This window comes from Streptomyces laurentii (assembly GCF_040635425.1).
Classification (GTDB): domain Bacteria; phylum Actinomycetota; class Actinomycetes; order Streptomycetales; family Streptomycetaceae; genus Streptomyces; species Streptomyces laurentii.
Genome location: NZ_JBEYHT010000019.1, coordinates 1 through 57,671 on the forward strand (window position 1 = coordinate 1; position 57,671 = coordinate 57,671).

Consider the following 57,671-nt stretch of genomic DNA (forward strand, 5'->3'; position numbering starts at 1 on the left):
GTTGTTTCACGTGAAACAACGACCGTGGATGTTTCACGTGAAACAGCGGAAGGGCCGCACCCCGAGGGGTGCGGCCCTTCCGTACTGCTGAGCGCGAACTCTGCCCAAGGGCAGTGTTACGCGGCGACGACCTCGACGCCGAGCTTCGCGATGACGTCGGCGTGCAGGCGCACCGACACCTGGTGCGAGCCCAGGGTCTTGATCGCGGAGCCGAGCTCGACACGACGCTTGTCGACGGCCGGGCCACCGGCGGTCTTGATCGCGTCGGCGATGTCGGCCTGAGTCACGGAGCCGAAGAGACGGCCGGCGTCGCCGGAGCGAACGGCCAGACGGACCTTCGTACCCTCGAGCTGAGCCTTGATCTCGTTGGCCTGCTCGATGGTCGCGATCTCGTGGATCTTGCGGGCGCGGCGGATCTGCGCCACGTCCTTCTCGCCACCCTTGGTCCAGCGGATCGCGAAACCACGCGGGACCAGGTAGTTGCGAGCGTAGCCGTCCTTGACGTCGACGACGTCGCCGGCGGTACCGAGGCCGGACACCTCGTGGGTGAGGATGATCTTCATTTTTCGGTCACCCTTCCCTTAGCGCGCGGTGGACGTGTAGGGCAGCAGCGCCATCTCACGGCTGTTCTTGACGGCCGTGGCGACGTCACGCTGGTGCTGCGTGCAGTTGCCGGTCACGCGACGGGCACGGATCTTGCCGCGGTCGGAAATGTACTTCCGCAGCATGTTCGTGTCCTTGTAGTCAACGTACGTGACCTTGTCCTTGCAGAATGCGCAGACCTTCTTCTTAGGCTTGCGCACAGGCGGCTTCGCCATGGTGTTTCTCCTGTGTGATCAAGAAGTTTGGGTACGAGCTGCTCCCAGGGCGTAAGCCCTAGAAGGGAGGCTCGTCCGAGTAGCCGCCGCCGGAGTTGCCACCCCAGCCGCCACCGCCGCCGCCCTGCTGGCCGCCGGACGGGGCACTGGAGGCCCAGGGGTCGTCGGAGGGAGCGCCGCCGCCCTGCTGCTGCGGAGCGCCACCGCCCCAGCCACCGCCGCCGCCACCCTGCTGCTGACCGCCGCCGTAACCGCCGCCACCCTGGCCACCGCGACCGGTGGTACGGGTGACCTTGGCCGTGGCGTTCTTCAGGCTGGGGCCGACTTCCTCGACGTCCAGCTCGTAGACCGTGCGCTTGACACCCTCGCGGTCCTCGTAGGACCGCTGCTTCAGACGACCCTGCACGACGACGCGCATGCCCTTCTGAAGGGACTCCGCGACGTTCTCCGCCGCCTGACGCCAGACCGAGCAGGTCAGGAACAGGCTTTCGCCGTCCTTCCACTCGTTGGTCTGACGGTCGAAGGTGCGGGGAGTGGACGCGACACGGAACTTCGCGACCGCCGCGCCGGACGGGGTGAAGCGCAGCTCGGGGTCGTCGACAAGATTGCCGACGACCGTGATGACGGTCTCGCCTGCCATGGGTGAACCTCTCGGCGGGATTTGCTTCTGGCTGCTTGTTGCTACTCGGACCCGAAAACCTGTGAGCGGAAAGCTCAGTGGGTCTCGGGGCGGAGGACCTTGGTCCGGAGGACCGACTCGTTCAGGTTCATCTGGCGGTCGAGCTCCTTGACGACCGCAGGCTCGGCCTGCAGGTCGATGACCGAGTAGATGCCCTCGGGCTTCTTCTTGATCTCGTAGGCGAGACGACGACGGCCCCAGGTGTCGACCTTCTCGACCTTTCCGTCGCCCTCACGGACGACGGAGAGGAAGTTCTCGATCAGCGGGGAGACAGCGCGCTCCTCGAGATCGGGGTCGAGGATGACCATCACCTCGTAGTGACGCATGTGGAACCCACCTCCTTTGGACTCAGCGGCCACGGTCGTTCCGTGGCAGGAGGGTCTAATGCGTGTCGCAACGGCGCCGTCGCCACGAGTCCTGGACGGACCTGGGCAGACACCGGTGCAGACGGTACAGACTACCCGCACATCGCCCCGTGGTTGAAATTCCATGGTGAGAGGACGCTCCGGTTGAAATTCGACGGAGGGGGGACGCAATCTGTACACAACGGATGTCGGCGGCGTCACAGGCGCCGCCGTCCGGCAGGTACGCCAGGAGGTGCCCCATGGCCCAGGCAATGCGACCCAACTCCGGCCACTCCCTCTTCGCCACGGACGGCAAGCCCCACCCGGTCCAGGACACCCTGATGGCCGTGACGCTGGTGCTCGGCCTTCTGTCCTTCATCACCGCCCAGTTCCACAACCTGCACCTGCTCAGCTCCTGGTCCGGTCTGATCGGGATCCTGACCGGCGCCTACGGGCAGTACATCTCCGCCACCACGCGCGAACGCTTCGTGCTGGTCGTCGGCCTCGGCCTGGCCGGCGTCGGCTTCTTCCTCGGCATGGCCCACGGCGGCCTCTTCGGCGGCGTGATCCACTAGCCACCGTCCGTCCACGACCCATCCACGAGCCGTCCGCGCATCGGTCCCGGCACGTCACGGGGGCTGCCGGGCCCGACACGGCCCATCGGAGCGCTCCCCGCTCGCAGTAGGCTTCGGCGCGAGAGCCGGAGCCCCTGACCCGATGGGGACACACCTGCCGAGGAGCGCCCCGACATGAGCCTGACCCTGAGGACCATCAGCCGCGAGCAACATCTGGCGTTCATCCAGAGCCAGCCCTCGGCGAGTCACTGCCAGGTTCCGGCATGGGCAGACGTGAAGACCGAGTGGCGTTCGGAGAACCTCGGCTGGTTCGACAAGGACGGCATGCTCGTCGGTGCCGGCCTGGTGCTGTACCGCCAGCTGCCGAAGATCAAGCGCTACCTGGCCTACCTGCCCGAGGGTCCGGTCATCAACTGGTTCGCCCCGAACCTGGACGAGTGGCTGCAGCCGATGCTCGCCCACCTGAAGCAGCAGGGCGCCTTCTCCGTGAAGATGGGCCCGCCGGTCGTCATCCGCCGCTGGAACGCGGCCGCGATCAAGGCCGGCATCCAGGACCCGGACGTCAAGCGCCTGCGGGACATCGAGGCCACCCACATCGAGCCGCGCGCCTTCGAGGTCGCCGACCGGCTGCGGAAGATGGGCTGGCAGCAGGGCGAGGACGGCGGCGCCGGCTTCGGCGACGTGCAGCCCCGCTACGTCTACCAGGTCCCGCTCGCGAACCGCGCGCTCGACGACGTCCTCAAGGGCTTCAACCAGCTGTGGCGCCGCAACATCAAGAAGGCCGAGAAGGCCGGTGTCGAGGTCGTCCAGGGCGGTTACGAGGACCTCGCCGAGTGGCAGCGGCTCTATGAGATCACGGCCGTCCGCGACAAGTTCCGGCCGCGCCCGCTCTCGTACTTCCAGCGCATGTGGACCGTCCTCAACAACGAGGACCCCAACCGCATGCGGCTCTACTTCGCCCGCCACAACGGGGTGAACCTCTCCGCCGCCACCATGCTCGTCGTCGGCGGTCACGTCTGGTACTCCTACGGCGCCTCCGACAACATCGGCCGTGAGGTCCGGCCCTCGAACGCGATGCAGTGGCGGATGCTGCGCGACGCGTACGCGATGGGCGCGACCGTCTACGACCTGCGCGGTATCTCGGACTCGCTGGACGAGAACGACCACCTCTTCGGCCTCATCCAGTTCAAGGTCGGCACGGGTGGCGAGGCCGCCGAGTACGTCGGCGAGTGGGACTTCCCGCTCAACAAGCTCCTGCACAAGGCTCTGGACATCTACATGTCGCGCCGCTGACGGCACGTCATGCCCGAGGCTTGCGTAGTCTCATAAGCAGTTCGTACACCTTCTCTCGACTTGTCGTCGCCACCAGAAAGGTCCCGGGCCGGCCATGGCGCTCTCCCTCTATGTCGACACCGCTCGCTGGCGGGCGCACCAGAAGACCGTGATCGAGCAGTTCCCCGGTCTCATCCCGGTCTGCAAGGGCAACGGCTACGGGTTCGGCCACGAGCGCCTCTCCGAGGAGGCCATGCGGTTCGGCGCCGACATGCTCGCGGTGGGCACCACGTACGAGGCCGCCAAGATCAAGGACTGGTTCAGCGGCGACCTGCTCGTCCTCACCCCGTTCCGGCGGGGCGAGGAGCCGGTGCCACTGCCGGACCGGGTGATCCGCTCCGTGTCGTCCGTGGACGGCGTACATGCCCTGGTGGGCGCCCGCGTCGTCATCGAGTGCATGAGCTCGATGAAGCGCCACGGCGTCCACGAGGAGGACCTGCCCCGGCTGCACGCCGCCATAGAGGACGTACGGCTGGAGGGCTTCGCCCTGCACCTGCCCCTGGACCGCCCCGACGGCACGGACGCCGTCGAGGAGGTCATCGGCTGGATGAACCGGCTGCGGGCCGCCCGGCTGCCGCTGCACACCATGTTCGTCAGCCACCTGCGCGGCGACGAGCAGGCCCGGCTCCAGCAGCAGTTCCCGCAGACCCGGTTCCGCGCCCGGATCGGCACCCGGCTGTGGCTGGGCGACCACGAGGCCACCCAGTACCGGGGCGCGGTCCTCGACGTCACCCGCGTCGCCAAGGGCGACCGCTTCGGCTACCGGCAGCAGAAGGCCGCCTCGGAGGGCTGGCTCGTGGTGGTCGCCGGCGGCACCTCGCACGGTGTCGGCCTGGAGGCTCCCAAGGCCATGCACGGGGTGATGCCGCGGGCCAAGGGCGTCGCCCGCGCCGGCCTCGCGACGGTGAACCGGAACCTCTCCCCGTTCGTCTGGGACGGGAAGCAGCGCTGGTTCGCCGAGCCGCCGCACATGCAGGTGTCGATCCTGTTCGTGCCGGCCGACGCCCAGGAGCCCAAGGTGGGCGACGAACTCGTCGCGCACCTGCGCCACACCACGACCCAGTACGACCGGATCGTCGAGCGCTGAGCCGCAGCGGACGGCCACCCGGCCCCTGAGACGAGGAGAGCGGCCCCCGGGACACCCCGGGGGCCGCTCTCCTCGTCTCCCCGCGGGGGTCACTTCTCCGGCACGCCCCACTCGACCCGCGGCGCCTGTCCGTCCGGCTCCGCGGGCAGCCCCGGCCGCGCCGCCCGCCCGGCGACGAAGGCGTCCGCGGCCCCGTCCAGGACGCCGCCCGAGGGATCGTCCACGCCGCCTCGCCGTACGTCGTCCCGGCCGGGCTCCAGGATGTCGCGGACGACCAGCGCGCACAGCCAGAGCGTGCCGAGCACGTGCAGGACGATCGCGAACTGGTAGCCGTCGGTCGGCAGACCCTGCTTGTTGCCGCTCGCCCCGTAGGCCAGGTAGAGCCAGATCGCGAGGAAGTACAGGACCTCGCAGGCCTGCCAGACCAGGAAGTCACGCCAGCGCGGCCGGGCGAGCGCGGCGAGCGGGACGAGCCACAGCACGTACTGCGGCGAGTAGACCTTGTTGACGAGCACGAACGCGGCGACGACCAGGAACGCCAGCTGGGCGAACCGGGGCCGGCGCGGCGCGGTGAGCGTCAGGTACGCGAGTCCCAGCGCGGCGAGCAGCATCAGGAACAGCGCCCAGCGGTTGGCCGTGTCGGGCGGGATCGGGTTCCCGGTGTTCTGGCTGATCAGCAGCCAGACCGAGCCGTAGTCGACGTTCCGCTCGGTGCTGAAGACGTAGAACTGCCGCCAGCCCTCCGGCGCCGTCAGCATCACCGGCAGGTTCACCAGGAGCCATGCCCCGGCCGCGCCCAGGACCGTCGTGCCGAACGCCCGCAGGCGCCCGGCCCGCCAGCACAGCAGGATCAGGGGCAGGAGCAGCAGCGCCGGATAGAACTTGGCGGCCGTCGCCAGTCCCAGCAGGACGCCGGCCCCGAACGGGCGGCTCCGCGACCACAGCAGCATCGCGGCGGCCGTGAGCGCGACGGCCAGCAGGTCCCAGTTGATGGTGGCGGTCAGCGCGAAGGCGGGCGCGAGGGCCACCAGGAGGCCGTCCCAGGGGCGCGTACGGTGCGTCCGGGCGACGCAGACGGCGAGGACGGCCGCGCACACCATCAGCAGGCCCGCGTTGACCATCCAGTACGTCTGCTGCCGTCCGGTCAGGTCGGCGCCGTCCGGCGTCAGCCAGGCGGCGACCTCCATGAACAGGCCGGTCAGGACCGGGTACTCCAGGAACGGTATGTCGCCGCCGATCCGGTCGAAGTACGGGACCAGGCCCTCCGCGAAGCCGCGCCCGGAGAACAGATGCGGGATGTCGGAGTAGCAGGCGTGGGTGTACTGCGAGGTGGAGCCCTGGAACCAGGCCCAGTTGTAGCAGGGCAGTTTCTGCACCATGCCGAGGGCGTACATCCCGAGGGTCACCAGGACGACGGTCCGCACCGGGGTGAGCCATCCGCGGCCGGGCGCCGCCCGGCGTCCGGCCGGCCCGCCGATCAGCTCGCTGCTCCGGGCCGCCACGTCGTCCGCGTGGGTGGGGCGGACCACCGGATCCCGCGGAGGGCTCGTCTTCTGGAGGCTCGGCATGGGGGCCATCCTGCCGTACCGGCCCGCGAAAACGGCGAGGGCCGCCGCACCCGGTGCCGTACGCGAGGTACGGACCGGGCGCGGCGGCCCTCGAAAGGCGCCGGGCGCGGTGGGTCAGCCGCCGAGGCCGCCCCAGCTGGTGTTGCCACCCGGCCGGCCGTTACCGCCACCGTTGGAATCGGAGGTCGGCGGGCCGGTGGGCTCGGTCGGCGGCGTCGTGGTGGGCAGTCCGCCACCGGGTCCGCCGTTGTCGTTCCCGCCGTTCGCGCCGCCGCCGTTCGCGCCGCCGCCGTTGCCGCCGTTCGGGTCACACGGCCAATCCCAGACGTTGCAGGTCTTGTCGGGCTTCGGCGACTTGGTCGGCTCCTTGGTGGTCGGCTCCGTCGACGGCTCCTCGGTGGGCTCCTTCGACGGCGTCGGGGTCGGCGTCGGGGTCGGGCTGACGGCGCCGCCGCCGTAGACCGTCTCGCCGTCGAGCTCCTCGGGGGCCGGGAAGCTCGTCGCCGGCTTCCCCTTCAGCACCGCGGTCATGTAGTCGTGCCAGATGCGGGAGGGGAACGAATTACCGTGGATCTTCGGCTGGGCGCCCGTACCGTACATGGACTCGAACTTACGGTCCTTGACGTTGTCGTCGTCGTTGAAGCGGTACATGTCGACGGCGGTCGACAGCTCGGGGGTGTAGCCCACGAACCAGGCCGAGTTGTTGCCGTCGGTCGTACCCGTCTTGCCGGCCGCCTCACGGTCGGCGAGGGCGGCCTTCCGGCCGGTGCCCTTCTTGACGACGTCCTTCAGGACATCAGTGACGTTGCTCGCGACCGCGGTCGAGAACGCGCGCTTGGGCGCCGACTTGTGCTTGTAGATGACCTCGCCGCGCTGGCGGACCTCGGTCACCGAGAAGACGTCGTTGCGCTCGCCGTTGTTGCCGAAGGTGGCGTACGCGCCGGCCATCCGGATCGCGCTCGGGGAGGAGATACCGAGGGAGAACGACGGCACGTCGGCCTTCACCAGCGACGACTCCAGCAGACCCGCGTCCATGGCGGCCTGGCGGACCTTGTCGATGCCGACGTCCATGCCGAGCTGCACGTAGGGCGAGTTGGCGGAGTGCTCCATCGCCTCACGCAGGCTGATGTTGCCGTAACTCGCGTCGTCGTCGTTGACCTGGAGCCAGTCGTTGTCCTTCTCGTCGAGCCAGATCGACCCGTCGTAGTTCTTGATCTTCAGCTTGTTCTGGCCGTTGTAGCGGCTCTTGTCCGGGTCGACGATCCTGCGGTCCGCGGGACCCTGCACCCTGCCGAGCTTGGGGTTACGCACACCGTCGCGCATCGCGGCGGCCAGCACGAAGGGCTTGAAGGTCGAACCGACCTGGGCACCGGTCTGGTCGGCGTTGTTGGTGAAGTGCTCGGTGGCGTTCTTGCCGCCGTACAGCGCCACGATCGCGCCCGTCTTCACGTCCACCGACGAGCCACCGAACTGGACGTGGGTGTCGGTCGTCGGGCGCTTCTTCGGGTTGATGTACTCCTTGTTGATGCTGTTGACCGCATCTTCAAGGGCCTTGACGTTCTTCTTCTTGAAGGTCGTGTGGACCTCGAAGCCGCCCTTGGCGAACTGCTGCGCCGTGATGTTCCGGTCGTTGTTGTTGAGGAAGTTCGCCTCGGCCGTCCGCACCAGGTAGCCGATCTGGCCGCCGAGCTGCGCACCCTGGGTGCGCGGCTTCACCTTGGGGAACTCCGTGTACTTCGCGCGCTCCTCGGGAGTCAGCCACTTGTCCGTGGTCATCTCGTCGAGGATCCACTTCCAGCGCTTCTTGGCCCGCTCGGTGTTCGCCTCCGCCGTGGCCGTCGGGTCGATCTCGGGAGCACCGGCCGGGTCGTAGTACGTGGCGCCCTTGAGCAGCGACGCGAGGAAGGCGCACTCGCTCGGGGTGAGGTCCGTGGCGTCCTTGCCGAAGTACGTGCGGGCCGCGGCCTGGATGCCGTAGGCACCACGGCCGTAGTACGAGGTGTTGAGGTACCCCGCCATGATGTCGGCCTTGCCCAGGTCGTTGCCCACCCGCATCGAGATGAAGAGTTCCTTCACCTTGCGGCTCACCGTCTGCGACTGGTCGTCCAGACGGTTGTTCTTCACGTACTGCTGCGTGATGGTGGAGCCGCCCTGCTTGTTCCCGCCCTTGGCCATGTTCCACACGGCGCGGGCGATGCCCATCGGGTCGATGCCGGAGTCGTCCCAGAAGGTCTTGTTCTCGGCGGAGACCACCGCGTTCTGCATGGCCCGCGGGATCTGCGAGTACTCGAGGATCTGCCGGTTGACGTCACCACCGGTCGCGGCCATCTGTGTGCCGTCGTCCCAGTAGAAGACGTTGTTCTGCTGCTTGGCGCTGAGGGCCTCGTTGGGGATGTCCACCCAGGCGTACGCGAGCGCGCCCGCGCCCAGCAGGCTGCCGAAGAACCCCAGGAACAGGCCCGTCGTGAGCTTCCACGACGGCATCCAGCGCTTCCAGCCGTACTTGTCGTGACGCGGGTAGTCGATCATCCGCTTCTTGCCGGGCGGACGGCCGCCGCCCGCGCCGCGTCCGGGACCACCGCCGCGGCCGCCACCGCCACCGCCGCGGCGCCCCCCGCCGGCGCCTCCGCTCTCGGGTACGCGCCTGCGCCCGCCCCGCTGGGCGGCCCGCCGGGCCTCGGCGCGCCCTCCGTAGGGGCGCTCCTCTCCTCCATGTGTGGAGGGCGGATCATACGAGGCCGAAGGGGACCCCGCAGCGGAATCGTGGTCAGGGGCCGGCCTGCGGCCCATGGGCTGCTGGGCGGCGCGCCGGGCCGCAGCGCGGCCGCCGGTCGGCGGCTGTGGCGGCATTTTGCGACGGTGCTCGCTCATCGAACGACTACTCCTCGGGCAGGCGCGTACGCCTGGAAGCGGCAGTTGAGTTCCGGTCCCCCCGACATGCACACGGCCGGGCCTCGGACAAGGACGGACCGTGCCGACCGGGCACTCGCTTCACTGACGCTGCGCGCCCTTGCGCGGTTCCCGGTGCTCTGCATGCCGCACAGACTACGCACGGCCAAAACCTGCCTAGGTTCGGAGTTCACCCCAAATCAGGCAAGTCGATTGCTGTGAATCAGTGATGTGACACCGGTCACTCGGCCCCCTCTTGTCGCGTCCCCGGGTCAGCTCTATCGTCTGGATGTATCGAGTCGATACATCAGTGCGGCACATCGGCTCGGCATACGAGTTTTCGCATGAGGTCACCGAGACCCGTCCGTCGAACGGCCGGGTCCGCGGAGCGAAGGAGGCGGCGAGTGAGCAGGCGTTCAGGAATCCTCGAGTTCGCCGTTCTCGGTCTGCTCCGTGAGGCTCCGATGCACGGGTACGAGCTGCGCAAGCGGCTCAACACCTCGCTGGGGATCTTCCGGGCGTTCAGCTACGGGACCCTCTATCCCTGCCTCAAGACGCTGGTCGCCAACGGCTGGTTGATCGAGGAACCGGGCAGCGCACCCGAGGACGCCGTGGCGGCCTCGCTCGCAGGACGCCGCGCCAAGATCGTCTACCGGCTGACGGCCGACGGTAAGGAACGCTTCGAGGAGCTTCTTTCCCACACCGGTCCGGACTCCTGGGAAGACGAACACTTCGCCGCTCGCTTCGCCTTCTTCGGGCAGACCGAGCGCGAGGTGCGGATGCGGGTGCTGGAAGGCCGGCGCAGCCGGCTGGAGGAGCGCCTGGAGAAGATGCGCGGTTCCTTGAACCGGACGCGCGAGCGCCTCGACGACTACACGCTGGAGCTCCAGCGCCACGGAATGGAGTCCGTGGAGCGCGAAGTGCGCTGGCTGAACGAGCTCATCGAAAGCGAGCGGGCGGGACGGGATCAGCGATCCGGCCCCGAGGACGCCGCTCAGCGACACGAAAACTCTGGAGACACGGGCGGTCTGCCCCGGCACGGGGGCAAGACCCGGCCGGATCCGTCCGACGACACCGCCAAGTGAAACCCTGCTCGCGCAGGGCTTCCACGATCACACAGGGAGCAACCGGAATGGGTTCGGTTCGCGTAGCCATTGTCGGCGTGGGCAACTGCGCCACCTCGCTGGTCCAGGGCGTCGAGTACTACAAGGACGCCGACCCGGCGTCCAAGGTCCCCGGTCTGATGCACGTCCAGTTCGGCGACTACCACGTCGGTGACGTGGAGTTCGTCGCCGCGTTCGACGTGGACGCGAAGAAGGTCGGTCTCGACCTGGCGGACGCCATGGGCGCCAGCGAGAACAACACCATCAAGATCTGCGACGTCCCGGCCACGGGCGTCACGGTCCAGCGCGGTCACACCCTCGACGGTCTCGGCAAGTACTACCGCCAGACCATCGAGGAGTCGACCGAGGCCCCGGTCGACGTCGTCCAGATCCTCAAGGACCGCCAGGTCGACGTGCTCGTCTGCTACCTGCCCGTCGGCTCCGAGGACGCGGCGAAGTTCTACGCCCAGTGCGCCATCGACGCCAAGGTCGCCTTCGTCAACGCCCTCCCGGTCTTCATCGCCGGCACCAAGGAGTGGGCGGACAAGTTCACCGAGGCCGGTGTCCCGATCGTCGGTGACGACATCAAGTCGCAGGTCGGCGCCACCATCACGCACCGCGTCATGGCGAAGCTGTTCGAGGACCGCGGTGTCCGTCTCGAGCGCACCATGCAGCTGAACGTCGGCGGCAACATGGACTTCAAGAACATGCTCGAGCGCGAGCGCCTGGAGTCCAAGAAGATCTCCAAGACGCAGGCCGTCACCTCCCAGATCCCCGACCGGGACCTCGGTGAGAAGAACGTCCACATCGGCCCGTCGGACTACGTGGCCTGGCTGGACGACCGCAAGTGGGCCTACGTCCGCCTCGAGGGCCGCGCCTTCGGCGACGTCCCGCTGAACCTGGAGTACAAGCTCGAGGTCTGGGACTCCCCGAACTCCGCGGGTGTCATCATCGACGCCCTGCGCGCCGCGAAGATCGCCAAGGACCGCGGCATCGGCGGCCCGATCCTCTCCGCGTCGAGCTACTTCATGAAGTCCCCGCCGGTCCAGTACTTCGACGACGAGGCCCTGGCCAACGTCGAGAAGTTCATCAAGGGCGAGGTCGAGCGCTGACCGACGCACCGGCCCGTCGGCCCCGCTGAGGACCGCCGATCGACGACGAGGGTCCCCGTGGCACTGCCCGGGGACCCTCGTCGTATGTGAATCTTGCTGCCATGTCCGTCGTGCGTGATCTGCGCGTCCTCCTCCGCCTGCGCGACTTCCGCCGTCTGCTGACCGTGCGGCTGCTCTCTCAGTGCGCCGACGGCGTCTACCAGGTCGCCCTGGCCACGTACGTCGTCTTCTCCCCCGAGAAGGAGACCAGCCCCGCCGCCATCGCCTCCGCCATGGCGGTCCTGCTGCTGCCGTACTCCTTCGTCGGGCCGTTCGCCGGGGTCCTGCTCGACCGCTGGCGGCGCCGCCAGGTCTTCCTCTACGGCAACCTGCTCCGCGCCCTCCTGGCCTGTGGGACCGCGCTCCTCATGCTGTCCTCCGCGCCCGACGCGCTCTTCTACGCCTCCGCCCTCGCCGTCACGGCCGTCAACCGCTTCGTCCTGGCGGGGCTCTCCGCCGCGCTCCCGCGCGTGGTGGACGACGAACGCCTCGTCGTCGCGAACTCGCTGTCGCCGACCGCCGGCACCCTCGCGGCGACGCTCGGCGGAGGGCTCGCCTTCGTCGTCCGGCTGATCGCCCACGACTCCGACGCCGCCGTCGTCCTGCTGGGCGCCGCGCTCTACCTCGCCTCCGCCCTCGCCTCGCTCCGGATGTCCCGCGAACTCCTCGGCCCCGATCCGGAGCAGATCCAGCCCCGGATCGGGGCGGCGCTCACCTCCACCGCGCGGGGGCTGGTGAGCGGGCTGCGGCATCTGTCCCGGCGGCGCCCCGCCGCCCGCGCGCTCGCCGCGGTCACCCTGATGCGGTTCTGCTACGGCGCGCTGTTCGTGACGGTGCTCATGCTCAGCCGGTACGCGTGGGGCACCACCGAGGCGCAGGGGCTCGCGGTGCTCGGGCTCGCCGTCGCCACGTCCGGGGCCGGGTTCTTCGCCGCGGCGGTGCTCTCGCCCTGGGCGGTCGGGCGGCTCGGCCCGTTCGGCTGGATCATGTTCTGCGCGGGGACCGCTGCTGTGCTCACTCCCGCCCTGGGCCTGACCTTCGCCAAGGGACCGTTCCTGGTGGCCGCCTTCGTCCTCGGCCTGACCACCCAGGGCGTGAAGATCGCGACGGACACCGTCGTCCAGACCTCTGTGGACGACGCCTATCGCGGACGGGTCTTCTCCCTCTACGACGTGCTCTTCAACGTCGCCTTCGTCGGCGCGGCCGGAGTCGCGGCCCTGATGCTGCCGCCGAACGGACGCTCCCCTGCCCTCGTCGTGATGGTGTCCGCGCTCTACGCGGTCATCCCGCCGGCCCTGTGGTGGCGACGCTCGGTCACATGACCGCGGGGCGGTGTTTCACGTGAAACACCGCCCCGCCACCACTCCGGACCGCCGTTGTTTCACGTGAAACACCCTTGAGAAACGGCGACGAACCGAAGGCCCGTCTCTTGGGTCAGGCTGGGTGAGCAAGACACGAAAGAAAGGCCTTAGCCCTCCTGGGTCGCCCACCACTCCTTGAGCGCGGCGACGGCGTCGGCCTGCTCCATGGGTCCGTTCTCCAGACGCAGCTCAAGGAGGACCTTGTACGCGTGGCCGATGGCCGGGCCGGGACCGATGCCCAGGATCTCCTGGATCTGGTTGCCGTCGAGGTCCGGGCGGATCGCGTCCAGCTCCTCCTGCTCCTGGAGCTGCGCGATGCGGTCCTCCAGGCCGTCGTAGGCGCGGGAGAGCGCGGCGGCCTTGCGCTTGTTGCGCGTGGTGCAGTCGGAGCGGGTCAGCTTGTGGAGCCGGGAGAGCAGCGGTCCCGCGTCCCGGACGTAGCGGCGGACGGCCGAGTCGGTCCACTCGCCGGTGCCGTAGCCGTGGAAGCGCAGGTGCAGCTCCACCAGCCGCGAGACGTCCTTGATCATCTCGTTGGAGTACTTGAGCGCGGTCATGCGCTTCTTGGTCATCTTCGCGCCCACCACCTCGTGGTGGTGGAAGGAGACCCGGCCGTCCTTCTCGAAACGGCGGGTGCGCGGCTTGCCGATGTCGTGCAGCAGGGCCGCCAGACGCAGCACCAGGTCCGGGCCGTCCTCCTCCAGGTCGATGGCCTGGTCGAGCACGGTGAGGGAGTGCTCGTAGACGTCCTTGTGCCGGTGGTGCTCGTCGCTCTCCAGGCGCAGCGCCGGAAGCTCGGGCAGGACGTGCGCGGCGAGACCGGTGCCGACGAGGAGCCCGAGACCCTTGCGGGGGTGGGCGGAGAGCAGGAGCTTGTTGAACTCCTCGCGGACCCGCTCGGCGGAGACGATCTCCAGCCGGCCGGCCATCTCCGTCATGGCGGTGACGACCTCGGGGGCCACGGCGAAGTCCAGCTGCGCGGCGAAGCGCGCGGCACGCATCATCCGCAGCGGGTCGTCGGAGAAGGACTCCTCGGGGGTTCCGGGCGTGCGCAGCACCCGCTCGGACAGGTCCTCCAGACCGCCGTGCGGGTCGATGAACTCCTTCTCCGGGAGTGCCACGGCCATCGCGTTGACGGTGAAGTCCCGGCGGACCAGGTCCTCCTCGATGGAGTCGCCGTAGGAGACCTCGGGCTTGCGGGAAGTGCGGTCGTACGCCTCGGAACGGTAGGTGGTGACCTCCACCTGGTAACCGTTCTTCTGGCAGCCGACGGTGCCGAACGCGATCCCGACCTCCCAGACCGCGTCGGCCCAGGGCCGGACGATCTTCAGGACGTCCTCGGGGCGGGCGTCGGTGGTGAAGTCCAGGTCGTTGCCGAGACGGCCAAGAAGGGCGTCCCGTACCGAGCCGCCGACCAGCGCGAGGCTGAATCCCGCCTCCTTGAAGCGGAGGGCGAGGTCATCGGCGACGGGGGAGACGCGCAGCAGTTCGCTGACGGCGCGGCGCTGCACCTGGCTCAGTGCGGTGGGGGTGTCTTCGTTGGCGTTCGGCACAACAGAAAAGGGTACGTGCCCCGGCTCACCCCGGCGTCCCTGTTTCCGCCCACGGAGCGCGGGCGCGCCCGGGAAGGACCCCCGCGTGGCATCCGCTGGAGCAGACCCCGGCACTCGGGCCCCGCGCGTCTCGTTACCATGCCTGGACACAGCATCCGGAACCACCGACACCACTGGCACCACAGACAACGACGAGGACGGGCGACGCGTGGCCGAGGCGGCAGCTATCCAGGGGACCCATCCCTCACCTGCCCGTCGCTGGCTACGGCGCGTGGCCTCACTCGCTGTGGCGGCGCCGTTGCTGACCGGGCTCCTCCAAGGCGTGCCCGCCCCGGCGGCGCAGGCCGCCGAGAGCGCGAGCGGCGCCGGCGCCGTGGACGTGTCGCTGGGGAGCCTGGCGCCGAAGGCCCCGGTGGAAGGCGACACCCTCACCATCACCGGAACGGTCACCAACCGGACCAAGCAGGCCGTGACCAACGCCACGGTCGACCTCCGTGTGGGTCCCCGGATGACCAGCCGCAGCGAGATCGACGACGTGTCCGGCCGGGGCGCCTTCCGCTTCGGCGGCGAAGGGGAGACCGTCGGCGGGCGGGCCGCGGTCGAGATCCCCAAGCTGGGTGCCGGACTCAGCCGCGATTTCTCGCTCTCCGTGCCCGTGTCCAAGCTGGGCCTCGACGACTCCGGTGTCTACCAGCTCGGGGTCTCCGTCACAGGGCGGACCACGAGCCAGTCGTACGAACGAGTGCTCGGCATCGAGCGGACCTTCCTGCCGTACCAGCCCGACGAGACCGAGAAACGCACCAAGCTCACCTACCTCTGGCCGCTGATCTCCACGGCGCATGTCTCCGCCGAGACGGGCGCCGACCAGCAGCAGACCCCGGTCTTCGAGAACGACGACCTCGCCGCCGAGCTCGTTCCCGGCGGCCGGCTCGACGAGATGGTCGCGCTCGGCAAGGACCTCCCGGTGACCTGGGTCATCGACCCGGACCTGATCGCCAGCGTGGACGCGATGGCCGCGCCCTACATGGTCAAGGACGGCACCACCGAGGTGCCGGGCCAAAACCAGGAGGTCGCCAAGCGCTGGCTGGACGAGCTGGAGAAGGCCGTCCAGGGCCACAAGGTCGTCGCCCTGCCCTTCGCCGACCCCGATCTGGCCGCCCTCGCCCACCACGGCAAGGAGGTCCCGGGTTCCCTGGCGCACCTCCAGCAGGCGACCGCGCTGGCGGCCGGCACGGTCGAGACGGTGCTCCACGTGAAGCCGTCGACCGACTTCGCCTGGCCCGTCGACGGTGCCGTCGACCCGTCGGTCATGGCCGTCGCCACCTCGGCGGGCGCGAGCAACGTGATCGCCCGCAGCGACAGCTTCCGCGACGATCTGCCGTACACCCCGACCGCGGCCCGCGCGGTCGGCGGCGGCACGACCGCGGTCGTCAGCGACGCCGCGCTGTCGAAGGCGTTCCAGGGCGACCTCGTCCGGGCCGACGACTCCACGCTGGCGATCCAGTCCTTCCTCGCCCAGTCGCTGGCCACGACCCTGGAGCTGCCCGAGCAGCAGCGCAGCGTCGTGGTCGCCCCGCAGCGCATGCCCACCACGTCGCAGGCGCAGAGCATGGCGACGGCGCTGCAGGCGCTGTCCGCCAAGCGGTGGACGGAGCCGCAGGACCTGCCGGGCGCCGTCCTGGACCCGGCCGACCCGGACGCCTCGACCCGGATCCCGAGCAGCCGCTCGTATCCGAAGAAGCTGCGCGCCCAGGAGCTCGACACCAAGGCCTTCCAGAAGATGAAGGAGACCCGGGACGAGCTGGACGACTTCCGGGTGATCCTGACCGCCGCGGACCGGGTGGTGCCGCCCTTCACCAACGCGATCAGCCGGGAGATGTCCACGTCCTGGCGGGGCGAGGACCCCTCGGCCGCGCTCTACCGCGAGGAGGTCCTGCGGTATCTGCGGAGCCTCACCGAAGAGGTGCAGCTGGTCAAGAAGTCGGACCTCACCCTGTCCGGCCGCAGCGCCACCATCCCGGTGACCGTGCAGAACCGGCTGCTGCAGGGTGTGCAGCACCTGGAGCTGCGGATCTCCTCCGACAACCGGACCCGTCTGAAGCTGGTCGAGGGCGACCCGGTCGCCTCGCGCCCGGTGACGATCGACGGCGGGCACAGCCAGTCGGTGAAGTTCACCGCCTCGGCGAACGCCAATGGTCCGGTCCTGATGAAGGCCCAGCTCTACACCGAGGACGGCACGCCCTACGGCGCCCCGATGACGTTCACGGTGAAGGTCTCCGAGATCACTCCCACCGTGATGCTCGTCATCGCGGGCGGTGTCCTGCTGCTGGTCCTCGCCGGCATCCGGATGTACAGCCAGCGCAAGCGGGCCGCCGCCCGGCGCGCCGCGGCCGAAGCCGAAGCCGAGGCCGAGGCGGAGGCGGAGGCGGAGACCGAGGACGGAGCCGAGGACGGCGACGCCCGGAACGAGGACGAGGGCACGGCCGGAACCGAGACGGCGGACCCCGGTCCCGAGCCCGCCGCCGGTCCCGGGACCGGGAACGGCGCCGAGACGGAGCAGCCGAGTGACCCGACGCCCAACACCGGGTCCGAAAGCGGCGACCCGTCGGGCGCGGGTGAGAAAGTGGACCGTTGAGCGATGTCGTGGCCGGTCGGCCGGGGACGATGAGGTGGGGTAAACCATGAACGCGCCGTACGACGGTGACCGCGGTCAGGGCGCGGGCGACACCGCGCCGTCCGGCGGTACGCCCCCGGCACCGGCCCCCGGCCACCCGCCGGTGCCGTCGCCGCAGCAAGGCCCGTACCCCCCGGATCCGAACGCACCGCGGCAGGGTCCGTACGGGCAGGCCCCGTACGCGCCCGACCCGAACGCGCAGGGCCAGTACGGGCAGGCACCCCACCCGCAGGCTCCCTACGGCCAGGGCCCCCAGGCCCCGGCGCAGGGCCCGTACGCCGCCCCGAATCCTTACGGTCAGGCCCCCTACGGTCAGGACCCGTACGTCCAGGACGCCTACGCCCAGGACCCCTACCAGGCGCGGGACCTGTCCGCCCAGGACCCGGTGTCCGAGGCGCTCTACGACCGTGCCGCGCACCCGCCGCCCCCGCCGGGCACCTACGCCCCGCCGCAGTCGCTCTACCAGCAGCCGGCCGTGCAGCCGCACGCCCCGGACCCCCGGGTGTGGGCCCAGACGCCCGCGCCGGAGCCCGACGGCCCCTCGCGCCACCTGCCGTACGGCGACGACGCCCACACGGTGCAGTTCACCGGTGTCGACGACCTGGTGACCGCCGCGGGGGAGGAGGCGACCGAGCCGGACGCCTTCGCCCACCTCTACCGCGACCAGCAGGCGCCCGGCCAGGTGCCGCCGCCCGCTGCCGAGCAGAACCCGCTGCCCGCCCCCGCGCCGAAGAAGGCAGGCCGGGCGTCCGGGCTGCTCAAGTCGAGCGCCGTGATGGCGGCCGGCACCCTGGTCTCCCGCCTCACCGGCTTCGTCCGCAGCCTGGTGATCACCGGCGCCCTCGGCGCCGCGCTTCTCGGCGACACCTACACCGTCGCGTACACCCTGCCGACGATGATCTACATCCTCACCGTCGGCGGCGGCCTCAACTCGGTCTTCGTGCCACAGCTGGTCCGCTCCATGAAGAGCGACGAGGACGGCGGTGAGGCCTATGCCAACCGGCTGCTCACCCTCGTCATGGTCGCGCTCGGCGCGATCGTCGCGATCGCCGTGTTCGCGGCACCGCTGCTGATCAAGGCGATGTCGAGCACCATCTCCGACGACGCCGCGGCCAACAGCGTCGCCGTCACCTTCGCCCGCTACTGCCTGCCCACCATCTTCTTCATGGGTGTGCACGTGGTGATGGGACAGATCCTCAACGCCCGCGGCAAGTTCGGCGCGATGATGTGGACCCCGGTCCTCAACAACATCGTCATGATCGCCACGTTCGGCCTGTTCATCTGGGTGTACGGCACCTCCGGCGAATCCCACATGGGCGTCACGACGATCCCGGACGAGGGCATCCGCCTGCTCGGCATCGGCACCCTGCTCGGTCTCGTCGTCCAGGCCCTGGCGATGATCCCGTACCTGCGCGAGACCGGTTTCCGCTTCCGGCCCCGCTTCGACTGGAAGGGCCACGGCCTCGGCAAGACGGTCAAGCTGGCCAAGTGGACCGTGCTGTTCGTGCTCGCCAACCAGGCCGGTGTCCTGGTCGTCACCCAGCTCGCCACTGCGGCCGGCGAGGAGTCCGGCAAGAACGGCGCCGGCTTCCTCGCCTACTCCAACGCCCAGCTGATCTGGGGCATGCCGCAGGCCATCATCACCGTCTCCGTCATGGCCGCCCTGCTGCCGCGGATCTCCCGCGCCGCCCACGACGACGACGCGGGCGCGGTCCGCGACGACATCTCCCAGGGCCTGCGTAACTCGGCCGTCGCGATCGTCCCGGTGGCCTTCACCTTCCTGGCGCTCGGCGTCCCGATGTGCACCCTGCTCTACGCGTCCAGCGGCATCGAGGCCGCCCAGGGCATGGGCTTCATCCTGATGGCCTTCGGCCTCGGCCTGATCCCCTACTCCGTCCAGTACGTCGTGCTCCGCGGCTTCTACGCCTACGAGGACACCCGGACGCCCTTCTACAACACCGTCATCGTCGCCGCGGTCAACGCGGCCGTCTCGGCGGTCTGTTACGTGGTGCTGCCCGCCCAGTGGGCCGTGGTCGGCATGGCCGCCGCCTACGGACTGGCCTACGCGGTCGGCGTCGGCGTCGCCTGGCGGCGGCTGCGCAACCGCCTCGGCGGAGACCTGGACGGCGCGCACGTCCTGCGCACCTACGCCCGGCTGTGCCTGGCCGCCCTGCCCGCCGCCCTGGTCGGCGGCGCGGTCGGTTTCGGCCTGCTGAAGCTGCTCGGCGAAGGCGCCCTGGGCTCGCTCGCCTCCCTCGTGGTGGGCGGCGCGGTCCTGCTGGCAGTCTTCTTCCTCGCGGCCAAGCGGATGCGGATCGCGGAGCTCAACTCCATGGTCGGCATGGTCCGCGGCCGTCTGGGACGCTGATCCGCGGACGAGAACACGCGGTTCGCACAACCATCGGCGGTCGTCGCGTGTCGTGCATAGCGCCGGACTGTGGGCACAATTGGCATGGCTGTTGGATCTGGCGCAACGGATGGGGAGGCAGGAACGACGGTGGCGGAACGTAGCACGGCTGCCGTCGACGTGGCCGACAACAGCGGTGACGACCCGCTGACCGCCAAGGCGGACACGGCCGCGACCGACGGGGTGGCGGAAAAGCGGAAGCAGGCGGACACCTCCGCCAAGGACGCGAAGGGCGATACGGCCGACCGGCAGGGCGGCGACTCGCCCTCCCTCACGGCACCCGAACTGCACAGCGGCCACAAGCTGGCGAGACGGTACCGGCTGGAGGAGTGCGTCACCCGGCTGGACGGATTCAGCAGCTGGCGTGCCGTGGACGAGAAACTGCGGCGTGCCGTCGGTGTGCACATCCTGCCCGCCGACCACCCGCGCGCCCGTTCCGTGCTCGCCGCCGCCCGCTCCGCCGCGCTCCTGGGCGACCCCCGGTTCGTGCAGGTCCTCGACGCCGTCGAGGAGAACGACCTCGTCTACGTGGTGCACGAGTGGCTGCCCGACTCCACCGAGCTGACCGCACTGCTCGCGGCCGGGCCCATGGAGCCGCACGACGCCTACCAGCTGGTCAGCCAGGTCTCCCAGGCCATGTCCGCCGCCCACCGCGAGGGGCTCTCACACCTCCGCCTGACCCCCAGCGCCGTCCTCCGCAGCTCCACCGGCCAGTACCGCATCCGCGGCCTCGCGGTGAACGCCGCCCTGCGCGGCATCAGCGCCGAGGGGCCCCAGCGCACGGACACCGAGGCGATCGGCGCCCTGCTGTACGCGGCGCTCACCCAGCGCTGGCCGTACGAGAGCGACGCGTACGGTCTGTCCGGCCTCCCCAAGGGCACCGGGCTGCTCCCGCCCGACCAGGTGCGGGCGGGCGTCCACCGCGGCCTGTCGGAGATCGCCATGCGGGCCCTGGCGAACGACGGGGCCACCGCCTCACGCCAGGAACCGCCCTGCACCACCCCGGACGAGCTCGCCAAGGCCGTCGCGGCGATGCCTCGTATCCGCCCGCCGGAGCCGGAGTTCCCGCTTCCCAGCCCGCCCGAGTACCAGCGCACCACCTACCAGCAGGGCACCTACGGACGCCCGCAGGCCCACCCCGCGGTGACCCAGCCGGTCGTGGTCCCGCCGCCCCCGTTGCAGAGCCGTACCGGGAAGGCGCTGAAGTGGGCCGTCTCGGCCCTGCTGATCGCCGCCCTGGGCCTGGGCAGCTGGCAGATCGCGGACCGGCTCCTGGACCAGGGGAAGTCGGCCGAGACTCCGGCCCCCGCCCAGGAGAATCCGGGCGGGGATGAGAAGCCCAACCCGCCGAAGCCGCTCGTCATCAGTGCGGCGCAGGAGTACGCCCCGGACGGCTCACCGCAGAACGCCGACAACGTGGGCGACACCTACGACAAGGACGCCTCCACCTACTGGCGCACCAAGAGCTTCTTCGAGGGGCCGACCCTGGCACCCTTCAAGCAGGGTGTGGGCATCGTCTACGACCTCGGCTCGGAGCAGAGTCTCGCTTCCGCGTCCATAGACCTGCGCTACAGCGGCAATCACACGACCGCGACGCTGTACGCGACGGACTCCCTGAGTCCGGCGGGTTCCCCCGACTCGATGAAGAAGCTCGCCACGGCGACGACCTCCGGCGCCTCTCTCCCGATGACCGTGAAGTCGCCGGAGAAGGTCCGCTACGTGCTGCTCTGGTTCACGGCAGTCCCGCGGTCCGGCGGCGACGAGTACAGCAACGCCGGCTACAAGCAAGCCGTCACCAATGTGTCCTTCAAGGGGTCGCCGACGTAACCTCCCGCTCCCGGGATGCTGGACCAGCGCGCATACGTGTCATGCCACTGATCGAGGAGGGGGATGTGGCATCAGAGGCCGTCGAATCCGGCTCTCCCAGCGATCAGGAACTGCTCGCCGGACATGTGGCCGGCGACCCCGACGCCTTCGGGGAACTCGTGCGGCGCCACCGCGACCGGCTGTGGGCGGTGGCGCTGCGGACGCTCGGCGACCGGGAGGAAGCCGCCGACGCCGTCCAGGACGCCCTGGTGTCGGCCTTCCGGGCCGCCCACACCTTCCGCGGACAGTCGGCCGTCACCACCTGGCTGCACCGGATCACGGTGAACGCCTGCCTGGACCGGGCCCGCAAGGCCGCCTCGCGCCGCACCTCACCCATGAACGACACGGAGCGTTTTGAACAGCTCCTGGAACCGCACGAATCCGCGGAGGCGCCCGCCGAGCGGCAGGATCTGCACCGCCAGCTGCTCGCCGCCCTCTCCACCCTGCCCGCCGAGCAGCGCGCGGCTCTCGTCCTCGTGGACATGCAGGGGTACCCGGTGGCCGAGGCCGCACGGCTCCTCGACGTCCCCGCCGGGACCGTGAAGAGCCGCTGCGCACGTGGACGGGCCAAACTGCTGCCACTCCTCACTCATCTGCGCGGCGACACGGTGGGTAACGAGGGCTCCGATGGGGGAAGGAACCGGACGCCGGGGGCATCCGTCCCAACGGTGCCGGGACCCGCGGATACCGGACCGGACAAACCAGCTGTTGTGAAGGGCGGAGGTGGGCGCGCGTGACTTCCACGGCCGACACGACTCGGCACCCGGACGTCTCGGAGATCTCCGACCTCACCGAGGGGCTGCTCCCCCCATCTCGCGGTGCGGCCGTACGTGAGCATCTCGACGACTGTTCCCTGTGTGCCGACGTCCGCACCTCCCTGGAGGAGATCCGGGGGCTGCTCGGCACCCTTCCCGGACCGCCCCGGATGCCCGGGGAGATCGCCGGACGGATCGACGCCGCGCTCGCCGCCGAGGCTCTGTTGAACGCGACCGAGCCGGACACCGACACTCATGTTTCACGTGAAACATCGCACAGACGCCCCGCGCCGTCCGTCCCGGCCCGTCCCACCGCCGACCGCCCCGCCGGCCGGCCGGCCGCCGCGACCGGGCCCGGTCGCCCCCGTCGGGCCCGCCGCCGGACCGTCGTCCTCGGCGCCGCCTTCGGGACGGCGGTGCTGGGTCTGGGCCTCTTCTTGCTCCAGTCGAACGGCCAGGACGCCGGCACGGCCGCCGACAGCCCGTCCGACATGGCCGTCGCCTCGAAGACCACCCGGTTCGACGGTCGGCCTGTCGCGTCCACGGTGCGGGACCTGATGAACGATGACAGCACTCTCCAGGCTCCCCAGGGCAGCGGCGCTCCTCGCTCGCTCTCCGGTGAGGGCAGCGGAGGGGGCCGGAAACGCGCGGCAGCGGAGCTGCCCGCCTGTGTACGGGCCGGCACCCAGCGCACCGACCCGGTGCTCGCCTTCCAGCGCGGCGACTCCGACGGAACGCCTGCCTACCTCGTCGTTCTCCCTGACAGCGCGGACACCAGCCGGGTGCGGGCGTATGTGATCGACGCCTCCTGCACCGACGGAAAATCCGACCGGGCCGCCGTCCTGTCCCAGGAGTCCCTCCCTCGCTCCTGAAGTCCGTGCCGCGCCGAGTGGCGGTCTCGGGAATGCTTGCCCCGTAGGATCCGTTGGGTGGGGTGAAGGAAGCAATTCCCACCGCCACCGTAGGCGGTAGGCAGTCTGCAGAGACGAGGAAGAAACCCGTGAGCGACGTCCGTAACGTGATCATCATCGGCTCCGGGCCCGCGGGTTACACCGCAGCGCTGTACACCGCCCGCGCGTCGCTGAAGCCGCTCGTCTTCGAGGGGGCCGTCACCGCCGGTGGCGCCCTGATGAACACGACCGAGGTGGAGAACTTCCCGGGATACCGTGACGGCATCATGGGCCCCGACCTCATGGACAACATGCGCGCCCAGGCGGAGCGCTTCGGCGCCGAGCTCGTGCCGGACGACATCGTCGCCGTGGACCTCACGGGCGACATCAAGACCGTCACCGACACCGCCGGCAACGTGTACCAGGCCAAGGCCGTCATCGTCACGACCGGCTCCCAGCACCGCAAGCTCGGCCTGCCGAACGAGGACACCCTCTCCGGCCGCGGTGTCTCCTGGTGCGCCACCTGCGACGGCTTCTTCTTCAAGGACCAGGACATCGCCGTGGTCGGCGGTGGCGACACCGCGATGGAGGAGGCCACCTTCCTGTCGCGCTTCGCCAAGTCGGTCACGATCGTCCACCGCCGTGACTCGCTGCGCGCCTCCAAGGCGATGCAGGAGCGCGCGTTCGCCGACCCGAAGATCAAGTTCGCCTGGGACAGCGAGGTCGCCGAGGTCCACGGCGACCAGAAGCTCAGCGGTCTGACCCTGCGCAACACCAAGACGGGCGAGACCAGCGAGCTCCCGGTGACCGGTCTCTTCATCGCCGTGGGCCACGACCCGCGCACCGAGCTCTTCAAGGGCCAGCTGGAGCTGGACGAGGAGGGCTACCTGAAGGTCGACGCCCCGTCCACCCGCACCAACCTCACCGGTGTCTTCGGCGCGGGCGACGTCGTCGACCACACGTACCGTCAGGCGATCACCGCCGCCGGCACCGGCTGCTCCGCGGCGCTCGACGCCGAGCGTTTCCTGGCCGCCCTCGCCGACAGCGAGAAGCTCGCCGAGACCCCCGCGGTCTGACCCTCACTTCTCCCCCACCCCACACCCCACACACATGAAGGAGCCCGCCGTGGCCGGCACCCTGAAGAACGTCACCGACGCCGACTTCGAGAAGGAGGTCCTCAAGAGCGACAAGCCCGTTCTCGTGGACTTCTGGGCGGCCTGGTGCGGCCCGTGCCGTCAGATCGCCCCGTCGCTGGAGGCCATCGCCGCCGAGCACGGCGAGATCGAGATCGTGAAGCTCAACATCGACGAGAACCCGGCCACCGCCGCGAAGTACGGCGTCATGTCGATCCCGACGATGAACGTCTACCAGGGTGGCGAGGTCGTGAAGACGATCGTCGGCGCCAAGCCGAAGGCCGCGCTCGAGCGTGACCTCTCGGACTTCCTCGTCACGAAGGCCTGACCTTCGCGCTGTTTCACGTGAAACATCGGTGACATCGATGGCCCGCCCCCTGGAATTCGCCGGAAGGGGGCGGGCCATCGTCGTCTCTCCGGCCCGTACGGGACACCGGGTCACAGGGGCCGCAGCGCCGGCTCCTTCTGTACGGCGCCCAGAAGCCGGTCCAGGGCCATCTCGACGTCCTCCTTCCAGGAGAGCGTCGACCTCAGCTCCAGCCGCAGCCGGGGATAGGCCGGGTGCGGCCGTACGGTCTTGAAGCCCACGGCCAGCAGTTGGTCGGCGGGGAGCACACAGGCAGGCTCCTTCCAGCGGGCGTCCCCGAAGGCCTCGATCGCCTTGAAGCCGCGCCGCAGTAAGTCCTTCGCCACGGTCTGCACCATCACCCGCCCGAGCCCCTGCCCCTGGTATCCCGGCATGATCCAGGCCGTCATCAGCTGCGCCGCGTCCGCGGCGACCGGGCTGGTGGGGAAGGCGGTGGAGCGGGGCACATACGCGGGAGGCGCGTACAGCACGTAGCCGACGGGGACCTCGTCGACATACACGACCCGTCCGCAGGAACCCCATTCCAGGAGCACCGCGGAGATCCAGGCCTCTTTCTCCAGTTCCGGGCGGCCGGCCTTCACGGCCGCCTCCCCGCTCACCGGGTCGAGCTCCCAGAAGACACAGGAGCGACACCGCTTGGGGAGATCCGGAAGGTTGTCCAGGGTGAGCGGTACGAGCCGACGCCCCACGGCTCCTCCTCGGTTCCCTCGGCCAGCGCCGTACGAATAAGCCTGTCCGCATCGTAACGACGGGCCGTTCGGGACGGTACCGCCGACAGGCAAAGGGCGGGGCATGCTCCGGTGAAGACCGGAACACGCCCCGCCTTGGTGGACGAGGGGGAGCGGCTCAGCCCTGAGCGCCCTGCTCCTCGTCGGTGGGGCCGTTCTCCATCACGCGGTTCTCACCGGGGGCCAGCGTCGAGAGGATCCGGTTCAGATCCCCCACCGAGGCGAACTCGACGACGATCTTGCCCTTCTTCTGCCCCAGGTCGACCTTCACCCGGGTCTCGAAGCGGTCGGAGAGCCGGGTCGCCAGCTCGGTCAGGTCCGGAGCGACACGCGTACCCGCCCGGGGCCCCTTGGGCTTGACCGGCGCCGAGGACTCCGAGCCCATCAGCTTCACGATCTCTTCCACGGTTCGCACCGAAAGGCCCTCGGCCACGATCCGGTACGCCAGCTGCTCCTGCGCCTCCGGGTCCTCCACACCGAGCAGAGCACGGGCGTGACCGGCCGAAAGGACGCCGGCGTTGACCTTGTTCTGCACCGGGAGGGAGAGCCGCAGCAGACGCAGCGTATTGGTGACCTGGGCCCGGGACCGGCCGACCCGGTCGGCGAGCTGGTCGTGGGTACAGTCGAAGTCCTTGAGCAGCTGGTCGTAGGCGTGGGCCTCTTCCAGCGGGTTCAGCTGCGCCCGGTGCAGGTTCTCGAGCAGGGCGTCGAGGAGCAGCTTGTCGTCCTCGGTGGCCCGCACGATCGCCGGGATCCGCTCCAGGCCGGCCTCACGGCTGGCCCGCCAGCGACGCTCGCCCATGATGAGCTCGAAGCGCTCGTCGTCCACCCGGCGCACGACGACGGGCTGGAGCAGACCGACCTCCTTGATGGAGGCGACCAGCTCGGCCAGAGCGTCCTCGTCGAACACCTCACGCGGCTGGCGCGGGTTCGGCGAGATGGAGTCCAGCGGCAGCTCGGCGAAGAACGCACCGGCAGGGGCCTCCGGCAGCGGCGCGGGGCCCGGTTCCGGCAGGTTCACCAGCTTCGCGGCCGGCACTCCCCGGTCCGAGCCGAGCGCCGGAACCGCCGCGGAAGACGGCGTGCCGACGGCGGCCCCCACTCCGACGGCCGATACCTGAGGCTCCGGGGAGGCCGCCGGAATCAGCGCGCTGAGTCCCCTTCCCAACCCCCTGCGTCGCTCGCTCACTGCATCCCCTCCGACATTCGCTGGCTGTTCTGGTGGCCCATGGGCGGCTGTCCGCCGTGGGCCTGGGTGGCGTCATAGCGCAGATCGACGCCACGGAGGGCGATCTCACGTGCGGCTTCGAGGTACGACAGGGCACCGCTGGAGCCCGGGTCGTAGGTGAGGACGGTCTGCCCGTAGCTCGGCGCCTCCGAGATACGCACCGACCTCGGGATACTGGTCCGCAGGACCTCCTTGCCGAAGTGGGTGCGCACCTCCTCGGCGACCTGTGAGGCGAGCCGGGTACGGCCGTCGTACATGGTGAGCAGGATCGTCGAGACGTGCAGCGTCGGGTTGAGATGCCCGCGCACCAGGTCGACGTTCCGCAGCAGCTGACCGAGGCCCTCCAGTGCGTAGTACTCGCACTGGATCGGGATCAGCACCTCGGCGCCGGCCACCATGGCGTTGACCGTGAGCAGGCCGAGCGAGGGCGGGCAGTCGATCAGAATGTAGTCGAGCGGCTGCTCGTACGCGAGGATCGCGCGCTGGAGCCGGCTCTCCCGGGCCACCAGCGACACCAGCTCGATCTCCGCACCGGCGAGATCGATGGTGGCGGGCGCGCAGAACAACCCCTCGACATCCCGGACGGGCTGGACGACCTCGGAGAGCGGCTTGCTCTCCACCAGGACGTCGTAGATCGAGGGAACGTCGGCGTGATGGTCGATGCCGAGCGCGGTGGAGGCGTTGCCCTGCGGGTCGAGGTCGATGACCAGGACGCGGGCGCCGTGCAGCGCGAGGGACGCGGCCAGATTGACGGTCGTGGTCGTCTTGCCCACGCCGCCCTTCTGGTTGGCGACCACCATCACACGGGTGCGGGCGGGCCGGGGCAGTCCCTCGCCGGCCCGTCCCAGGGCCTGCACGGCCAGCTGGGCCGCACGGCCGATAGGGGTGTCGTCCATCGGAGGCGGTGTTTCACGTGAAACATCCGCCCCTACCGATTCGGTTCGGGGACCGGGGACCGGATCGGTCATCGGTCCCGCGGCATTGGCGTCGGACCGCAAGGATTCACTCTCCTCGGCTTCAGGCTCGCGATGCACAGAGCCTGCCATGCTTCCGGGGCCGTGAACCAGCGAGGCCCGTGGTTCTGTGGATGAATCCACCTCTGTGGACAACTCCGTAACCCTCACGGGGGGTTTCGCCTGGTGTTTACGATCCCGGGGCGTGGCAACCGCACGGCCACGGCTGATGATTCCCTGCAGCAGTGAGCGACGTTTCACGTGAAACACGATGCACGTGCCGCAGGGCCGGGACCTCCCGACACTCCGAAATCAGCAGGTAACGCCGATTGTACGGAGCAGAGAGGCCGGAAAGATCACAAGGGTGCCGAAAGGTACAGGCACGGTCGGTGGCCGCAGGAGAGGGTCAGCGACGGCGGCGCGGCCGGCTGGTCCGCGCGGCCTTGGCCCGCTTCGCCGCGAACCGCACACCGCCGGGGCTCTCGCCGACCTCGACCCGGACCACCGTGGTCAGCGGGTCGACGATGCCCTCGCCCACGTGCAGCACCGAGGCCTCGACCACGCCCAGCTTCGCGAGCGCGGCACGAGCGCCGTTGATCTCCTCCTCGGCGGTGTCGCCCTTGAGGGCCAGCATCTCGCCGTAGGGGCGGAGCAGCGGGACACCCCAGCCGGCCAGCCGGTCGAGCGGGGCCACGGCCCGCGCGGTCACGACATGCACGGGCTGGAGCTTGCCCAGCATCTCCTCGGCCCGCCCGCGCTCCACGGTCACATGGTCGAGGCCGAGCAGCTCGACGACTTCCTGGAGGAAGTTGGTGCGGCGGAGCAGCGGCTCCAGGAGCGTGATCTTCAGGTCCGGACGGACCAGGGCCAGCGGGATGCCGGGCAGGCCGGCACCGGAGCCGACGTCGCAGACCGTGACGCCTTCCGGGACGACCTCGGAGAGCACGGCGCAGTTCAGCAGATGGCGCTCCCACAGCCGCGGGACCTCGCGCGGGCCGATGAGACCGCGCTTGACCCCGGCGTCCGCCAGGAGCTCCGCGTACCGGACCGCCTCGGGGAAGTACTCGCCGAAGACCGTCCGCGCCTGCTCAGGCGCCTGGGGAAGCTCCGCTGCCTCCGTCACGGGGAACCGTCCTTCCGTACCGCGCACGTACCGTCCGAGCGCACTGGGTGCTGACTATCAGGCTGACAAAACGCGGCCCCGCCTGCGAACAGACGGGGCCGACACGAAGAGAGGGTTCAGGCAGGGAGCACGACGACGAAGCGCTGCGGCTCCTCGCCCTCGGACTCGCTGCGCAGACCGGCCGCGGCGACCGCGTCGTGCACGACCTTGCGCTCGAACGGCGTCATCGGGTCCAGCTTGACCGGCTCGCCGGTGGCCTTGACCTCGCTCGCGGCCTGGGCGCCCAGCTGGGCCAGCTCGGCCCGCTTCTTGGCGCGGAAGCCCGCGATGTCGAGCATCAGACGGCTGCGGTCACCGGTCTCCCGGTGGACGGCGAGCCGCGTCAGCTCCTGAAGCGCCTCCAGCACTTCCCCGTCACGGCCGACCAGCTTCTGCAGGTCACGGCCGGCGGCGTCGCTGACGATCGAGACCGAGGCGCGGTCCGCCTCGACGTCCATGTCGATGTCGCCGTCGAGATCGGCGATGTCGAGCAGGCCCTCGAGGTAGTCGGCCGCGATCTCACCCTCCTGCTCCAGGCGGGTCAGGGTGTCGCCACCCTCGGCGGCGGAGGTGGTGCCTTCCGTCACGGATGGACTCCTTCTAGCTTCGTGGAGGCTTACTTCTTGGAGGAGGGGTGCTTGGGCCGCTGCTGGCCCTTGCGCTGACCGCCCGAATTGGCGCGGCTCGGACGGGCGGGCTTGTCGCCCGAGGACGCGGATCCGGCCTTGGAGCCCTTCTCCGTCGACTCCGGCTTCTTCTCCAGCGAGGGAGCGGACTTCTCGCTCTTCTCGCTCTTCTCGCTCGTCTCGGCCTTCTCGGCCGGCTGTCCGCCCGCCTGCTGGCCACCGGCCGTCTGGCGCTGGGACTTGGTCTGGCGCTTGGGCTGCTGCCGCTTGGCGGCGGCGCCGCCCTCCGCCTCGACCGAGACGCTGTCGCTCTTGTTCACGCTGCCGTCGGGCTGGGCGGCGAAGCCGGCCTTGGCCAGACCCGCGAAGAAGCGGCGCTCGTTGTCGTTGCGGTCGGCGCCCTTGGCCACGATCGCCTTGACGATGTTCTTCCGGCGGCGGCCGCGTACCTCGGCGTGCTGGGTGACGCTCTTGAGCAGGCGCTGCAGGTAGGCGTCCTGGGCCTTGCTGCCCGGGGTCGGGTTCTGGTTGATCACGTACATCTGCTGGCCCATGGTCCACACGTTGGTGGTCAGCCAGTAGACGAGAACACCGACGGGGAAGTTGATGCCCATGCCGGCGAAGATCAGCGGGAAGATGTACATCAGCATCTTCTGCTGCTGCATGTACGGGGTCTTCACCGACAGGTCGACGTTCTTCATCATCAGCTGGCGCTGGGTGAAGAACTGCGAGGCCGACATCATCACGATCATGATCGCGGTGACGACGCGGACGTCGGTCAGCGAGGCGTTGAGCGCCGCGACCTTCTCCGGGCTGTCCATGAACTTGGCGGCCAGCGGGGCACCGAAGATGTGGGCCTGCCGGGCGCTGGCGAGCAGCGGCTCGTCGATGACGCCGATCGTCTTGCCCGAGGCGATCGCGGACAGCACGTGGTACAGCGCGAAGAAGAACGGCGACTGCGCGAGGATGGGAAGGCACGAGGAGAGCGGGTTGGTGCCCGTCTCCTTGTACAGCTTCATCATCTCTTCGGACTGACGCTGCTTGTCGCTCTTGTAGCGCTCCTGGATCGCCTTCATCTTCGGCTGGAGCGCCTGCATGTTCCGCGTCGACTTGATCTGCTTCACGAAGAGCGGGATCAGGCAGATGCGGATCAGCACCACCAGGGACACGATGGACAGACCCCAGGCCCACCCCGTGTCAGGGCCGAAGATCGCCCCGTACATGGTGTGGAACTGGACGATCACCCATGAGACAGGTGTGGTGATGAAGCTGAACAGACTGGCAATCGTGTCCACTAATCAGGCTCCTTGAGCATTGGGCGAGGTCTCTGCGGCCGGGCTCGTCTCGGCGGAGAGCCCGCCCTCGTCCCCACGCAGGGCATGGCGCAGCAGTTCGTGCCAGCGCGGTCGCTTGCGCGGCGGGACATGGTCCACGCCACCGGGCGACCACGGGTTGCACCGCAGAATGCGCCAGGCGGTCAGGGCAGTGCCCTTGATCGCGCCATGCCGGTCTATGGCCGTGAATCCGTAGTGGGAACACGACGGGTAGTACCGGCAGACAGGGCCCAGAAGTGGGCTGATCGTCCACTGGTACAGCTTGATGAGGGCCAGCAGCGGGTACTTCATCGCGCGCCCCCTCCCAGCAGTCGCTGGAGAGCGGCATCCAGGTCGTGAGCCAGGTGTGCGTAATCGGCGTCACCGGCTCCGGGCAACGCCCGTACGACCACCAGGCTACCGGGGGGCAGCTCGGTGAGCCGCTCGCGCACGAGATGGCGCAGGCGTCGCTTGACCTGGTTACGGACGACCGCGCCGCCTACTGCCTTGCTCACGACGAAACCCGCACGCGTCGAGGGAGCGCTCTCCCCAGGTGCGTGCGGGTCCGAAGCACCGCTGCGTAGATGGACGACGAGGAGCGGGCGTCCTGCCCGGCGCCCTCGTCGTACCGCGATCGCGAAGTCCTCGCGCCGCCTCAGCCGATTCTCGGTAGGCAGCACGTCATGACCTGTACGCGGATCAGGCGGACAGGCTCGCGCGACCCTTGGCGCGGCGGTTCGCCAGGATGGCGCGGCCGGCACGGGTACGCATGCGCAGGCGGAAACCGTGGGTCTTCGCACGACGACGGTTGTTCGGCTGGAAGGTGCGCTTGCTCACTCGGGGGCTCCAGAAAACTCGTTGGTGGCGGGACATCGCCTGGCTGTCACCGTGCGCCCACGAGAAGCTCGCAATACGCGCAAGTGCACCGCTTCGCGATCACCTAAGGTGACCTTTGCCCATCGGAGGCAGGCGGCAGCAGCCATCGACAACTCGACCTCGTTACGGTACGCGCGGCTACGCCATCCGGTCAAACCGGCCGCTCAGCGGGCCCCTTTGTGCACAGGCTGTGGACAACGACTTGAACCACGTCAGCCGCCCCGACTACCGTGGCAGAACTCCATCGTCTTTTCCGTTCTGTCCTTACCTGTCCTGACGGACATCTACCGACCGTCCCCGAGAACCACACCTTCGTGGGACCTGCGAGGAAGCGTGCCCTGTGGCTGACGTACCTGCCGATCTTGCCGCAGTGTGGCCGCGTGTCCTCGAACAGCTCCTCGGGGAGGGTCCCCAGGGCGTCGAGAGCAAGGACAAGCAGTGGATCGAGCGCTGCCAGCCGCTCGCCCTGGTCGCCGACACCGCGCTGCTCGCGGTCCCCAACGAGTACGGCAAGCAGGTCCTGGAGGGCCGGCTCGCGCCGCTGATCAGCGAGGCCCTCAGCCGCGCCTGCGGCCGCCCGATCCGGATCGCGATCACCGTCGACGACTCGGCCGGCGAGCCGACGCCGCCCGCACCGCAGGGGCCGCAGGCCCCACAGCCGTACGGGAAGTACGACACGTACGAGAAGCAGTACGACTCCTACGGGGACTACGGCCGGCCGATGCCCGAGGACGGGCTGCCGACGGCCCGCCCCGCCTACCCCGAGTACCAGCAGCCGCAGCGTCCCGCCCCGGGCGTCTGGCCGCGCGGCCAGGAGGACGTCACCGCCTGGCAGCAGCAGCGGCTCGGCGGTTTCCAGGAGCGCGAGCAGGCCGCCGAGCAGTGGCGTGAGCCGTACGGGGCGCCGCGCTCGCAGCAGGCCCAGCCGCCGCGGTACGACGAGCGTTCCTCGTACGAGCAGCCGCAGCGCCACGAGCGGGCCGAGCTGCCGCAGACGGAGGGACCGGGCGCGGGCCACGGGCCCCGTCCCGGCTCCGGCGGTCCGGGCGGCCCCGGGGGCCGCGGCGCGGGCGGTCACTCCGGTCCTTCGGGACAGGGCGGCGGGGCCGGCGGCCCCGGCGAGCCGCACGCCCGGCTGAACCCCAAGTACCTCTTCGACACCTTCGTCATCGGTTCCTCGAACCGCTTCGCGCACGCGGCGGCCGTCGCCGTGGCCGAGGCGCCGGCGAAGGCGTACAACCCGCTCTTCATCTACGGGGAGTCGGGGCTCGGCAAGACCCACCTGCTCCACGCCATCGGGCACTACGCGCGCAGTCTCTACCCGGGTACCCGGGTGCGGTACGTGAGCTCCGAGGAGTTCACCAACGAGTTCATCAACTCGATCCGCGACGGCAAGGGCGACGCGTTCCGCAAGCGCTACCGCGACGTGGACATCCTGCTCGTCGACGACATCCAGTTCCTCGCGAGCAAGGAGTCGACGCAGGAGGAGTTCTTCCACACCTTCAACACGCTGCACAACGCCAACAAGCAGATCGTGCTGTCCTCGGACCGGCCGCCCAAGCAGCTGGTGACGCTCGAGGACCGGCTCCGTAACCGCTTCGAGTGGGGCCTGACCACGGACGTCCAGCCGCCCGAGCTGGAGACCCGGATCGCGATCCTGCGCAAGAAGGCCGTCCAGGAGCAGCTGAACGCGCCGCCGGAGGTGCTGGAGTTCATCGCGTCCCGGATCTCGCGGAACATCCGCGAGCTGGAGGGCGCGCTGATCCGGGTCACCGCGTTCGCGAGCCTCAACCGGCAGCCGGTGGACCTCGGGCTCACCGAGATCGTCCTCAAGGATCTGATCCCGGGCGGCGAGGACACCGCGCCGGAGATCACCGCGGGCGCGATCATGGCGGCGACGGCCGACTACTTCGGGCTGACCGTGGAGGACCTGTGCGGTTCCTCGCGCAGCCGGGTCCTGGTCACCGCCCGCCAGATCGCCATGTACCTGTGCCGGGAGCTCACGGACCTGTCGCTGCCGAAGATCGGCGCGCAGTTCGGCGGCCGCGACCACACCACCGTCATGCACGCGGACCGGAAGATCCGCGCGCTGATGGCCGAGCGGCGCTCCATCTACAACCAGGTCACCGAACTGACCAACCGCATCAAGAACGGCTGAGCCGGCCGTCGAGACGCCTGCCGAAGGGCGCTCCGGGACACCTCCTGGGGCGCCCTTCGCCATGTCCGGGGCCGGGAAACGGCGCCAAGGGACCCGGAAGGCGGCGCGGGGCGCGAAGGGCAGTGGCGGGCAGTGGAGGGCAGCGGCGGGCAGTGCGGGTCGGCACAGGACGGCTCCGAACTGTGCACAGCTGTGGGAGACGCGACGAGAGCGCGGCGATGCGGGGAGACGACTTCTGCCGACAGGCCGGGGAAGCGTTCAGGAGGGGTCGAGAAGGGGGTTCAGGAGGCTTCGGGAGGGCCGGAAGCGGGGTTCGGCGGCGGAAGGGGTCGGGTCCGGCGGCCGAGCTCTGTTCGATTAAGCCGCTCCGCTACCCAGTTCTCCACAGATTGAGGGATGATCTTCCGTCCACAGGGTGGGGACTACCGAGTTATCCGGATCGCGTCCACAGGGCCCCCCGCTGACAGGGCATCACCGCAGCTCAGGGGGGTGTGGAATTGTTGGCAACTTTCTTCCACAGCCTGTGGATGAAAGTTTCGTCCACAGGCCCTCCCGGATCTTGTCCACCGCCGACCCACAGGCCAGGCCCTCTTACCCACACCTTCTCCACACCCCTGTCCACTGTTCGGCAACGAAACGCCCGGGCTCACCGGGCCGAGTGAAAGCGGTCACACCGACAGCCATGTTTGGGCTGTGGGGAACGTGGGAAAAGCTGGGGACGGAGCTGTGGGGAACGGAGCCCGGGCTGTGCATGGGGTGTGCAGAACTTTCGGGTGTCCACAGACGACCCCACTTGTCCACCGGTGTCACCCACAGGGGCAGTGGACAAAATTTGCGGCCTGACCTGCATGGATGGCGTTATCCACGGTTTCCACAGGCCCTACTACTACTCCCACTCATAGTTAGCCCGGAATCTGGTTTGAAGCGGGGCCTGTGCACAACTCGAGGCCGGGGCCCCGACCTCCTCTTGTCGCGACTTGACCCCGAGCCGCACCGAGTGTCGGCGGCGTACGTCAGACTGGATGCCGCAGTCGACGAAGAGCCAGCAACAAGCAGGAGGCGGTTCCGGTGAAGATCCGGGTGGAGCGCGATGTACTCGCGGAGGCGGTGGCGTGGGTGGCCCGCAGCCTTCCGGCCCGTCCGCCGGCGCCCGTACTCGCGGGCCTTCTGCTGAAGGCCGAGAACGGCGCGCTGAGCTTCTCGAGCTTCGACTACGAGGTCTCGGCGCGAGTCTCCGTCGACGCCGAGGTCGAGGAGGACGGCACCGTCCTGGTCTCCGGCCGCCTGCTCGCCGACATCTGCCGCGCCCTGCCCAACCGCCCGGTGGAGATCTCCACCGACGGTGTGCGCGCGACCGTCGTCTGCGGCTCCTCCCGCTTCACCCTCCACACCCTTCCGGTGGAGGAGTACCCGGCGCTGCCGGAGATGCCCACCGCGACCGGCACGGTCCCCGGTGAGGTCTTCGCCTCGGCCGCCGCCCAGGTCGCCATCGCCGCCGGCCGTGACGACACGCTGCCGGTGCTCACCGGTGTGCGCATCGAGATCGAGGGCGACACGGTCACCCTGGCCTCCACCGACCGCTACCGCTTCGCCGTCCGCGAGTTCCTGTGGAAGCCGGAGTCCCCGGACGCCTCCGCCGTCGCGCTGGTGCCGGCGAAGACCCTGCTGGACACCGCCAAGGCGCTCACCAGCGGTGACACGGTCACCCTGGCGCTCTCCGGCTCCGGCAAGGGCGAGGGCCTGATCGGTTTCGAGGGCGCGGGCCGCCGCACCACCACCCGTCTGCTCGAAGGCGACCTGCCGAAGTACCGGACGCTCTTCCCCACCGAGTTCAACTCGGTCGCGGTGATCGAGACCGCCCCGTTCGTCGAGGCCGTCAAGCGTGTGGCCCTGGTGGCCGAGCGCAACACCCCGGTCCGGCTCAGCTTCGAGCAGGGCGTGCTGATCCTGGAGGCCGGCTCCAGCGACGACGCACAGGCTGTGGAGCGGGTCGACGCGCAGCTGGACGGCGACGACATCTCGATCGCCTTCAACCCGACCTTCCTGCTGGACGGTCTGAGCGCGATCGACTCCCCGGTCGCCCAGCTCTCCTTCACGACCTCCACCAAGCCGGCCCTGCTCAGCGGCCGTCCGGCGGTCGACGCGGAGGCGGACGAGACGTACAAGTACCTGATCATGCCGGTGCGCCTGAGCGGCTGACCCGGCCGCGCGGGGGTCGCCCCGCGGTACCCCCGGGCGGAGGCCCGGGGGAAGGTGTGCGCCCGCGTCCCGGCGTAGGCTCGGACGCGGGTAGGAACCGCACACACGACGCTTAAGGAATCTCTGATGGAGCTCGGTCTCGTCGGTCTCGGCAAGATGGGCGGCAACATGCGCGAGCGGATTCGCCGCGCCGGCCACACCGTCGTCGGATACGACCGCAACCCGGACCTCGCCGATGTCCACAGCCTCGAAGAGCTTGTGGGCAAGCTCAAGGGTCCGCGCGTCGTGTGGGTCATGGTCCCCGCCGGTGCGGCGACCCAGTCGACCGTCGACGAGCTGGCCCAGCTGCTGTCCCCCGGTGACGTCGTCGTGGACGGCGGCAACTCCCGCTGGACCGACGACGAGAAGCACGCCGAGGAGCTGGCGGCCAAGGGCATCGGTTTCGTCGACTGCGGCGTCTCCGGCGGTGTCTGGGGCCTGGAGAACGGCTACGCGCTGATGTACGGCGGCGACGCCGAGCACGTGGCCCGTGTCCAGCCGGTCTTCGACGCGCTCAAGCCGGAGGGCGAGTTCGGCTCGGTCCACGCGGGCAAGGTCGGCGCCGGCCACTTCGCGAAGATGGTCCACAACGGCATCGAGTACGCCATGATGCAGGCGTACGCCGAGGGCTGGGAGCTCCTGGAGAAGGTCGACTCGGTCGAGAACGTCCGCGAGATCTTCCGCTCCTGGCAGGAAGGCACCGTCATCCGGTCCTGGCTGCTCGACCTCGCGGTCAACGCCCTCGACGAGGACGAGCACCTGGCTCAGCTGCGCGGTTACGCGTCGGACTCCGGCGAGGGCCGGTGGACCGTCGAGGCCGCCATCGACAACGCCGTCCCGCTGCCGGCGATCACCGCGTCGCTGTTCGCGCGGTTCGCCTCGCGGCAGGACGACTCGCCGCAGATGAAGATGATCGCCGCCCTGCGCAACCAGTTCGGCGGCCACGCGGTCGAGAAGAAGTAGCAATCCACAGGCTGTGCACCGCGCGGTGCACAGCCGGCCGGGGAAGGTCGGCGCCCACCATGCATGTCACGCATCTGTCGCTGGCCGACTTCCGCTCCTACGCCCGGGTCGAGGTCCCGCTCGATCCGGGCGTCACCGCTTTCGTGGGCGCGAACGGCCAGGGCAAGACGAATCTCGTCGAGGCCGTCGGCTATCTCGCCACCCTCGGCAGCCACCGTGTCGCCTCCGACGCCCCGCTGGTGCGGATGGGCGCGGAGCGGGCGGTCATACGGGCCGCCGTCACTCAGGGCGAGCGCTCCCAGCTGGTCGAGCTGGAGCTCAACCCGGGCCGGGCGAACCGGGCCCGGATCAACCGGTCCTCGCAGGTCAAGCCGCGTGACGTGCTGGGGATCGTCCGGACGGTGCTGTTCGCGCCGGAGGACCTGTCGCTCATCAAGGGCGACCCCGGCGAGCGCCGGCGCTTCCTCGACGAGCTGATCACGGCGCGCGCGCCGCGCATGGCGGGCGTGCGCTCCGACTACGAGCGGGTGCTCAAGCAGCGCAACACCCTGCTGAAGTCCACGGCCATGGCACGGCGGCACGGCGGCCGTTCCCTGGACCTGTCCACCCTCGACGTGTGGGACCAGCATCTGGCGCGGGCCGGTGCCGAGCTGCTGGCCCGGCGGCTCGATCTGATCGGTGTGCTGCGGCCGCTCGCCGACAAGGCGTACGAGCAGCTGGCGCCGGGCGGCGGTCCGGTCCAGCTGGAGTACCGCTGCTCGGCGCCCGGCTCCGGGCACACCCGCGAGGAGCTGTACGGGCAGCTGCTCGCCGCGCTCGCCGATGTCCGCAAGCAGGAGGTCGAGCGGGGCGTCACGCTGGTCGGGCCGCACCGCGACGACCTGCTGCTCAAGCTCGGCGACCTGCCGGCCAAGGGGTACGCGAGCCACGGCGAGTCCTGGTCGTACGCCCTGGCGCTCCGGCTCGCCTCGTACGAGCTGCTGCGGTCCGAGGGCAACGAACCCGTGCTGGTCCTCGACGACGTCTTCGCCGAGCTGGACGCGCGCCGCCGGGAGCGGCTCGCGGAGCTGGTGGCGCCCGGCGAGCAGGTGCTGGTCACGGCGGCGGTCGACGACGACGTGCCGGAGGTGCTGGCGGGGACGCGGTACGCGGTGTCCGGAGGGACGGTCGAGCGCCTCGCGCGCGTGGAGCCGCTGACGTCACGGGAGCCCGCGCGGTCGGCGGAGCTCGTGGACCCCGTACGACCCGTAGATCACGGACGACCCGTAGATCACGTGACTCCCGCAGATCCCGTGCGCCCCGCGCAGCCCGTGGATGTCGTGGAGCCGGCGGAGAGGCCGGAGCGGTCGTGAAGGGCGAAACTTCCCCACAGCCTGTGGACAAGTCGGCGGCCGCCGGGACCCCCGAGCCGTCCGGAGTGGATCTCGCGCGGGTCGCGCTGCGCGCCGCCAAGGAGCAGGCCCGGGCCCGGGGTGCCGCCGCGGCGCAGAAGAAGCAGGCCCGGCGCGGCGGCGGACTGCGGTCCGGCGCCCGCGCGGACGGGCGGGACCCGATGGCGCTCGGTGCCGCGATCAACCGGCTGATCACCGAGCGCGGCTGGGAGACGCCGGCGGCGGTCGGCGGGGTCATGGGGCGCTGGCCGCAGATCGTGGGCGAGGACCTGGCGAAGCACTGCGTCCCGCTGAAGTACGACGAGGAAGCGGATCAGCGGGTGCTCACCGTGCAGTGCGACTCCACGGCGTGGGCGACGCAGCTGCGCCTGCTGGCGCCGCGGCTGGTGGCCCGGCTCAACGAGGACCTGGGCCACGGCACCGTACGGATGATCAAGGTCCTGGGGCCGGGCGGACCGCGCCGCGGATACGGGCCGTTGCGGGCGCCGGGGAGTGTCGGCCCGGGGGACACCTACGGGTAGGTCCGGCGGTACGAGGCCCGTTCGAGCCCGGCCTCGTACCCTCATGCCCCGCCCCCGTACGCACCTTTCACATCACCTTCACGAATCGTTCCCGCGCGCCGCCGCGGCCCTTCCTCGGCCCGCGGTCGCCGTCCCGGCCTGCCGGATCGCTCCCTTATCTCGGCCATACCCCCGCCCACCTGCGTCGACCCGCGCTCGTCGGTGTGCCGCCCGGCTCGTCGCCCGCCTCCCGTTGCGGCGGAAAAGCCCCCAAATCCCCGCCCCTGCCGCCGGTCGCCACTACGCGCTACGACCGGAAGCGCTAGGTGGCCGTCTAAGGCCCCTGAGGCCCCTCCCCTGATATGGGGAGTCGTCTTAAGCCCGCTCAGGGCGGCACATGAGCATTCAGGGACCGGCAAACCCCCATGAGTGTCGGTGGTACCGGTAGACTGGGAGACAATCCCGCCACCCTGCGGAACATGTCGAACGACGCAGCCGCTCCCGTATGCCCGGAGAACGGCCTGTGCTGTGCCAGAAAGGGCGCTTCGTGGCCGATTCCGGCAATCCCAACGAGAACAACCAGTACACCGCCAGCAACATCCAGGTCCTCGAAGGCCTGGATGCGGTGCGCAAGCGCCCTGGCATGTACATCGGCTCGACCGGTGAGCGCGGTCTGCACCACATGGTGCAGGAGGTCGTCGACAACTCGGTCGACGAAGCCATGGCCGGTTACGCCGACACCATCCACGTGACGGTCCTCCCCGACGGCGGTGTGCGGGTCGTCGACAACGGCCGCGGCATCCCGGTGGGCATCGTCCCGTCCGAGGGCAAGCCGGCCGTCGAGGTCGTCCTGACCGTGCTGCACGCGGGCGGCAAGTTCGGCGGCGGCGGCTACGCGGTCTCCGGCGGTCTGCACGGCGTCGGCGTCTCCGTCGTGAACGCGCTGTCCACGAAGGTCGCCGTCGAGGTGAAGACCGACGGCTACCGCTGGACCCAGGAGTACAAGGCCGGTGCGCCGACCGCTCCGCTGGCGCGGCACGAGGCGACCGAGGAGACCGGCACGTCGGTCACCTTCTGGTCCGACCCGGACATCTTCGAGACCGTCGAGTACTCCTTCGAGACGCTCGCCCGCCGCTTCCAGGAGATGGCCTTCCTCAACAAGGGCCTCACCCTGACGCTGACCGACGAGCGCGAGTCCGCGAAGGCGACCGTCGGCGCCGACGACCCGGACGCCGAGGCGGCCGCCGAGCCGACCGCGCGCACGGTGAAGTACCACTACGAGGGCGGCATCGTCGACTTCGTGAAGTACCTCAACTCGCGCAAGGGCGAGCTGATCCACCCGACCGTCATCGACATCGAGGCCGAGGACAAGGAGCGCATGCTCTCGGTCGAGATCGCGATGCAGTGGAACTCCTCGTACAGCGAGGGCGTGTACTCGTTCGCGAACACGATCCACACCCACGAGGGCGGTACGCACGAGGAAGGCTTCCGCGCCGCGCTGACGACGCTCGTCAACAAGTACGCGCGCGAGAAGAAGCTGCTCCGCGAGAAGGACGACAACCTCACGGGTGACGACATCCGCGAGGGTCTGACCGCGATCATCTCGATCAAGCTCGGCGAGCCGCAGTTCGAGGGCCAGACCAAGACCAAGCTCGGCAACACCGAGGCGAAGACCTTCGTCCAGAAGGTCGTCTTCGAGCACCTCACGGACTGGTTCGACCGCAACCCCAACGAGGCCGCGGACATCATCCGCAAGGGCATCACCGCCGCCACCGCGCGCGTGGCCGCCCGCAAGGCCCGCGACCTCACCCGCCGCAAGGGTCTCCTGGAGTCGGCGTCGCTGCCGGGCAAGCTGTCCGACTGCCAGTCGAACGACCCGACCAAGTGCGAGATCTTCATCGTCGAGGGTGACTCCGCCGGTGGTTCGGCGAAGTCCGGCCGCAACCCGATGTACCAGGCCATCCTGCCGATCCGTGGCAAGATCCTGAACGTCGAGAAGGCCCGGATCGACAAGATCCTGCAGAACACCGAGGTCCAGGCGCTGATCTCCGCCTTCGGCACCGGTGTCCACGAGGACTTCGACATCGAGAAGCTCCGCTATCACAAGATCATCCTGATGGCGGACGCCGACGTCGACGGCCAGCACATCAACACCCTGCTGCTGACCTTCCTCTTCCGCTTCATGCGCCCGCTGGTCGAGGCCGGTCACGTCTACCTGTCCCGCCCGCCGCTCTACAAGATCAAGTGGGGCCGGGACGACTTCGAGTACGCGTACTCGGACCGCGAGCGCGACGCGCTCGTCGAGCTGGGCAAGCAGAACGGGAAGCGGATCCGCGAGGACTCGATCCAGCGCTTCAAGGGTCTCGGCGAGATGAACGCCGAGGAGCTGCGCGTCACCACCATGGACGTCGATCACCGCGTGCTCGGCCAGGTCACCCTGGACGACGCGGCGCAGGCCGACGACCTGTTCTCGGTGCTGATGGGCGAGGACGTCGAGGCGCGGCGCTCGTTCATCCAGCGCAACGCCAAGGACGTTCGCTTCCTCGACATCTGAGTCGGTCTCAGCTGACCGTACGAAAGGACTGACGACCAGCAATGGCCGACGAAAACACTCCTGTGAACACCGAGACCCCCGAGGAAGAAGAGCCGCAGCTGCGGATCGAGCCGGTCGGGCTCGAGACCGAGATGCAGCGCTCGTACCTCGACTACGCGATGTCCGTCATCGTGTCCCGCGCGCTGCCCGACGTCCGTGACGGCCTCAAGCCGGTGCACCGCCGTGTCCTGTACGCGATGTACGACGGCGGCTACCGGCCCGAGAAGGGCTTCTACAAGTGCGCCCGCGTCGTCGGCGACGTCATGGGCAACTACCACCCGCACGGCGACTCCTCGATCTACGACGCCCTGGTCCGCCTCGCCCAGCCCTGGTCGATGCGACTGCCGCTCGTCGACTCCAACGGCAACTTCGGCTCCCCGGGCAACGACCCGGCCGCCGCCATGCGCTACACCGAGTGCAAGCTGGCGCCGCTGTCGATGGAGATGGTCCGCGACATCGACGAGGACACCGTCGACTTCACGGACAACTACGACGGCCGTTCGCAGGAGCCGACCGTCCTGCCGGCCCGCTTCCCGAACCTGCTGATCAACGGCTCCGCCGGTATCGCGGTCGGCATGGCGACCAACATCCCGCCGCACAACCTGCGCGAGGTCGCCGCCGGCGCCCAGTGGTACCTGGAGAACCCCGAGGCCGGTCACGAGGAGCTGCTCGACGCGCTCATCGAGCGCATCAAGGGCCCGGACTTCCCGACCGGCGCGCTCGTCGTCGGCCGCAAGGGCATCGAGGAGGCGTACCGCACCGGTCGCGGCTCCATCACGATGCGCGCGGTCGTCGAGGTCGAGGAGATCCAGAACCGCCAGTGCCTGGTGGTCACCGAGCTGCCCTACCAGGTCAACCCGGACAACCTCGCGCAGAAGATCGCCGACCTGGTGAAGGACGGCAAGATCGGCGGCATCGCCGACGTCCGCGACGAGACCTCGTCCCGGACCGGCCAGCGCCTGGTCATCGTGCTCAAGCGGGACGCCGTCGCCAAGGTCGTCCTCAACAACCTGTACAAGCACACCGACCTGCAGACGAACTTCGGCGCCAACATGCTGGCGCTCGTCGACGGCGTGCCGCGCACCCTCTCCCTCGACGCGTTCATCCGCCACTGGGTGACGCACCAGATCGAGGTCATCGTGCGCCGGACCCGCTTCCGGCTGCGCAAGGCCGAGGAGCGCGCCCACATCCTGCGCGGTCTGCTCAAGGCCCTCGACGCGATCGACGAGGTCATCGCGCTCATCCGGCGCAGCGACACGGTCGAGGTGGCCCGCGGCGGCCTGATGGACCTCCTCCAGATCGACGAGATCCAGGCCAACGCCATCCTCGAGATGCAGCTGCGCCGGCTCGCCGCCCTGGAGCGCCAGAAGATCGTCGCCGAGCACGACGAGCTGCAGGCGAAGATCAACGAGTACAACGCGATCCTCGCGTCGCCCGAGAAGCAGCGGGCGATCGTCAGCGAGGAGCTGGCGGCGCTGGTCGAGAAGTTCGGCGACGACCGCCGCAGCCAGCTGGTGCCCTTCGACGGCGACATGTCCATCGAGGACCTGATCGCCGAGGAGGACATCGTCGTCACCATCACGCGTGGCGGCTATGTGAAGCGGACGAAGACCGAGGACTACCGCTCGCAGAAGCGCGGCGGCAAGGGCGTGCGCGGCACGAAGCTGAAGCAGGACGACATCGTCGACCACTTCTTCGTCACCACCACCCACAACTGGCTGCTGTTCTTCACCAACAAGGGCCGGGTCTACCGGGCCAAGGCGTACGAGCTGCCGGACGCCGGCCGGGACGCCCGCGGCCAGCACGTGGCCAACCTGCTGGCCTTCCAGCCGGACGAGCAGATCGCCCAGATCCTCGCGATCCGCGACTACGAGGCCGCGCCGTACCTGGTCCTCGCGACCAAGGCCGGTCTGGTGAAGAAGACCGCGCTGAAGGACTACGACTCGCCGCGGTCCGGCGGTGTCATCGCGATCAACCTGCGGGAGCGCGACAACGGCGCCGAAGGCACTGCCGACGAGCTGATCGGCGCCGAGCTGGTGTCGGCGACCGACGATCTGCTGCTCATCAGTAAGAAGGCGCAGTCGATCCGCTTCACCGCCACGGACGACTCGCTGCGTCCGATGGGACGAGCGACGTCCGGCGTCAAGGGGATGAGTTTCCGCGAGGACGACGAGCTTCTCTCGATGAATGTCGTCCGGCCGGGTACTTTCGTCTTCACCGCGACCGACGGTGGCTACGCCAAGCGCACCGGGGTCGACGAGTACCGCGTCCAGGGGCGTGGCGGCCTCGGCATCAAGGCCGCCAAGATCGTGGAGGACCGCGGTTCTCTGGTGGGCGCGCTGGTGGTCGAGGAGACGGACGAGATCCTCGCCATCACGCTGTCCGGCGGTGTGATTCGTACGCGAGTCAACGAAGTCAGGGAGACCGGCCGTGACACCATGGGCGTCCAGCTGATCAACCTGGGCAAGCGTGATGCCGTCGTCGGCATCGCCCGCAACGCCGAGGCGGGTGGCGAGGACGACGACGACGCCATCGACGGCGAGGTCGTCGAGGGCAGTGTCGAGGAAGCATCCGAGTCGGCCGGTGGGGCCGAGGCGGCCGAGGGCACCCAGGCCCCGGCCGGGGAGCACGAGGAGTAGAGCGTGAGTGGAGCCACGGGCACCGGTCCGGTCGACGGACGGTCCGCAGGATCAAACGGTGCCCGTGGCTCCGCCACGGACTCCCAGGGGGTTACGGTGACGGACACTCGGGGGCAGCAGCCCTCGTACGAGACGTACAACGGGCCGCTGCCCGGCGAGCGCGCCGGTGCGCAGCAGCAGGGCCCGTACCACCCGCCGCAGGCGTACGGCGCCGGCGGCCAGGGTGGCACGGCCGGCGGGGCCACCGCCGGCCGGCCGGCGGGCGGGGGCGGCACCATGGGCGGCCAGAACGGGGCCGCCGCGGCGCGCAAGCCGCGTACGGGGGCGCGCACCACGCCGCGTACCCGCAAGGCGCGCCTGCGGGTCGCCAAGGCCGATCCGTGGTCGGTGATGAAGGTCAGCTTCCTGCTCTCCATCGCGCTCGGCGTGTGCACGGTGGTCGCGGCGGCGGTGCTGTGGATGGTCATGGACGCCATGGGCGTCTTCTCGACCGTCGGCGGCACGATCAGCGAGGCCACCGGTTCCAACGAGTCCAACGGCTTCGACCTGCAGTCCTTCCTGTCGCTGCCGCGGGTGCTGATGTTCACCTCGGTGATCGCGGTGATCGACGTCGTCCTGATGACGGCCCTCGCGACGCTGGGCGCGTTCATCTACAACCTGTCGGCGGGCTTCGTCGGCGGTGTCGAGCTGACGCTGGCCGAGGACGAGTAGTCCGCGGCCGACGCGGGACGGCGGGGTGTGCGGGCCGGTGCCGGGAACGGATTTTGGGACTGGCCCCCACGTGCGCTAATCTTCAGGAGTCAGCGCGCGGGACACACACCGCAAAGCGCGGCGGGGCTATAGCTCAGTTGGTTAGAGCGCATCCCTGATAAGGATGAGGCCACAGGTTCAAATCCTGTTAGCCCCACAGACAGATCGGCCCGGACGGTTCACCCGCCCGGGCCGATTGCTTTGTCCACGATGACCGGTGTGTAGAGTGGGCGTCAGAATTCCCTACGCCAACGAAGGACGAGGTCGCGCGGTGAAGAAGCTTCTCCTGGTCGCACTGGCCGCCATCGGCGGGCTCCTCGTGTACCGCCAGATCCAGGCGGATCGCGCCGAGCAGGATCTGTGGACGGAGGCGACCGACTCCGTGCCCGCAGGTTCGGGTGTGTGAGACGAAGAATCGTCTGTGAGTGAGGCCCCGGCCGCGAGAGCGGTCGGGGCCTCAGTCTGTTTCCGGGGGCACTCTGGTCTCCTCCGTCTCTCCCGCACCTCACATCTCCCTCGTCTCTCCTGTCTCTCCCGTCCTTCCGGCACCTCCTTCACCGGAGCGAACACCTGGCACGTCTTCGCGCATCTGTAGGGTCTCGGGCACGGACACGGGGAGGGGAAGCGTGTGGACAGGCGACGGGGTGGCGGCCGCGGTCGTACGGCGGGAGTGCTCGGCGCGGCGGTGTGCGCGGCCCTCGCGCTGCCGGGCGGGGCGTGGGCGGCCGGCGGTGCCGGCACCGCCGGCGCGGACACGGACGCGAAGGGATACGCGTTCGAGGCCGACGCGGCGCGGGTGAAGGGGGCCGTCTCCACCCTGGACGCGGAGCGGCTGCAGGCCGGCCGGACGTACCGCGACACCCTCAAGAAGGACGGCAAGCTCTACTACCGCGTCGACCTGGACGCGCAGCAGAACGCCTATGCCTCGGTCGTCGCCGTGCCCAAGGCGGGCACCGCGGCCACCTTCGCCGACGGCGTCAAGGTGAGCATGCGGGACGGCTCCGGGACGCAGTGCGGGTACCAGGACGAGGACTTCGGCTCCGGAAAGTACGGGCGGCCGATCGCGGCCTATGCCGATCGCACCCTGGAGCCCGGTTCGAGTACGTGCCGGAAGGCGGGCGCGTACTACGTCCTCGTCGAGCGCACGTCGAAGGAGGACTCCGACCCGGGCGACTGGGAGCTGGAGATCCGGTTCCGCACCGAGCCGGGAGTGAAGCCGGTCGGCCCGACGAAGCTGCCGGAGAACTGGGCCTCCGGCACCCCCCAGCCGCCCGCGGGAGGCCCTCGGCCGCGCGACGGCGGCGCGGGCCTGCACGAGGCGGTTTCGCTGGGCGAGGGCGAGTGGCGGACGGACCTCCGGCCCGGCCAGACGGTTTTCTACCGGATACCGGTCGACTGGGGACAGCAGCTCTTCGTCGGCGCCGAACTGGGCAGCAGCCCGGCCGCGGACACGTACGTCGGCGGCGCGCTCGCGCTCTCCCTGGAGAACCCGGCGTACGGGCACGTCACCGACAGCCAGAGCCTCGGCTACTCCGGCGGCCCGGCGAGCATGGAGCTCGGCCCGCAGCGGCCGGTCGCCTACGAGAACCGGTTCGCCGCGAACCGCGAGACCAGCGCGATGCGGTTCGCCGGCTGGTACTACCTGTCGGCCACGCTGAGCCCCGAGCTGGCGGAGGTGTACGGGGACGGGGCGCTGCCGCTGACGCTGCGGGTGACCGTACGAGGCAAGGCCGAGGCCGGGCCCGCGTACCAGGGCGACGCCGGGCCGTTCGCGGTGACCGGGGACGACCGCGACGCGGCGGAGAACGGGCTGAGCGTGCCCGCGCAGCAGCGCGGCGACACCCTGCGGATCGTCGGTCTGGCGGGGATCGGCACCGGGACGGTGCTGGTGCTCGGGCTCGGGGTGTGGTGGTTGCCGGCCCGGAGGTCGGCGGCCGGAAGGGCATAGGGCCCGACCCCGAGGACAGGCCCTGGTCCCCGCGTGCGGCCGGCCGGAATGGGTGGGACGGCCGCACGCGTGTGGACTATGCCTGGATGAGGGCCCAGATGCCCACGGCGAAGCACACGAGGGCGGTGACGAGGACCGGGACCGCGACCTTGGCCGGAGGGCCGGGTCGGCGGGCCGGGACGGGTGCCGGGGTGGTCGGCACGGTGGGTGCGGGCGGGGTGGCCGGTGTGGGCGGGCCGTAGGGACCGGCGTACGCGGGCGCGGGCTGGGGCACGGGGGCGTACGCGGGCGCCGGCGGGCCCGCAGCGGGCGTCAGGGGCGCCGTGGGCACCGTCGGAGCCACCGGCGCGGGAGTGGCCGCCGGAGCCTGCGAGACGGGCGTACGGGGCGGGGGCGGCGGCAGATGGAAGCTGCCCGTCTCGGACGGCCCGGGCAGGGGCGCCTGCGGCTGCGGTTCCGGATCCGGTGCGGGCGTGGGCGCCTCGGGGCCATTCGGGCCGAAGCCGGCCGGCAGCGGGCCGATCTGATCGAAGATCTCGACCGGCTCCTCGCCGCCGGGCCCCGGTTCGGGCAGCAGTTCGACCGCCGCGGTCAGCGCCTTGCGCGCCCCCGTGGCCGTACGGAACCGGGTCTGCGGATCGGGCTGGAGCAGCCCCGCCAGCACCTGCCACAGCGGCTCCGCGATGCCCTGCGGGGCGCTCGGCGTGCCGTGGGCGAGGAAGTGCCGGACGAGCGCGTCGGAGTCGGGCCGGCGGCCCTGCAGCAGATAGAGCCCGACCAGGCCGACCGCGAACAGGTCGGCCGTGAAGTCCGGCTCGGCGCCGAGCAGCTGCTCGGGCGCGAAGTAACCGGGCGTCCCCACCACGTAGTTGGTCTCGGTGAGCCGCGGTTCGCCCTTGCGCATGGAGATGCCGAAGTCCGACAGCCGCAGATGCGGCCGCCCGGTGCCGGTGACCTCCATCAGGATGTTCGCCGGTTTGATGTCGCGGTGCACGACCCCCTCCGCGTGCACCGTGGCGAGCCCGGACAGCAGCTGGTCGAGCAGGACGCACACGAAGCGGGGCGGCAGCGCGCCGTAGTCCCCGATCACATGCGACAGCGATCCGCCCGCCACCAGGTCCATGGTGAACAGGACCTTGTCGTCGTCCGCGGCCCAGCTGGCCGGGGCCAGCACGTGCGGATGGTCGATGCGCAGCGCCTGCTCGCGCACGAAGCGCAGCAGGGTGTGGGCGTCGCTCTGCTGGAGCACCTTCGCCGCCACGTAACGGCGGCGCCGGTGATCCCAGGCACGCCAGACCGCGCCGACCCCGCCGCGGCCGATCGGGTCGATCAGCTCGTACCGACCCGCGAAGACCTCACCCATCGCGCTGCGCCCGCTCCCCGTACGTCTCGACTGCCTCGCGTGACCCGCTCCGGCCCGGTCCGACGCGGCTCGGTCCGACCTAGCCCTAGCCCCCGTCCGACCCGGCGCGTCAGTTCTGGTGCGCCTCGTAGTGGGCGACCGCGTCCGCGGTGCGCCCGGCGCCGTACACCCGGAGGAACTCTGCCAGCTCGGGGTGCGCGGGCGCGAGCGAGTCGGCGGCGTCGAGGATGTCGCCGGCCGCGGCCACGGAGCGCAGCAGGGACTGGATCTCGCGGACCACGCGGCGCACGGTCGGCGCCCCGCTCGTCCCGGTGGACTGGCCGTTGCCCGAGGTCAGCACGGAGCCGCCCTGCGACTTCTTGATCTGGTCCATCCGGTCCGCCGCCTCGGCGGCGCTCACGCTGCCGTCCGCGACCTGCCCGGCCAGCTCCTGGAGCGCCTGGACCCGCTGGACCACGGCCGGGTTGCCGATCTTGGCCCGCTGGCCGCTCATCAGCTGGGACAGCATGGGCGCCGAGAGACCGAGCACGGCGGCGAGCCGGGCCTGGTTCAGCCCGAGGTCGTCGATCAGCCGGCGGAACAGCGCGCCGAGCGGCTCCCCGTACCAACTGCGCTGAAGCTCGCGGGCTCTTGCCGTGGCTTCCTGCTGCGCTGTGTCCATGACTGTTTCTCCCCATCCCTTGGGTTCGCCACTGCGAACCCCGGTCAGCATCTTACGGAGCGTGGTCGTTTCCGGGGAGTCCCAATCCTTTTGCGGGATACGGGGGGTGACCCGGTACTCTGGTCTCGTTCCGGGGCCTTAGCTCAGTTGGTAGAGCGCTGTCTTTGCATGGCAGATGTCAGGGGTTCGACTCCCCTAGGCTCCACTCCCGAAATGCCCTCTGACCTGCGGAAACGCGGTTTCAGAGGGCATTTTTCGTTGGCGGGCGCGGGGTGCGGCGAGGGCGGGCGCGCGCCCGCTTCGGCCGGTGGCCGCGACGCCTTCCGCCCGCCCGCCCGCCCGGGCGGGCGACGGGTGACGGCCGGCGGGGCCGCCTCCGGCCCCAGAGTGCATTACTTTCGGAAGATCCGCATATTCATGCACGTCGGCTTTCTGTCGCCGAAGGGGCGGCGGGGCGCGGTCGGCCGGGGTGCCGAGGGGGGGCGGCGCGGGCGTCGACCCGGTCGGTTCCCGGCCGGTCCTGGCCGGAAGGATCGGTACGCGGAGAAGCTTTTCCGTCTGCCTGCCTCGCTTCTCGGCCAGTTTGCCGACGCGCATATGCCACGGCGTAAGAGCGTCGAAGCGGCTTTCAAAGTAAGGGTTCTGTTTGCGCGGCCGTCTTTCCGTAAGCCCCTCGGGCGGGTTTGCCGAGTTTGTCCGTGCGTCCTTTTTCCCGCGGGAACCAATGTCCTGATCGGCACGTGAAACAGGGCAGGGGCGCGGAAGCTGTCTAACCTCGAAGCCATGACACTCTCTCGCGATCCAGGCGATTTATCGCCCTCCCGCCGCCGGCGTTCCCGTGGTCCTGCGATCACCGCGACCGTCGTGGCGCTCGCCGTGCTGGGCGGCGCCGGTTACTGGGGATACACGACTCTTTCGGACGACGGGGAAGGCACGGACGACCCCCGGGTGGCGGAGGCGACGGCCGCGCTGACCGCCTTTCTCGACGCCTGGGAGACCGGCGACGCCAAGCGGGCCGCCGGGCTGACGGATACCCCCGACAACGCCGAGTCCTTGATCAAATCCGTGATGACCAATCTGAAACCGTCCCGCACGCAGATCGAGGCGGGCCGGGGAGAACGGAAAGCGGGGCAGGGAGTCACGATTCCGTTTACCGTGAAAATGGCCATTCCGGGGGCGGGTGACTACTCCTGGACCTCCCAGGCGAATGTGGTGGAGGGCAAGGGTGCCGGGGGCGCGGGGGCTTCCGGAAAAGGTCAGCCCGGCGCGAAGTGGCAGGTGGAGTTCACCACGCAGATGGTCCACCCGGCCATGGTTCCGGGACAGACGCTCGCCCTCAAGTCCCGTGAGCGGGCCGCCGTCCTGGACGCCAACGGCGAGGAGCTGCGGGCCGGATCCCTCGTCGGGGTCGTCGACCCCAAGACCGGCAAGGGTGTCTCGGGTCTCCAGGCGCGGTACGACAAGCAGCTCGCGGGCGGCGGGGGGCAGGCCAAGTCGGTCGTGGTGGTGGCGCGCGAGACCGGTGAGGTGGTCAAGAACCTGACCAGCGCCGGCAAGGGAAAGGGCACCCCGGTCCGTACGACCATCGACCCCGAGGTCCAGGAGGCCGCGGCAGCCGCCTTGGAGGGCGTGAAGAAGAACGCGGCCATTGTCGCCATCGACCCCGAGACCGGCCACATCCTCGCGGCCGCGAACATGCCCGGCGGCATGAACCGCGCCCTGGAGGGCCGCTATCCGCCCGGCTCCACCTTCAAGGTGGTGACGGCCGCCGCCCTGCTCCAGCAGGGGATGAAGCCGTCCGACCGCGCGGACTGCCCCAAGTTCGCCGAGGTCAACGGCCAACGGTTCGAGAACCAGGACCAGTTCGTGCTGCCGTCGGGCTCCACCTTCCGGGACAGCTTCGCCCACTCCTGCAACACCTTCTTCGTCAACTCCCGTTCCAAGCTGCCCTCGTCCGGCCTCCACGACACCGCCGCGGCCTTCGGCATCGGCGGCACCTGGGACGTCGGCACCCTCACCTACGACGGCAGCGTCCCGGTGTCGAACAGCGACAACGACAAGGCCGCCGGCACCATCGGACAGGCGCGCGTGCAGGCGTCCCCGCTCGTCATGGCCTCCATCGCGGCCACGGTGAAGTCGGGCTCCTTCAAGCAGCCGGTCCTCATTCCGGACGCCGTGAAGAAGCGGTACGAGGCGTCCGCCACGCTGGACGCCGGAGTCGTCGACTCGCTGCGGGACATGATGCGCGCGACGGTCACCCAGGGCGCGGGCAAGGCGCTGCGCGGCCTGTCCGGCGAACCGCACGCCAAGACCGGCACGGCCGAGTTCGGCTCCGAGACCCCGCCCCGTACGCACGCGTGGATGATCGGCTACCAGGGGGACCGGAACCTCGCCTGGTCGGTCCTCCTGGAGGACGGCGGTTCCGGCGGCCGGGACGCCGGACCCATCGCGGCCACGTTCCTGGAGAACCTGACGAGGTGACATCCGGACGTACTCCGCGGTGACCGCCCGGCCCGTGCGGGGCGAGCGCCGGCGGACGTCGCCGCCGTCCGCCGCGCGGGCCGGGTGGGACGCGTGGTTACCCTCCTGCGTACCGATTCCGACGACAGGGGAACGAACCGTGCGTACCGCCACCGTGACAGCCGACGGCGACCGGATCCGCTGGGTGGAACTGCCGGGGCGGGAGCCGTCACGAGTGTTCGTGCACGGCCTGGGCGCGACCTCGCCCGCCTACTTCACGGAGGTCGCGGTCCACCCGCTGCTGGCCGGACACCGCTCCCTGCTGATCGACCTGCTCGGCCACGGGCTCAGCGACCGGCCGACCGGCTTCGGCTACAGCCTGGAGGAGCACGCCGACGCCCTCGCCGCGGCCCTCGTCGCCGCGGACGTCTCCGGCGCCGAACTGATCGCGCACAGCATGGGCGGCTCCGTGGCGATCGTCCTGGCCGCCCGGCACCCGCGTCTGGTGTCCCGGCTGGTCCTGGTCGACGCCAACCTCGACCCGCTCCCCCGCGTGCCCGGGAGCGGCGGCAGCAGCGGCATCGCCGCGTACACCGAGCGGGAGTTCCTGGACGGCGGCTGGGAGGAGGTACGCGACCGGGCCGGCGCCCACTGGTGGTCCACCATGCGCCTCGCCGGCCGGGAGGCCCTCCACCGCAGCGCGACACGCCTCGTCGAGGGGACCGTGCCCACCATGCGCGAGCTGCTGCTGGACCTGAAGATCCCGCGCACCTTCCTCCTGCCGGAGGCCGACGGTCCCCTCCCGGGGGCCGACGCGCTCGCCGAGGCCGGCGTCGCGGTGGTCCCGATCCCGGACTGCGGCCACAACATCATGCTCGACAACCCCCAGGCCTTCGTGGAGGCCACCGCCGCCGCCCTCGCGGCCGAGGGCCGGCCGTAGCGCCGGCGTCATCGCCGCCTACGAACAGGGCCTCATCACGCCCGGACAGTGCGGTTCCTGGTCGTAAACCTCCCTCTGACCTGCGGAAACAATGGGATCCGAGGGTGGTCGCGCACGGGGCGGCGCGGGCGCACACTGGCAGGAGGGGGCAGGGCTCGGAAGAGGGTGCTCGCGATGGCCAGGACGCCTGGGACGACCGGACGCGGGGCGCGGTCGCGCTACGCCCCGGACCGGGGGCTCTCGACCCGGATGGCGACGACGATGTTCCTGATCGGGCTGCTGTACGTGGTCTTCGTCGGCGTCCTGATGGTGCTGCTGCGCGGTTCCTGGCCGCTGATCCTGGTGATCGCGGGCGGGCTCTTCATCGCGCAGTTCTGGTTCAGCGACAAGATCGCCGCCCTGGGCATGGGCGCCCGGGAGGTCACCCGGGAGCAGGCACCCGATCTGCACGGCACCGTGGACCGCATCTGCGCGCTCGCCGACATGCCGAAGCCGAAGGTGGCGATCGCCGACAGTGACGTGCCCAACGCCTTCGCCACCGGACGGGGCGAGAAGACGGCGCTGGTCTGCGTCACCACCGGCCTGCTGCGCCGGCTCGAACCGGAGGAACTGGAAGGCGTCCTCGCGCACGAGATGTCGCACGTGGCGCACCGCGACGTCGCGGTGATGACGATCGCCTCGTTCCTCGGCGTGCTCGCCGGGATGATGACCCGCGTCGCGCTCTACAGCGGTCTCGGCCGCGGCCGTGACCCCGGCACCGCCGCCGTGATGATCATCGTCCCCGTGGTCAGCGGTGCCGTCTACGTGCTCAGCTTCCTGCTGACCCGGGTCCTCTCGCGCTACCGCGAGCTGGCCGCCGACCGGGCCGCCGCGCTGCTCACCGGCCGGCCGTCGGCGCTCGCCTCCGCGCTCACCAAGGTGTCCGGCGAGATGGCCCGGATCCCGACCCAGGACCTGCGCAAGGCGGAGCCGTACAACGCCTTCTGGTTCGTGCCCGCCTTCTCCTCGAAGGAGAGCCTGGGCCGGCTGCTGGCCACCCACCCCACCCTGGAACAGCGGCTCGACCAGCTCGCCCGGATCTCGGCGCGGCTCGGCGAGGCGTGAGCCACGAAGGCGCCGACGAGTCGGGTGTCAGGCGCGAGAACACGGGACGTGCGACCCGAGACGCGAAAGCAGGGCTCATGGGAATCCTCGACACCATCTTCGGACGCAGCAAGCCGGTCCGGCCCGACCTCGACCGGCTGTTCGCGCTCCCGGCCGCCGCGCTCACCCTGGAGGCGGGCACCGGCTACATCCCGACCGGGGCCGGGTCGGTCTGCTTCGCGGGGGTGGAGGGCGGGGCGTTCACCCGGCTGAAGGAGGACGTACGGGAGCTGCTCGACGTGGACGAGCGGCTGGGGGCGGCGCCGGTCGCGTTCAGCCAGGACGCGTACGGCTACACCTGGCTCGCCGCCCGCCGTCCCGCCGACGACCTGATCACGCTCGTCAACGACCTGCACGGGGTCAACAGCCTGCTGGAGGAGGCCGGGTTCGGGCCGCAGCTGCTCTGCTCCCTGACCGTGTTCCGGGCGGAGGGTACGGAGGGCGGGTCCGCCCCGCGCGGCCACGACCTGGCCCTCGTCTACCTCTACAAGCGCGGCACCTTCTACCCCTTCGCGCCCCGTTCCGACGGTACGGAGTCCCGCGACAGCACCCTGGAGTTGCAGGTCAGGGGCCTGCTGGCGGGGGATCTCGCGATGGAGCCGGATCTGGAGCGCTGGTTCCCGGTGTGGGGTGCCCCGGGGCTCGGCGAGGCGGACCGGTACTGAGCCGGTCGGGTGGTGTTCATCGGAAGAACTGCGCGGCAACGGCGTCGCTCCGGGCATTCCGGCTGCGCGTCCTCATGATGAGGGACGTACGAAAAACACGCAATTCGGAATGAACCATCCGAGAACGTCCCGAAAGTGAGGGGTCATGGCCGCTGCCAAGCAGTTCTGGACCACCTTCGTCTCCGTCCTCTTCGCCCTCTTCGCCTCCCTCGGCCTCGCGACGCCCGCCACCGCGCGCGGCGAGAAGCCGGCCGTCCCCGGCGACACCGCGGCCGGCACGCCCACCGCCGTCGGCGCCCGTTCCGGAGCGCCCGCGTCGGCCGCCGCGTCCCCACACCGGGCCGCACCCGGATTCGCCGGCGAGCCCGCGCACGCCTCCGTACGCGTACCGGCGCAGCGCACGGTTCACCCCGCGTACTCCGGCACCACGTACTCGGGCCGGAGTCACGCCCTGCCGCCGACCCTCAAGCAGCGCATCCGCGCCGAGGCCCACGGCTCCTCGCCCTCCGTCCGCCAGCTGCGGGCCGACGCCCACGCCCCGGTCAGCACCGATCTGGCCCACCTGACCGACCAGACGGACGAGACGAGCCCGGCCCTCGCGCCGCGGACCGCGAAGTCGGCGAAGGCCACGGCGGCCGCGTAGGGCGCGTGGCGGAGATCGATTCCGCATGCGCGCCCCACGCCGGCCGCCCGCATCGGCGGGCCGACGGTCCACAGGCCCATCGCTCCGGAGACCTCGTCTTCAGAGACCCGGTGGCAGACCCGGCGGCAGACCCGGCGGTCCTGAGGCCAGCGGTCCCCAGATCAGTGGTCCCCAGACCCGGCAGCCCGGCAGGCTTGTGCCTCCCGGCTCGTGTCCCTCTCTCGCTTCACCCCTTCGGCTGACGGGCTTCGGCTCATCCGGCCCACTCGCACAGTCAGTACGGCATATGCCTCTCGGCCCGTGCCCTCCGGCTTACGGCGAGTCCCGGCCGACGAGTTCCGGCTCGCGGATCAGCGCCCATGAAGGAACCGCACTACCTCGCGGCACCCCGTACGACCCACGGCCCATGGCTTCGGCATCACGTCCCGTGGTTCAGCGGCGCCGGTCGTCGCCTTCCCCGGACTCCGTCTCCGCGTCGGCCTCCGCCTTGGCCTCGGCTTCCGCTTCCTTGGCCTCCAGCTCCGGATCGAGGGGCGACCCCTCGTCGTCGACGGACGACATCGCGGTCCTCTCGTCCACGTCGGTGGGTGCGGGCGGCTCGACCAGCCAGTCGGGATTGGCCTGCTTGTCCCAGCACTTCCAGGCGGCGAAGATGCCGCCGACCAGCAGTCCGAAGATCAGCAAGCGCTTGGCGGCGCGCCCGGTACAGGCCCGGCGCTCGTTCCTCCGCACGATCTTCTCGATGTCCTTCGGCGTCACCTGTCCGCGCAGCGCGGCCAGGGCGGCAGTCGAACGCGACCCGGCCTCCTCCAGGACCGGACCGGTCGCGGCGACCGCGTGCTCGACACGCGGCACGGTGTAGTCGGCCGTCTGACGGGCGGCCTTGCGGGTCATGACCAGCGCACGCTGCGCGGCCTCGTCGACCCGCGGCGGTACATGCGGTGCGACCAAGGCGTCGTACTGCTGACGTGCCTGAGTACGGGCCTGCGACGCGGCCCATGAGACTTTCGGCGCGACCTTGGTGCGCGCCCCCCGCGCAGTGCACTGCGCGTAGTGGACGGCCTGGTCCCTGGCCGTGTACGCGTATGGCGCCACCACGTCCGCGGCGTGCAGGACGCTCTCCTTCGCCGAATCTTTCGCGGCGCGCACGCTGTCCATGCGGGTCACGGGATCCCTCCTCGATCATCCTCGGTGGCGATGTCGGTTTTTCACCTTTCCATCCTTTTCGGAATCATGCCTGTCCGTCCGCGCTCCGGCATGCGGGGCGGGCATCCGGGGCATGCGGGCATGCGAGGATGCCGACCGGTGGTGCCGACCGGGAAGCCGACCCGAGCGGGCCGGAGCAGTGGAGGACGACAGGACGTGGCCGGACAGGTGTACGCGACGCTGAAGACCAGCAAGGGGGACATCGAGGTCCGGCTGATGCCGTTCCACGCCCCCAAGACGGTCCGGAACTTCACCGAGCTCGCCCGCGGCGAGCGCGAGTGGACGCATCCGGCGACGGGCGTGGTGTCCACGACCCCGCTCTACGACGGCACGGTCTTCCACCGGGTGATCAAGGGCTTCATGATCCAGGGCGGCGACCCGCTGGGGAACGGCACGGGCGATCCGGGCTACGAGTTCGCCGACGAGTTCCACCCCGAGCTGTTCTTCGACCGGCCCTATCTGCTCGCGATGGCCAACGCCGGCCCGAACACCAACGGCTCGCAGTTCTTCGTCACGGTCGGCGCGGCGACCTGGCTCAACCGCAAGCACACGATCTTCGGCGAGGTCGTCGGAGCGGAGAGCCGGAAGGTCGTGGACGCGATCGCCGCCCTGGAGACCAACCCGCGGACGGAGCGCCCGGTCGAGGACGTCGTCCTGCACTCGGTCGTCGTCGAAGAACGCTGACCGAGTCCCGCCGAGCGCAGCGGGCCGCCCCCCAGCGCGCCGACCGCCGACCGCCGATCGACGACCGCCGATCGACGATCACCGACCGCTGGTCGAAAACCGCTGGTCAGAGGCGCGCAGGAACCTTGAGCCCCGCCCATCCGTCAGGAGGAGGGCGGGGCGCCGCGCGAGCCCGCGGGCCCGGTCCGTACCGTCCCGTCACGCCCGCACCACCATCCGCCCTCGGGAGGACCCCCATGGACGTGCAGTCCGGTCTGCCGCGCTGCTCCCGACACCCGGACGTCGAGACCGGCATCCGCTGCACCCGCTGCGAGAAGCCGATCTGCCCGACGTGCATGATCCCGGCGTCCGTCGGCTTCCAGTGCCCGGACTGCGTCCGGGGCGGCTCCGGCACCGGGCACGCCCCGAGCGCGAACCAGCCGAAGACGCTCACGGGCGGCCGGCTGCGGACGGACGGCCGGGCGGTCACCAAGGTCCTCATGGCGCTCAACCTCGCCCTGTTCCTGGCGGTGCAGGCGTCCGGCGACCGGCTGGTGAGCCAGCTGGACCTGGTCGGGTACGCGTACTACCCGGTGCTCGGCGAGGTCGTGGGGGTCGCGGACGGTGAGTGGTACCGCCTGGTCACCTCGATGTTCCTGCACCAGGACATCGTCCACTTCCTCTTCAACATGATGGGCCTGTGGGTGGTCGGCGGGATCGTCGAGCCGGAGCTGGGGCGCGGCCGGTTCACCGCGCTGGCCCTGCTCTCCGGCCTCTCCGGATCGGCGCTGGTCTATCTGCTCGCCTCGCCGGCCCAGGCCTCGCTCGGTGCCTCCGGGGTGGTCTACGGCCTGCTCGGCGCGTGGGCGGTGCTGGCCCGGCACCGGCGTTCGGACATGCGGCCGGTCGTCGTCTTCGTGGGTCTGAACCTGCTCATCACCTTCACCCGGCCCGACATCTCCTGGGAGGCGCACGTCGGCGGCCTGGTGGCGGGCGCCCTGCTGACGGCGGCCATGGTGTACGCGCCGCGGGCCCGGCGGAATCTCGTCCAGTACGGGGCGTGCGCGCTGGTGCTGGTGATCGTCCTGGGGATGGTGCTGAGCCGGACGGCCGCACTGCTCTGAGCCCTGCTCCGAGGGGGAGGGCCGGGTGAGGGACACGCGCGGGGACGCCCGTCAGCGCAAGCTTTCCCCAGAGTTATCCACAGTGTGTGGCGATCGGGTCACTTTGATCGGGACATGCCTCAGCCCCTCACCTCTGACCAGCAGTGATGCTGTAGAAGTGAGGGGCTTGGCGTGTCCACAGTCAG

Annotated in this window: 48 protein-coding genes, 2 tRNA genes and 1 pseudogene; 32 read left to right on the forward strand and 19 right to left on the reverse strand. The window is 70.1% G+C overall.

What is annotated here, in order from left to right; translation table 11 throughout:
* Nucleotides 1–116: 116 nt before the first annotated feature.
* From rplI to rpsF, 4 genes are all read right to left on the reverse strand, one after another.
* Nucleotides 117–563 (reverse strand): 50S ribosomal protein L9, encoded by a 447-nt coding sequence (rplI, locus tag ABZ693_RS14630; RefSeq protein WP_359876384.1) that lies wholly within the window; start codon nt 561–563, stop codon nt 117–119.
* 18 nt (nt 564–581) lie between these two features.
* On the reverse strand, nt 582–818 hold the full coding sequence (rpsR, locus tag ABZ693_RS14635) for a 30S ribosomal protein S18 (RefSeq protein ID WP_008746874.1): 237 nt from the start codon (nt 816–818) through the stop codon (nt 582–584).
* Between the two features lie 58 nt (nt 819–876).
* Nucleotides 877–1,458, reverse strand: a complete 582-nt coding sequence (locus ABZ693_RS14640) for a single-stranded DNA-binding protein (protein ID WP_359876386.1) — start codon at nt 1,456–1,458, stop codon at nt 877–879.
* Nucleotides 1,459–1,532: 74 nt separating this feature from the next.
* Nucleotides 1,533–1,823 (reverse strand): 30S ribosomal protein S6, encoded by a 291-nt coding sequence (rpsF, locus tag ABZ693_RS14645; protein ID WP_359876387.1) that lies wholly within the window; start codon nt 1,821–1,823, stop codon nt 1,533–1,535.
* A gap of 278 nt (nt 1,824–2,101) precedes the next feature.
* Here rpsF and ABZ693_RS14650 point away from each other — a divergent pair, with 278 nt between their 5' ends.
* The 3 genes from ABZ693_RS14650 (at nt 2,102) to ABZ693_RS14660 (ending at nt 4,835) form a co-directional block, all read left to right on the forward strand.
* Nucleotides 2,102–2,416: a hypothetical protein gene (locus ABZ693_RS14650; protein ID WP_359876389.1), complete on the forward strand. Its 315-nt coding sequence runs from the start codon at nt 2,102–2,104 to the stop codon at nt 2,414–2,416.
* Between the two features lie 174 nt (nt 2,417–2,590).
* Complete coding sequence (locus ABZ693_RS14655) at nt 2,591–3,709, forward strand: lipid II:glycine glycyltransferase FemX (protein ID WP_359876390.1); 1,119 nt, start codon at nt 2,591–2,593, stop codon at nt 3,707–3,709.
* Nucleotides 3,710–3,803: 94 nt separating this feature from the next.
* Entirely contained in the window at nt 3,804–4,835 is a 1,032-nt protein-coding gene (locus ABZ693_RS14660) for an alanine racemase (protein ID WP_359876392.1), read from the forward strand.
* 89 nt (nt 4,836–4,924) lie between these two features.
* On the opposite strand, the gene ABZ693_RS14665 is transcribed toward ABZ693_RS14660, so the two are convergent.
* Nucleotides 4,925–6,403: a glycosyltransferase family 87 protein gene (locus ABZ693_RS14665; RefSeq protein WP_359876394.1), complete on the reverse strand. Its 1,479-nt coding sequence runs from the start codon at nt 6,401–6,403 to the stop codon at nt 4,925–4,927.
* Nucleotides 6,404–6,517: 114 nt separating this feature from the next.
* Entirely contained in the window at nt 6,518–9,274 is a 2,757-nt protein-coding gene (locus ABZ693_RS14670) for a transglycosylase domain-containing protein (RefSeq protein ID WP_359876396.1), read from the reverse strand.
* A gap of 422 nt (nt 9,275–9,696) precedes the next feature.
* On the opposite strand from ABZ693_RS14670, the gene ABZ693_RS14675 reads away from it, so the two are divergent.
* The 3 genes from ABZ693_RS14675 to ABZ693_RS14685 all read left to right on the forward strand — a co-directional run bounded on the left by ABZ693_RS14675 (nt 9,697) and on the right by ABZ693_RS14685 (nt 12,868).
* On the forward strand, nt 9,697–10,377 hold the full coding sequence (locus tag ABZ693_RS14675; RefSeq protein ID WP_359876397.1) for a PadR family transcriptional regulator: 681 nt from the start codon (nt 9,697–9,699) through the stop codon (nt 10,375–10,377).
* A gap of 47 nt (nt 10,378–10,424) precedes the next feature.
* Nucleotides 10,425–11,507: an inositol-3-phosphate synthase gene (locus ABZ693_RS14680; RefSeq protein ID WP_359876399.1), complete on the forward strand. Its 1,083-nt coding sequence runs from the start codon at nt 10,425–10,427 to the stop codon at nt 11,505–11,507.
* Between the two features lie 101 nt (nt 11,508–11,608).
* Entirely contained in the window at nt 11,609–12,868 is a 1,260-nt protein-coding gene (locus ABZ693_RS14685) for an MFS transporter (protein ID WP_359876400.1), read from the forward strand.
* Nucleotides 12,869–13,014: 146 nt separating this feature from the next.
* Here ABZ693_RS14685 and ABZ693_RS14690 read toward each other — a convergent pair whose 3' ends face one another.
* Nucleotides 13,015–14,460, reverse strand: a complete 1,446-nt coding sequence (locus ABZ693_RS14690; RefSeq protein WP_359876401.1) for a CCA tRNA nucleotidyltransferase — start codon at nt 14,458–14,460, stop codon at nt 13,015–13,017.
* A gap of 208 nt (nt 14,461–14,668) precedes the next feature.
* Here ABZ693_RS14690 and ABZ693_RS14695 point away from each other — a divergent pair, with 208 nt between their 5' ends.
* From ABZ693_RS14695 to trxA, 7 genes are all read left to right on the forward strand, one after another.
* Nucleotides 14,669–17,095, forward strand: coding sequence for a DUF6049 family protein (locus ABZ693_RS14695; RefSeq protein WP_359876402.1), 2,427 nt, complete (start codon nt 14,669–14,671; stop codon nt 17,093–17,095).
* 46 nt (nt 17,096–17,141) lie between these two features.
* The gene (murJ, locus tag ABZ693_RS14700; RefSeq protein ID WP_359876404.1) at nt 17,142–19,502 is read left to right on the forward strand and encodes a murein biosynthesis integral membrane protein MurJ; all 2,361 of its coding nucleotides are present in this window, start codon (nt 17,142–17,144) and stop codon (nt 19,500–19,502) included.
* Between the two features lie 129 nt (nt 19,503–19,631).
* On the forward strand, nt 19,632–21,368 hold the full coding sequence (locus tag ABZ693_RS14705) for a protein kinase family protein (RefSeq protein WP_359876406.1): 1,737 nt from the start codon (nt 19,632–19,634) through the stop codon (nt 21,366–21,368).
* 41 nt (nt 21,369–21,409) lie between these two features.
* On the forward strand, nt 21,410–22,144 hold the full coding sequence (sigM, locus tag ABZ693_RS14710) for an RNA polymerase sigma factor SigM (protein WP_359876409.1): 735 nt from the start codon (nt 21,410–21,412) through the stop codon (nt 22,142–22,144).
* Nucleotides 22,141–23,034: an RsmA family anti-sigma factor gene (locus tag ABZ693_RS14715; RefSeq protein WP_359876411.1), complete on the forward strand. Its 894-nt coding sequence runs from the start codon at nt 22,141–22,143 to the stop codon at nt 23,032–23,034. The genes sigM and ABZ693_RS14715 overlap by 4 nt, the downstream gene beginning before the upstream one ends.
* Before the next feature lie 128 nt (nt 23,035–23,162).
* The gene (gene trxB, locus ABZ693_RS14720) at nt 23,163–24,128 is read left to right on the forward strand and encodes a thioredoxin-disulfide reductase (RefSeq protein ID WP_359876413.1); all 966 of its coding nucleotides are present in this window, start codon (nt 23,163–23,165) and stop codon (nt 24,126–24,128) included.
* 49 nt (nt 24,129–24,177) lie between these two features.
* A complete protein-coding gene (gene trxA, locus ABZ693_RS14725; RefSeq protein WP_359876415.1) occupies nt 24,178–24,513 on the forward strand; it encodes a thioredoxin in 336 nt (111 codons plus the stop codon).
* A gap of 110 nt (nt 24,514–24,623) precedes the next feature.
* On the opposite strand, the gene ABZ693_RS14730 is transcribed toward trxA, so the two are convergent.
* From ABZ693_RS14730 to rpmH, 9 genes are all read right to left on the reverse strand, one after another.
* Nucleotides 24,624–25,241: a GNAT family N-acetyltransferase gene (locus ABZ693_RS14730; protein ID WP_359876417.1), complete on the reverse strand. Its 618-nt coding sequence runs from the start codon at nt 25,239–25,241 to the stop codon at nt 24,624–24,626.
* A gap of 157 nt (nt 25,242–25,398) precedes the next feature.
* Nucleotides 25,399–26,469, reverse strand: a complete 1,071-nt coding sequence (locus ABZ693_RS14735) for a ParB/RepB/Spo0J family partition protein (protein WP_359876418.1) — start codon at nt 26,467–26,469, stop codon at nt 25,399–25,401.
* Nucleotides 26,466–27,554, reverse strand: a complete 1,089-nt coding sequence (locus tag ABZ693_RS14740; protein WP_359876420.1) for a ParA family protein — start codon at nt 27,552–27,554, stop codon at nt 26,466–26,468. Before ABZ693_RS14740 ends, ABZ693_RS14735 begins: the two co-directional genes overlap by 4 nt.
* A 313-nt stretch (nt 27,555–27,867) precedes the next feature.
* Nucleotides 27,868–28,584 carry a 16S rRNA (guanine(527)-N(7))-methyltransferase RsmG gene (gene rsmG, locus ABZ693_RS14745; protein ID WP_359876422.1) on the reverse strand — a complete coding sequence of 239 codons (717 nt, stop codon included), beginning with the start codon at nt 28,582–28,584 and terminating at the stop codon, nt 27,868–27,870.
* Between the two features lie 116 nt (nt 28,585–28,700).
* The gene (locus tag ABZ693_RS14750) at nt 28,701–29,210 is read right to left on the reverse strand and encodes a Jag family protein (protein WP_359876423.1); all 510 of its coding nucleotides are present in this window, start codon (nt 29,208–29,210) and stop codon (nt 28,701–28,703) included.
* A 29-nt stretch (nt 29,211–29,239) separates the two neighbouring features.
* Complete coding sequence (gene yidC, locus ABZ693_RS14755; protein ID WP_359876424.1) at nt 29,240–30,544, reverse strand: membrane protein insertase YidC; 1,305 nt, start codon at nt 30,542–30,544, stop codon at nt 29,240–29,242.
* A gap of 3 nt (nt 30,545–30,547) precedes the next feature.
* Complete coding sequence (yidD, locus tag ABZ693_RS14760; protein ID WP_359876426.1) at nt 30,548–30,874, reverse strand: membrane protein insertion efficiency factor YidD; 327 nt, start codon at nt 30,872–30,874, stop codon at nt 30,548–30,550.
* On the reverse strand, nt 30,871–31,242 hold the full coding sequence (gene rnpA / locus ABZ693_RS14765) for a ribonuclease P protein component (RefSeq protein ID WP_359876427.1): 372 nt from the start codon (nt 31,240–31,242) through the stop codon (nt 30,871–30,873). The genes yidD and rnpA overlap by 4 nt, the downstream gene beginning before the upstream one ends.
* Before the next feature lie 19 nt (nt 31,243–31,261).
* Nucleotides 31,262–31,399: a 50S ribosomal protein L34 gene (rpmH, locus tag ABZ693_RS14770; protein ID WP_015659252.1), complete on the reverse strand. Its 138-nt coding sequence runs from the start codon at nt 31,397–31,399 to the stop codon at nt 31,262–31,264.
* A gap of 379 nt (nt 31,400–31,778) precedes the next feature.
* Here rpmH and dnaA point away from each other — a divergent pair, with 379 nt between their 5' ends.
* From dnaA to ABZ693_RS14825, 11 genes and pseudogenes are all read left to right on the forward strand, one after another.
* Complete coding sequence (dnaA, locus tag ABZ693_RS14775) at nt 31,779–33,596, forward strand: chromosomal replication initiator protein DnaA (RefSeq protein WP_359876429.1); 1,818 nt, start codon at nt 31,779–31,781, stop codon at nt 33,594–33,596.
* Nucleotides 33,597–34,664: 1,068 nt separating this feature from the next.
* Nucleotides 34,665–35,795 carry a DNA polymerase III subunit beta gene (gene dnaN, locus ABZ693_RS14780; protein WP_359876431.1) on the forward strand — a complete coding sequence of 377 codons (1,131 nt, stop codon included), beginning with the start codon at nt 34,665–34,667 and terminating at the stop codon, nt 35,793–35,795.
* Between the two features lie 126 nt (nt 35,796–35,921).
* On the forward strand, nt 35,922–36,797 hold the full coding sequence (gene gnd, locus ABZ693_RS14785) for a phosphogluconate dehydrogenase (NAD(+)-dependent, decarboxylating) (RefSeq protein WP_359876433.1): 876 nt from the start codon (nt 35,922–35,924) through the stop codon (nt 36,795–36,797).
* 59 nt (nt 36,798–36,856) lie between these two features.
* Nucleotides 36,857–37,975: pseudogene (recF, locus tag ABZ693_RS14790) on the forward strand (DNA replication/repair protein RecF); the annotation flags it as partial.
* 197 nt (nt 37,976–38,172) lie between these two features.
* Nucleotides 38,173–38,709, forward strand: coding sequence for a DciA family protein (locus tag ABZ693_RS14795; RefSeq protein ID WP_359876435.1), 537 nt, complete (start codon nt 38,173–38,175; stop codon nt 38,707–38,709).
* Nucleotides 38,710–39,211: 502 nt separating this feature from the next.
* Nucleotides 39,212–41,242, forward strand: a complete 2,031-nt coding sequence (gyrB, locus tag ABZ693_RS14800) for a DNA topoisomerase (ATP-hydrolyzing) subunit B (protein ID WP_359876437.1) — start codon at nt 39,212–39,214, stop codon at nt 41,240–41,242.
* A gap of 41 nt (nt 41,243–41,283) precedes the next feature.
* Complete coding sequence (gene gyrA, locus ABZ693_RS14805) at nt 41,284–43,920, forward strand: DNA gyrase subunit A (protein WP_359876438.1); 2,637 nt, start codon at nt 41,284–41,286, stop codon at nt 43,918–43,920.
* A 96-nt stretch (nt 43,921–44,016) separates the two neighbouring features.
* Entirely contained in the window at nt 44,017–44,631 is a 615-nt protein-coding gene (locus ABZ693_RS14810) for a DUF3566 domain-containing protein (protein ID WP_359876440.1), read from the forward strand.
* Between the two features lie 122 nt (nt 44,632–44,753).
* Nucleotides 44,754–44,827 (forward strand) — tRNA-Ile (locus ABZ693_RS14815).
* A gap of 114 nt (nt 44,828–44,941) precedes the next feature.
* Nucleotides 44,942–45,076 carry a DLW-39 family protein gene (locus ABZ693_RS14820; RefSeq protein WP_003958712.1) on the forward strand — a complete coding sequence of 45 codons (135 nt, stop codon included), beginning with the start codon at nt 44,942–44,944 and terminating at the stop codon, nt 45,074–45,076.
* Between the two features lie 222 nt (nt 45,077–45,298).
* On the forward strand, nt 45,299–46,618 hold the full coding sequence (locus ABZ693_RS14825; protein ID WP_359876442.1) for a hypothetical protein: 1,320 nt from the start codon (nt 45,299–45,301) through the stop codon (nt 46,616–46,618).
* A 76-nt stretch (nt 46,619–46,694) separates the two neighbouring features.
* Here the strand turns inward: ABZ693_RS14825 and ABZ693_RS14830 are convergent, their stop codons facing one another.
* Together ABZ693_RS14830 and ABZ693_RS14835 are read right to left on the reverse strand one after the other, a co-directional pair.
* Complete coding sequence (locus ABZ693_RS14830; protein WP_359876444.1) at nt 46,695–47,981, reverse strand: serine/threonine-protein kinase; 1,287 nt, start codon at nt 47,979–47,981, stop codon at nt 46,695–46,697.
* A 109-nt stretch (nt 47,982–48,090) separates the two neighbouring features.
* Nucleotides 48,091–48,642: a helix-turn-helix domain-containing protein gene (locus ABZ693_RS14835; protein WP_359876446.1), complete on the reverse strand. Its 552-nt coding sequence runs from the start codon at nt 48,640–48,642 to the stop codon at nt 48,091–48,093.
* A 132-nt stretch (nt 48,643–48,774) separates the two neighbouring features.
* Here ABZ693_RS14835 and ABZ693_RS14840 point away from each other — a divergent pair.
* From ABZ693_RS14840 to ABZ693_RS14865, 6 genes are all read left to right on the forward strand, one after another.
* Nucleotides 48,775–48,847, forward strand: a tRNA-Ala gene (locus ABZ693_RS14840).
* Between the two features lie 578 nt (nt 48,848–49,425).
* Entirely contained in the window at nt 49,426–51,123 is a 1,698-nt protein-coding gene (locus ABZ693_RS14845) for a penicillin-binding transpeptidase domain-containing protein (RefSeq protein ID WP_435842425.1), read from the forward strand.
* Nucleotides 51,124–51,262: 139 nt separating this feature from the next.
* The gene (locus ABZ693_RS14850) at nt 51,263–52,042 is read left to right on the forward strand and encodes an alpha/beta fold hydrolase (protein ID WP_359876450.1); all 780 of its coding nucleotides are present in this window, start codon (nt 51,263–51,265) and stop codon (nt 52,040–52,042) included.
* A 174-nt stretch (nt 52,043–52,216) separates the two neighbouring features.
* Complete coding sequence (gene htpX / locus ABZ693_RS14855; RefSeq protein ID WP_359876452.1) at nt 52,217–53,146, forward strand: zinc metalloprotease HtpX; 930 nt, start codon at nt 52,217–52,219, stop codon at nt 53,144–53,146.
* Between the two features lie 77 nt (nt 53,147–53,223).
* A complete protein-coding gene (pspAB, locus tag ABZ693_RS14860; RefSeq protein ID WP_359876454.1) occupies nt 53,224–53,850 on the forward strand; it encodes a PspA-associated protein PspAB in 627 nt (208 codons plus the stop codon).
* A gap of 145 nt (nt 53,851–53,995) precedes the next feature.
* Nucleotides 53,996–54,493, forward strand: coding sequence for a DUF6344 domain-containing protein (locus tag ABZ693_RS14865; protein ID WP_359876456.1), 498 nt, complete (start codon nt 53,996–53,998; stop codon nt 54,491–54,493).
* Nucleotides 54,494–54,925: 432 nt separating this feature from the next.
* Here ABZ693_RS14865 and ABZ693_RS14870 read toward each other — a convergent pair whose 3' ends face one another.
* The gene (locus tag ABZ693_RS14870; protein WP_359876458.1) at nt 54,926–55,660 is read right to left on the reverse strand and encodes a DUF5324 family protein; all 735 of its coding nucleotides are present in this window, start codon (nt 55,658–55,660) and stop codon (nt 54,926–54,928) included.
* Nucleotides 55,661–55,855: 195 nt separating this feature from the next.
* Between ABZ693_RS14870 and ABZ693_RS14875 the strand changes: the two genes are divergently transcribed.
* Both ABZ693_RS14875 and ABZ693_RS14880 read left to right on the forward strand, forming a co-directional pair.
* Complete coding sequence (locus ABZ693_RS14875; RefSeq protein WP_359876460.1) at nt 55,856–56,383, forward strand: peptidylprolyl isomerase; 528 nt, start codon at nt 55,856–55,858, stop codon at nt 56,381–56,383.
* A gap of 236 nt (nt 56,384–56,619) precedes the next feature.
* Complete coding sequence (locus ABZ693_RS14880) at nt 56,620–57,486, forward strand: rhomboid family intramembrane serine protease (RefSeq protein WP_359876462.1); 867 nt, start codon at nt 56,620–56,622, stop codon at nt 57,484–57,486.
* Nucleotides 57,487–57,671: the final 185 nt, after the last annotated feature.

Bases quoted from the DNA above. Each gene is read 5' to 3' on its own strand.
- murJ (WP_359876404.1), top strand. From the start codon at position 17,142: ATGAACGCGCCGTACGACGGTGACCGCGGTCAGGGCGCGGGCGACACC.
- ABZ693_RS14835 (WP_359876446.1), bottom strand. From the start codon at position 48,642: ATGGACACAGCGCAGCAGGAAGCCACGGCAAGAGCCCGCGAGCTTCAG.
- ABZ693_RS14865 (WP_359876456.1), top strand. From the start codon at position 53,996: ATGGCCGCTGCCAAGCAGTTCTGGACCACCTTCGTCTCCGTCCTCTTC.
- gnd (WP_359876433.1), top strand. From the start codon at position 35,922: ATGGAGCTCGGTCTCGTCGGTCTCGGCAAGATGGGCGGCAACATGCGC.
- sigM (WP_359876409.1), top strand. From the start codon at position 21,410: ATGCCACTGATCGAGGAGGGGGATGTGGCATCAGAGGCCGTCGAATCC.
- ABZ693_RS14655 (WP_359876390.1), top strand. From the start codon at position 2,591: ATGAGCCTGACCCTGAGGACCATCAGCCGCGAGCAACATCTGGCGTTC.
- rpsF (WP_359876387.1), bottom strand. From the start codon at position 1,823: ATGCGTCACTACGAGGTGATGGTCATCCTCGACCCCGATCTCGAGGAG.
- gyrA (WP_359876438.1), top strand. From the start codon at position 41,284: ATGGCCGACGAAAACACTCCTGTGAACACCGAGACCCCCGAGGAAGAA.
- ABZ693_RS14670 (WP_359876396.1), bottom strand. From the start codon at position 9,274: ATGAGCGAGCACCGTCGCAAAATGCCGCCACAGCCGCCGACCGGCGGC.
- ABZ693_RS14660 (WP_359876392.1), top strand. From the start codon at position 3,804: ATGGCGCTCTCCCTCTATGTCGACACCGCTCGCTGGCGGGCGCACCAG.
- ABZ693_RS14650 (WP_359876389.1), top strand. From the start codon at position 2,102: ATGGCCCAGGCAATGCGACCCAACTCCGGCCACTCCCTCTTCGCCACG.
- rpsR (WP_008746874.1), bottom strand. From the start codon at position 818: ATGGCGAAGCCGCCTGTGCGCAAGCCTAAGAAGAAGGTCTGCGCATTC.
- ABZ693_RS14880 (WP_359876462.1), top strand. From the start codon at position 56,620: ATGGACGTGCAGTCCGGTCTGCCGCGCTGCTCCCGACACCCGGACGTC.
- ABZ693_RS14845 (WP_435842425.1), top strand. From the start codon at position 49,426: ATGACACTCTCTCGCGATCCAGGCGATTTATCGCCCTCCCGCCGCCGG.
- rplI (WP_359876384.1), bottom strand. From the start codon at position 563: ATGAAGATCATCCTCACCCACGAGGTGTCCGGCCTCGGTACCGCCGGC.
- ABZ693_RS14740 (WP_359876420.1), bottom strand. From the start codon at position 27,554: ATGGCAGGCTCTGTGCATCGCGAGCCTGAAGCCGAGGAGAGTGAATCC.
- ABZ693_RS14640 (WP_359876386.1), bottom strand. From the start codon at position 1,458: ATGGCAGGCGAGACCGTCATCACGGTCGTCGGCAATCTTGTCGACGAC.
- htpX (WP_359876452.1), top strand. From the start codon at position 52,217: ATGGCCAGGACGCCTGGGACGACCGGACGCGGGGCGCGGTCGCGCTAC.
- yidD (WP_359876426.1), bottom strand. From the start codon at position 30,874: ATGAAGTACCCGCTGCTGGCCCTCATCAAGCTGTACCAGTGGACGATC.
- pspAB (WP_359876454.1), top strand. From the start codon at position 53,224: ATGGGAATCCTCGACACCATCTTCGGACGCAGCAAGCCGGTCCGGCCC.
- ABZ693_RS14680 (WP_359876399.1), top strand. From the start codon at position 10,425: ATGGGTTCGGTTCGCGTAGCCATTGTCGGCGTGGGCAACTGCGCCACC.
- ABZ693_RS14665 (WP_359876394.1), bottom strand. From the start codon at position 6,403: ATGCCGAGCCTCCAGAAGACGAGCCCTCCGCGGGATCCGGTGGTCCGC.
- ABZ693_RS14685 (WP_359876400.1), top strand. From the start codon at position 11,609: ATGTCCGTCGTGCGTGATCTGCGCGTCCTCCTCCGCCTGCGCGACTTC.
- ABZ693_RS14830 (WP_359876444.1), bottom strand. From the start codon at position 47,981: ATGGGTGAGGTCTTCGCGGGTCGGTACGAGCTGATCGACCCGATCGGC.